Origin of the sequence: Actinomadura sp. WAC 06369 (genome assembly GCF_003947565.1) — a bacterium.
GTDB lineage: Bacteria > Actinomycetota > Actinomycetes > Streptosporangiales > Streptosporangiaceae > Spirillospora > Spirillospora rifamycini.
In genome coordinates, this window is sequence record NZ_QHJN01000032.1 from 1 (window position 1) to 56164 (window position 56164).

Sequence of the window (56164 nt, forward strand, 5' to 3'; positions counted from 1 at the left end):
GGGGACGGGGGCGTCGGGCCGCCGGACAGCGCGGACGTCCCCACGTGCGCGGTCGGGAGGGGCGCGGCGCGGCGCAGGCCCTCGAGCCAGGCGACGGCGTCGCCGATGGTCGCGACGCCGGACGGGTCGGCGGGGCGGGGCACGGCGCCCGCGCGGGCGGCGAGGTCGTGCAGGAGCGCGGTGCGTTCGGCGGGGTCGATCGCCAGGTCGGCCTCGAGGTCGAGCTCGTCGTCGAGGCGTGCCTTGGGACGGCCGGTGCGGGCGGCGACGGCGGCGTGCACGGCGGCGCGGGCGTCGAACGGGCCGTCCGGCAGGGCGGGCAGGGTCTCCCCCGGCAGGATGGGGCGCGGCGGCGGGACGGGCGCGTCGCCGCCGTCGAGGTGCCGGAGGATGACCTCGCGCTGGGCGGCGATCAGCTCGCGGCCGGCGCGCAGGTACTCCAGGACGGCCGCGTCGGAGCGGCGGCGGTCGCCCACCGGGCCGTCGAGGCGGGTGGCGGGCCGCGGCGCGCCGGGCGGGACGTCGCCGTCGGCGGTCGTGACGGTGTGCCCGTCGACGAACCAGGCCGGTGCGGGCGCGGGCGCGTCGACGGGACGGGCGTCGCGGCCGGCGAACAGCGGCAGCGGGTCGACCGGGACGCCCGCGGCGGCGAGGCGCGCGAGGGCGTCGAGGAGGCCGTGCAGGCCGTCGCAGCCGACCGCGGTGTGCGGGCGGTCGCCGAGGACGGCGCCGACGAGCCGGGTGAGGGCGCCGCCGGGTCCGGCCTCGACGAAGGTGCGGGCGCCCGCGGCGTACATCGCCTCGATCTGCTCGGCGAACCGGACGGGCGCGGCGAGCTGGCCCGCGAGGGTCGCGGCGAGGTCGGCGGGTTCGGCGTCGTAGGGCGCGGCGGTCGCGCCGGACCACACGGGGAACGCCGGGGACCGCAGGTCGCGGCCGGCGAGCGCGGCGCGGAGGCTCCCGGACGCGGCGGCGACGAGCGGGCTGTGCAGGGCGCAGCCGACGGGCAGCCGCTCGGCGGGCAGGCCGCGGGCGGCGAGGACGCCGAGGGCGCGGTCGACGCCCGCGGAGGTCCCGGCGATCACGGTCTCGCGGGGCGCGTTCTGCGCGGCGACCGCGATGTCGGACACGTCCGACAGGACGTCGCGCACCTCGTGGAGCCCGGCGGCGACGACGGCCATCGCGCCCGGGTCGTCCCCGGCGGCGGCGAGGATCGCGTCGGCGCGGGCGGCGCTCAGCTCGATCAGGTCGGCGTCGTCGAAGACCCCGGCGGCGCACAGCGCGACGATCTCGCCGTGCCCGTGCCCGGCGGCGAGGTCGGGGTGGACGCCGACGGCGGTGAGCAGCCGGTGGACGGCGAGGCCCGCGAGCCCGAGGGCGGGCTGGGCGACGCGGGGGTCGGCGAGCGCGGCGCGGCGGCGGCGGACGTCCTCCGGCGTGAACGCGGCGGGCGGGAACATCGCGGGCGCGTAGTCCCGGCCGAGGCGCAGGAGCCGCTGCAGGCGGGGGAACGCGATGAACAGGTCGGCCTGCGCGCCCGGCCGCGGGCCGAGCAGGCCGGGGAACAGGAAAGCCACCTGGCCGGGGTCGCTCCCGGTCTCGGCGGCACCGTCGAGCCGTGCGCGCAGGTCGTCGGGGGAGGTCGCGGCGAACGCCGCCGCGACCGGGCCGTCGTCGGCCGCGACGGTGCGGGCGAGGTCGCGCAGCCGGTGCCCGGACGCCGCGAGGGCGCGCAGCCGTTCGACGTCCGTGCCCGCGCGGATCACGAACAGTTCGGCGGGCCATTCGGCGAGCCCCGACACCGGTTCGGGCGCGCCGCCGTACCCGGACAGGACGGCGTGGTAGCGGGTGCCGTCGCCGGTCGCGGCGACGGCCGCGTGCCGGTCGCCGGGCGGGACGGCCCACGGGCGCGGGGACGTCCCGAACGCGAGGGGCCCGCCGGCGTCCCACGCGTCGTTCGGGCGGGCGAGGTGCGGGGTGCCGGGCAGGACGCCGGCGTGCAGGGCGCGCGCGGACTTGATCAGCCCGGCGAGCCCGGCGGCGGCGCCGGTGTGCCCGATCTGGGACGTCGCCGAGCCGAGGGCGACGGAGCCGGGCGCGGCGCGCGCGAACAGCGAGGCCAGGGCGCGGAGTTCGGCGCCGTCGCCGGGCACGGTCGCGTCCCCGGACGTCTCGACGAGGCCGGTGCGCTCGGGGGCGACGCCCGCGCGCTCGTGCGCCCGCAGCGCCGCCCGCGTCCGCCCGTCGGCCCCGGCGACGCCCTTGACGACCGCGTAGACGCGGTCGCCGTCGCGTTCGGCGTCGGCGAGCCGCTTGAGGACGACGCACGCGACGCCCTCGCCGGGGGCGATCCCGTCGGCGGCGGCGTCGAACGGGGCGCAGCGGCCGGACGGCGACAGCGTCCCGGCGGCCGCGGCCCGCAGGTAGTCGTGGATCGCGGTGCGCAGGTCGGCGGCGCCGCACAGGACCATGTCGCTGCCGCCGGAGGCGAGTTCCCGGCACGCGGCGTCGAGGGCGGCGAGCGACGACGCCCCGCCGGCCGCGACGGTGTGCGCGGCGCCGCCGAGGCCGAGCCGGGCGGCGATGTCGCCGGGCCGGACGCCGACGAGCGACGCGGCGGTCGGAGCGGGCAGCCGTTCGGCGATCTCGGGCGGGACCTCGCCGAACCAGGCGGGGAGGGCGGCGCGGAACGCGTGGGCCGCGGCGAGGTCGCCGCCGCCCTCGGTCCCGAAGACCACCGAGGTGCGGGCGCGGTCGAAGGCCCGGTCGCCGTAGCCGGCGTCGTCCAGCGCCCGGGACGCGACCTCCAGCGCCAGCAGGTGCGCGGGGTCGATGCCGCCGAGGTCGGCCGCGGGGACGCCGTGCGCGTCGGCGTCGAACGGGGTCTTCGGCAGGAGGCCGCCCCACTTCGACGGCGTCTTCCCGTCCTCGGCGGCGCCGTGGTAGACGTCCGGGTCCCAGTGGGCGACCTCGGTGACGGCGCCGGACCCGCGCAGGACGTTCGCCCAGTACCGGTCGGCGTCGCGGGCGCCCGGGAGCACGCAGTCCATCCCGACGATCGCGATGTCGGCGGGGCGGGGCGCCGTGCCGCGCCCGTCCAGCCCGAGTTCGGCGGCGCGGCCGGCCAGCAGGGCGGTGGCGCCGGACGTCACCTGCTCGTGCAGGACGGCGACGCCGGTCTTCGCCGACCGCAGCGCGGCGACCTGGCCGAGCAGGTAGAGGCCCTCGGCGCGCTGCTCGTCGGTGTCGACGGGCGCGCCGCGGCGCAGGCCCTTCCCGGCGATCCGCAGCCGCGCCAGGTTCAGCTTCTCCAGCCGCCGGAACGCCTCGTGCCGCGACATGCCGGTGCCGAGCAGTTCGGTGCGGGTCTCCTCGAACGTCCGCACGTACGGGGTGACGGCGCAGCGGGTCGCGTGGCCGGGGGACGTCTCGAGCAGCGCGGTCGCGGTGCAGTCGAGCGCCGTCTCCTGGTAGCCCGGACGGACGGCGCCCGCCGCGACCGCCTCGGACGTGAACAGGTACGCGGTGCCCATCAGCACGCGGACGTCCGCGCCGCGCTCGGCGAGCGGCCCGGCGAGCGCCGCGACCATCGCGGCGGACCGCTCGTCGTGGATCCCGCCCGCGAACATGACCGACAGCCGCGGGGCCTCGTCGGGGTGCGCGGCGCAGAACGCGTCGAGCCGGTCGAGCTGCGCCTCCCACAGCGGGAAGCTCGGGAGCGGGCCGACGGGCCCACCGCACTCCATGCCCGCGAACACGAACCGGCGGGTGCCCTCGGCGAGGAAGCGGTCCAGCTGCTCGGGCGCCGGAACGCACAGGTACGTCCGGGTCCCGACCTCTTCGAGCGGTTCGGCCTGCACGGGCAGGCCCCCGGCGAGAAGCGCGTACGGGGGCGCCGCGGCGCGGACGGCGGCGAGCTGCTCGGCCCGCAGCTCCGGCGGGACGAACCCGACCATCCCGACGCCCCAGGGCCGCCCGCCGAGCCGGTCGGCGGTGTCGCGCAGCAGCTCCGCCACCGCGTCGCCGCCCATCGCGCCGAGCGCCAGGAACGGCAGCCCGCCGTCCTGCGCGACCGCCGCGGCGAACGCGGACGTGTCGCTGACTTCCGCCATCGGCCCCTGCGCGACCGGGTACTCGCCGCCGTGCGGGCCGTCCTTCGGGGCGAGCGGCGCGACCCGGACGGCCGCGCGGATGTGCTCGGCGATCCCCCGCCGCACGGCCTGCACCACGCCCCCCGCGGTCTTGTACCGCGCCGCGAGCGTCCCGTCCGGGGCGTCCGGCGCGTCCGTCTCCGCGACACCGTCCAGCTGGGCGTCCAGCACGACGCCCGCGGCGCCCCCGGCGACCGCGGCGGCCGCCGTCCGGGGCCCGATCCCGCCCGCCGCGTACGCGGGGACGCCCAGGGCCAGCAGATGCTGCAGCAGGACGAACGTCGTCGCGTCGTCCGCGCGGCCGCCCGCCTCGCGGCCCCGCGCGACCAGCCCGACGCCGCGCGTCCCGTCGATCCCGCGGGCCGCGTCCAGCGCCGCCGCGGCCTCGGCCGGGTCGACGACCTCGACCAGCAGCCGCCGCCCGCGCGCGAACGCCGCGACGTCCGGGCCGTCCGCGGCGCCGAGCAGCGGGGCGTCCACGAGGACGGTGCCCGCCGCGTCCGGCAGCTCCTCCGGCCGGACCCGGCAGCCCGCCGGCACCCGGACCCCGAACGGGCCCGGCCACCAGCGCACCACCTCGTCCAGCGCGGCGAGCCCGGACGCGCGGTCGGCGCCGAGGTCCAGCACCCCGAGTCCGCCCGCCCGCGCGACCGCCACCACCGCGCGCGGCGCCGCGCCCCCGGACGGGGCGACCCCGATGATCTCGGCCTGGGGGGCACCCCCCGGCCCGCGCCCGTACCGGTTCCCGCCCCTGTCCGCCGTCATGAACTGCCCCCCGACGTCCCGCGCCGTGACGGGCGCGGCTCGACAACGATTCGTCACACTACGTTCGGCAACCGAGCGAATACCGGGACGACACACCCGAGGGCGCGCCCATGGCGTCACCGCAAAGGAGATTGGGACGTCCCTTGACGGATCCGAGACCGGGGCCGCGTCCCGCCCGGCCGCCGCGGCACGGCCGATACCCTTGCTCGAATGACCGCCGAAGGACGGCCCGGCGAGGCCCCGGACGCGGCGCCGTTCGAGTACGGCGCCGACGGGCCCCGGGTGATCGTGACGGGCGTGGACGGATCGGACACGTCCCTGCGGGCCGCCGCGTACGCGTGGGGCCTCGCCCGCCGCGGCGGCGCGCGGCTGATCCTCGTGCACGCCACGCCGATCGCCGCGCTGTCCATGCTCACCCCGGGCGGCGCGGCCGTCATGCAGGAGGCCGCCGAGGAGATCGTCGGGGAACTCGAACAGGAGATCGGCCGCGCCTACGCGCAGGCCCCCGTCGACTACGAGATCGTCGCCGCGCAGGGCGACCCGTACACCGTCCTCGCGCGCGTCGCCGACCGGTCCCGCGCGGACGCCGTCGTCGTCGGCGCGTCCACGCAGGCGGGGCACCGGCTGGTCGGGTCGGTGGCCGTCCGGCTGGTGCGCGCGGGCCGCTGGCCCGTCACGGTCGTCCCCTGACGGGTAGGACGACCGGTTCGCGGGGAAGGCTCCCGAGTGCACGGTTCGGGGCGTCCGGGAGGCGAGCGGCGATGTCGGATCCCTACCTGACCGAGATCGGCTGGACGGGCTCGGCCCTGCGGCTCGCCGGACGGCTCGAGCACCGCGGGACCCCGCGCCTCGAACTGCTGCTCCGCGAGCGCGGCGGCGAAGCCGTCGTCCGCGTCCCCGCCACCGCCCGGACCGACGGCCCGCACGTCGCGTTCGAGGCGCGGATCGACGTCGCCGCCGTCGCGGGCGGCGCCCCGCTCCCCGGCGGCGTCTGGGACGCCGGCCTGTCGGTCGACTCGGCGGACGCGGTGCCGCTCGCGCGCGCCCCCGGCCTCGACGCCTCCCCGCAGCGCGGGTTCCTGGACGGCGGCACGACCGTCGCGGCCTACATCAGCCCCCTCGGCACCCTCGCGATCGACGTCGGCGGGCGGACGCACCCCGCCGGCTCCGTCCGCGCCGACGGCCTCCGGTGGGACGAACGCACCGAACACGTCGAGGTCAGCGGACGGCTCGACGTCGCCGGGCTCGCGACGCCGATCTCCGCGACGCTGCACCTGCGGGAGCGCCGCGGCCGCGCCTACGAGGTGATCTGCATGCTCGACGACCGTCCCGAGGGCCTGCACTACACCGCCGTCCTGCCGGTGACCAGGACGTTCATCGACGAGCCGCTGCCCCGCGGCACCTGGGAGGTGTGGCTGCGCCTCGGCTTCTCCGGGATGCACCGCGAGCTGCGGGTGCTCGCGCCCGCCGAACCCGTCGACGTCCGGGTGTGGCGGCGGCTGTGGCACGTGCGGATCGCGTCCACGGCCGCGCCCGACCCGCTCACGATCACCGTCGGCCGGGCCTGAACGCCATCGACGCCGACACCACCGCGCACAGCAGCACCACCACGGCCGTCCCGCCCGCGAGGTTGATCCCGGCCGTGACGATCCGCGCGTCCAGCGGCCCGTTCAGCAGCAGCGGCACCACCGCCATCAGCGCCACCGCGAGCCCGCCGATGAACGCGAACGCCCGCACCGGACGCGCCGCACCCGCCAGCAGCAGATGCATCAGCGCGGTCCCCTGCACCGTCGCGGCGAGGACGCACAGCGCGTAGCTGGTCGCCGCGCCCTCCACGGCGACGTCCGTCCCCGCGAACACCGGGACCTCGATACCGAACATCGCCCGGAGGCCGAACACCGCCGCGAACGTCAGCAGCGACCCGCCCGCCGCGCACGACAGGCCCGTCCACCACAGCTGCCGCAGCGGCAGTTCGGGCTCGCTGTCGGCGTGCCGGGCGACGAACTCCTCGAACCGCCGGGGCGGGGCCTCCCGCCTGCGCACCGCCGTCGAGGGGCACCGGAACGACCGCTCCCACGGCCGTGCCGCCGGGCGGCTCCCGCCGGGCCGCCCGAATGGCGAATCGGGCATGTCCCCTCCCCCGCTGCGAAATCGACCAGGTACTACCCGGACCCGTTCGCGGGAACTCCCCGAAGCCCAACAATTTGCAGACGTTTGGCGGCATAACAGCACGACGCGCCGCCCCCTTCCGGGGACGGCGCGCCGCGTCGGGCCGTCAGATCTGGCCCGCCTTCTCCAGGGCCTCGCAGCAGGTGCCCGTGATCAGCCGCGCCACCACGTACGGGTCCACGTTGGCGTTCGGGCGGCGGTCCTCGATGTACCCCCGCTTGTCCACCTCGACCTGCCACGGGATCCGCACCGACGCGCCGCGGTTCGACACGCCGTAGCTGAACTCGCTCCACGGCGCCGTCTCGTGCATCCCGGTCAGCCGCCGCTCGATGTCCGCGCCGTAGCCCTCGACGTGCGCCTGCGCCCGGGCGCCCAGCGCCTCGCAGGCCGTGACGATCGCGTCGTACCCCTCCCGCATCGCCTTCGTCGAGAAGTTCGTGTGCGCGCCCGCGCCGTTCCAGTCGCCCTCCACCGGCTTCGGGTCGAGCGTCGCCGACACCCCGTAGTCCTCCGCGATGCGGTAGAGCAGCCACCGCGCCACCCACAGGTGGTCGCCGACCTCGACCGGCCCCGCCGGCCCGATCTGGAACTCCCACTGGCCGGGCATGACCTCCGCGTTGATGCCCGAGATCTTCAGCCCCGCCGCGAGGCACGCGTCCAGGTGCGCCTCGACGATCTCCCGGCCGAACACCTCGTCCGCGCCGACACCGCAGTAGTAGAACCCCTGCGGCGCGGGGAAGCCCCGCTCCGGGAACCCGAGCGGGCGCCCGTCCTTGAAGAACGTGTACTCCTGCTCGATCCCGTACCAGGAGTCCTGCACCTCGTACTTCTCCGCGACGGGACGCAGCTCGGCGCGCGTGTTCGTCTTGTGCGGCGTCCCGTCCACCAGGTACACCTCGGACAGGACGAGCTTGTGGTCGCCGCCGCGGATCGGGTCGGGGCACACGAACACGGGCTTGAGCACGCAGTCCGAGCTGTCACCGGGAGCCTGGTTGGTGCTGGACCCGTCGAACCCCCAGTCGGGCAGGTCCGCGCCGTCCGGAAGGATCTTGGTCTTGGACCGCAGCCGGGCGGTCGGCTCGGTGCCGTCGATCCAGATGTACTCGGCCTTGTAGCTCACGTCGGTCCCTCCGCAGGTGTCGGACTTCCACGAACGTGCCAACCAGCCGTTTCACATCCATTGCTCATTTGTGAACGACGTGTAAAACGCGGAACGTCGGTGACGTTTGCCATACTCCGACTCCATGAGTCACGAGCCGGTCGCAACATCCCCCCACCACCACGTCCGCTTTCTCACGGCCCTCGGCCGCCACGACTTCGAATCCGTCGTCCGCCAATGCACCGGCCTCCTCGGCGACGACGCCCGCGGCGCCGTCGCCGACGCGTTCGCCGCCCACCTCGCCGACCAGGCGACGTGGCCCGACGACCTCGACACCGACCGCCTGCAGCGCGCGTTCCGCGAACTGGACACGTCCGGCATCGTCGCCCGCCTCGACCACGCCTGCTGCCAGAACTGCGGCCTCGCCGAGCTCGGCGGCGAGGTCGCCGCGGGCGACGAGCCCCGCGGCTACGTCTTCGCCCACCGCCAGGACATGGAGGCCGCCGTCGACGACGGGATCCTCACCCTCGCCTACGGCTTCTTCCACGAGGACACGCAACCCCCGGAAGCCCAGGCCGCCATCGGCGAGGACGTCGCCGCCGCCCTCCGCCGCCACGGCCTCTCCGTCGACTGGAACGGCGACCCCCGCCGCCGCATCGACGTCCGCCTCACCTGGCGCCGCCGCCGCTACACCCGCCTGGCCGCCTACCCCGGCTCCCCGCCCCCGACCGGCGGCCCGGTCACCGTCTCCTACGAGAACGGCCCGTCCGGTGGCGGCCAGTCCGAAGACCTCCCCGTGACCCCCGCCGAAGCACGGGACCTCCTCCTCACCCTCACCCCCTACAAGGGCAACTTCATCAACTTCATCACCCCGACGAAGTCCCTGATCGCCACCTACGACCCGGGCCCCCGCCTCAAGTTCGAAATCCCCGACCCCGCGAACCGCTGCTACCACAGCCGCCACGTAACCATCGAAGAAGCCGAACAGATCGTCACCGTCCTCGCCACCGAAGACCGCCAAACCCTCACCGACAACCTGACCACCGAACCCTGGGCCTGACAGCCGCCCCACCCCAACAACCAAACCCCAAACCGCGCAATCACTCGGGCGATGGACGCCAAGGCCAGCGACCCGGATGACGACGGGACGGCCGGAGGGCTCGCGCTCATGGGCTATTGGCACGCTAATGGCACGAAGACCCCGTCTCCATGATCCGGAGCGGGGTCTTTCTGCTGGTGGGCGCGGACGGTTTCGAACCGCCGACTCCTCGCTTGTAAGGCGAGTGCTCTACCCCTGAGCTACGCGCCCGCGTGCTCGCCGGGAAAGCGTACCCCGACCCCGGGGACGATCGCGAAACGGTATCTCGGGGCGGCGGTGGGGGCAGATGTCCGTGAGGTCGGTCGACGGGTGGACCGCATGGGGCCTGCGGACGGACGAGCTCGGGCGATGGCTCGCGGAGCGTCCGGGCGGCGGGAGTGCGGCTTCGGCGGCTCTGTGCCGTGGGCCGGACATAGGGGGCGGTTCGGTGGTGCGCGGGGGCGTCGATACGCTGGCGGGGTATGTGTGGGCGTTCGCGGGGATCGGTGAGGGTGCTGTGGGCGCTCGCGCTGGTTCTCGGTGTGCTGCTGATGCACGGGGTGCAGGCGTCCGGGAGTCCGGTGGACGCCGCGGGCGTCGCCGTCGCGCAGCACCATCCGGCGCCCGACCACGACGGCGGTGAGCACCATTCCGGCGGGCAGGTGTGCCTGGCGTTCCTGAGCGTGCTGCTGCTGGGGTTCGCGCTCGTGCTCGTTCGGTGGCGCCTGCCGGCGGTGCGGGACGTGCGGGGCCGGGGCCACCGGGTCGCGTTTCGCGGCGGGCGCTCTCCTCCGTGCCCGACGCCCTTCCAGTTGGCCGTGCTGCGGCTGTAGAGGTCCGCGCACCTCGACGGCAACGGCACGACAACGGAAGGTTCGATGATGAAGCGTGTTGTCGGGACGATCCTGCTGCCGGCCCTCGCGATCGGGCTGGGGGCCTGCGGGGGCGGTGGTTCGGCGGGGCCCGCGCCGGCGAGCGCGGCGTCGTCCGCCGCGCACAACGCGCAGGACGTCATGTTCGCGCAGATGATGATCCCGCACCACCGGCAGGCGGTCGAGATGGCCGGGCTCGCGGCGACGCGGGCGGGGTTGCCGGAAGTGAAGGAGCTGGCCGTGCAGATCGAGAAGGCCCAGGGATCGGAGATCCGGACGATGGCCGGGTGGCTGCGGTCCTGGGGCGAGCCCGAGTCTGCCGGGCACATGGGGCACGGCATGGACGGGATGATGTCCGACGGGCAGATGGCCGAGCTGAAGGGGCTGTCCGGCGCGGCGTTCGACCGCGCGTTCCTCGAGATGATGATCGAGCATCACGAGGGGGCCGTCACGATGGCGCGGGAGGAGCAGGCGGGCGGCGGGTCCCCGGACGCGAAGGCGATGGCGGGCGCGATCGTCCGCACGCAGCGGGCGGAGATCGCCGCGATGCGGGAGCTGCTCGACGGGATGTAGCCGGTCAGCGGCGGGTCGCGGCGCGGGTCAGGTGCCGGTTGAACCAGTCGGCGGCCTGCGTCGTGACCTCCTCGAGGGCGCCGGGCTCGTCGAACGCGTGCGCGGCGCCGTCGACGACGTGGATCTCGGCGGTGTCGAGGGTCCGGGCGGCGCGTTCGGTCAGGTCGCGGACGGGCGTGTCGGCGCCGCCGACGATCAGCAGGACGGGCGCCCGGACGCGGGGCAGCGACGGGCCCGCGAGGTCGGCGCGGCCGCCGCGCGACGCGACCGCGGCGACGCGGGGGCGGGCGGCCGCGGCGGCCAGCGCGGCGGCGGCGCCGGTGCCCGCGCCGAACAGCCCGACGGGCAGCCCGGCGGTGTGGGGGGCGGCCTCCAGGCCGTCGGTGAGCCGGTCGATCGCGCCGATCAGCCGGAGGGTCAGCAGTTCGAGGTCGGAGCGGAGCGCGGCGGTGACGCGGTCGAGCTCCTCCTCGTGCCCGGTGAGCAGGTCGAGCACGACGGTGCCGAGGCCCGCCGCGTTCAGCCCGCGCGCGACGGTGCGGTCGCGGGCGCCGTCGCCGGTGTGGACGACGAGCACGATGCCGGTCGGTTCGTCCGGGATGTCGAGCTCCGCGTCGAGGGCGGTGTCGGCGAGGTCGAGCCGGACGGCGCTCATGTGTTCGGCGGCTCGGCGCTGATGTCGGCGAGGACCGAGTGGTCGTCCCGCTGGATCGCGAGGTCGCCGATGGACACCATGCCGACGGGCCGGTCCCCGTCCATGACGGGCACCCGGCGGACGGCGTGCTCGCTCATCAGCCGGACGGCCGTGTCGGCGGCCGAGCCCGCCGGGACCGTGATCACCCGGGTGCTGCAGATCTCGCCGACGGCGGTCGCGGCGGGGTCGCGGCGCAGGGCGACGCCGCGGACGACGATGTCGCGGTCGGTCACCAGCCCCCGCAGGCGGCCCTCGTCCACGACGAGGACGTCCCCGATGCCGTGCTCGCGCATCAGCTCGCCGACCCGCGCCAGCGGCGTGTCCGGGGACACCGTGACCGGCGCGGGCGTCATCACCTCGTTGACCGTCATACCGTGGGTCATGTCGCGCCTCCCCTCTCGGGGGCTCGCGTACCCAGGCGCCCGGCGGGCATGCGCGTCAGGGCGAGGCGTCCGGCCCGTCCTGCTCGGCGAGGAAGCGCTCGAACTGGGCGCCGAGCTCGTCGGCGGTCGGCATGTCCTGCGACTCGGCGAGCAGGTTGTCGCGCTGCGCCGCGCCCGCGAACGCGTCGTACTGCTGCTCCAGCGCGCGGACGACCTTCTCCACCTCGTCGTTGCCCTCGACCTGCTCGGCGATCTCGGCGTCGGTGGCGGCGGCCGCGGTGCGGACGGCGTCCACCGGCAGCGCGAGGCCGGTCGCGGCGACGATCGCCTCCAGGGTCGCGACGGCCGCGGCCGGGTACGCGGACTGCGAGAGGTAGTGCGGGACGTGCACCGCCAGCCCGACCGCGTCGTGCCCGGCTTCGCCGAGCCGCAGCTCCAGCAGCCCGGCGGCGCTGCCGGGCACCTGCACCTTGTCGAACCAGGTCCCGCGGTCGATCAGCTCGGGCCGGGTCGCGTGCGAGGTGATCCCGACCGGACGGGTGTGCGGCACGCCCATCGGGATGCCGTGGAAGCCCACGACGAGCTTCACCCCGAGCCGCTTGACCAGGTGCAGGACGGACGCGGTGAAGCCCTCCCAGAGCCGGTCGGGTTCGGGGCCGGTGAGCAGCAGGAACGGCGTGCCGGTCTCGTCCTCGACGAGCCGGACGACCAGTTCGGGCGCCTCGTAGGAGGCCCAGTGGTCGCGGTCGAACGTCATCGGCGGCCGGCGGGCCCGGTAGTCGATCAGCGAGTCGACGTCGAAGCGGGCGATGACCCGGTGGTCCAGCGCGTCCAGGATGTGCTCGCGCACGAGCTGCCCGGTGGACCCGGCGTCCACGAAGCCGTCGAGGCTGTGCAGCAGCACCGGCCCGGTCAGCGCCGGCAGATCGGTGTCGAGCTCGTACAGATCCTCAGGGTTCAGCAACTTCTCCCCCACATCATCATGTCGATGTTCTCAACACTAGGACATGCGGGGGTCATCCCTTCGGCACGAGTCGGTCGCTCCCCGGCCGGGGCGGCGGGTCAGCCGAACACGCGGCTGGCGAGGAAGTCCTCAGGGCGGAGGGTGGTGAGATCGGCGCGGCCGACCTCGCCGGGGCGGTCGAGGAGGCGGGCGGCGTGCCGCAGACGGGCGCGTTCGACGGCGTTGCGGACGGAGCGGGCGTTCGCGAACCGGGGGCGGGCGCGGCGGCGGTCGAGGTAGTCGCGGAAGACGGGTTCGGCGTCGGGGGCGAGGACGTAGCCCTCGCGCCGCAGCATCAGGTGCCCGATGGCCTCCAGTTCGTCCGGTTCGTAGTCCGGGAAGTCGATGTGGTGGGCGATGCGGGAGCTCATGCCGGGGTTGGACGCGAAGAAGGAGTCCATGCGGTCCTTGTAGCCGGCGAGGACGACGACGAGGTCGTCGCGCCGGTTCTCCATCACCTGGAGCAGGATCTCGATGGCCTCCTGGCCGTAGTCGCGCTCGTTCTCGGCCCGGTACAGGTAGTACGCCTCGTCGATGAACAGGACGCCGCCCATCGCGCGCTTGAGGACCTCCTTGGTCTTGGGCGCGGTGTGCCCGACGTACTGGCCGACGAGGTCGTCGCGGGTGACGGAGACCAGGTGGCCGCGGCGGACGCGGCCGAGGCGGTGCAGGAGTTCGGCGAGCCGGACGGCGACGGACGTCTTGCCGGTGCCGGGGGCGCCGGTGAAGCACATGTGCAGGTTGGGGCGGCCGGAGTCGATGCCGAAGCGGGCGCGGGCGCGGTCGACGAGGAGCAGCGCGGCGATCTCCCGGACGCGGGTCTTGACGGGCGCGAGGCCGACGAGCTCGGCGTCGAGGGCGGCGAGGACGTCGTCCACGCGGGAGTCGGCGCGTTCCCTCGCGAGGTCGACGCGGGCGTCCGGGGGGAGGGGCTCCCCGGCGGAGGGCGAGGTGTCCGCCGGGGAGCCGGCCCGGTCGGCCGCGCCGTTCGCGCGCAGGCCGAAGGCGGGGCGTCCGGTCAACGCTCCGCTCCGTAGCGCTCGCCTTCGGGGCGGTCGGCCGCGTAGGGGTGCAGCGTGTAGCGGATCCGCCGGTCGGAGGTCTCCTGCCGGTCGAGGCGGAAGCCGGGCTCGGCGGGCGGGCGCTGCACGATGAACGACAGCGCGGTCGTCTGCCGCCCGTAGCGGGCGTCGTAGGCGTTCAGCCGGACGTAGTGGGACGGGTACGCCCTGCGGCACTCGTTGATCTCGTAGAGGACGCCGGCGGGGTCGGCGAGGTCGAACATCGGCAGGCCCCACATGTCCCAGTACGCGTTGCGCGGGTGGGGGTCGTCGGTGAACTCGACCGAGCAGGGCCAGCCCTGGGCCAGCGCGTAGCCGATCTGGAGGGTGATCTCCTCGTCGGTGAGGTCGGGCAGGTAGGAGAAGGTGCCTTGGGTGATCCGCATCAGATGCTCACCGGGGTTTCGACGGCGTCGGGGGTGTCGGTGGACGCGTAGGTGAAGGTGATGTCGCCCCAGGTGGACAGGGCGACGTCGAGTTCGCGGCTGTGCTTGGCGGCGGCGCGCAGGATGTCGGGGCCCTCGGCGAGGTAGTCGCGGCCCTCGTTCCGCGCCTTGATCATCGCTTCGAGCGCGACGCGGTTGGCGGTCGCGCCGGCGGCGATCCCCATCGGGTGGCCGATGGTGCCGCCGCCGAACTGCAGGATCGAGTCCTCGCCGAGGTAGTGCAGGAGCTGGTGCATCTGGCCCGCGTGGATGCCGCCGGACGCGACGGGCATCGTGCCGGGCAGCGACGCCCATTCCTGGTCGAAGTACAGGCCCTTCGCGGGGTCGGCGGCGATCCTGTCGAGGCGGAGGGTGTCGTAGTAGCCGCGGACGCTGTTCGGGTCGCCCTCCAGCTTGCCGACGACGGTCCCGGCGTGGATGTGGTCGACGCCGGCGAGGCGCATCCACTTGGCGATCACGCGGAAGTTGACGCCGTGGTTCTTCTGCCTCGTGTAGGTGGAGTGCCCGGCGCGGTGCAGGTGCAGCAGGACGCCGTTCCTGCGGGCCCACGCGGCCATCGACTGGATCGCGGTGTAGCCGATGGTCAGGTCGATCATGACGATGACGCTGCCGAGTTCCTTGGCGAACTCGGCGCGCTCGTACATGTCCTCCATCGTGGCGGCGGTGACGTTGAGGTAGTGGCCTTTGACCTCGCCGGTGGCGGCCTGCGCCCGGTTCACGCCCTCCATGCAGTAGAGGAACCGGTCGCGCCATCGCATGAACGGCTGCGAGTTGATGTTCTCGTCGTCCTTGGTGAAGTCCAGGCCGCCGCGGAGCGCTTCGTAAACGACACGGCCGTAGTTGCGGGCGGAGAGGCCGAGCTTGGGTTTCACGGTGGCGCCCAGGAGGGGACGGCCGAACTTGCCCAGGTGTTCGCGCTCCATGACGATCCCGTGGGCCGGGCCCTGGAACGTCTTCACGTAGTGGGTCGGGATCCGCATGTCCTCGAGCCGCAGCGCCTTGAGGGCCTTGAACCCGAAGACGTTCCCGATGATGGACGACGTCAGGTTCGCGATCGAGCCCTCCTCGAACAGGTCGAGGTCGTAGGCGATGCGCGCGATGAACTGGTCGTCGTGCCCCGGCACCGGATCGACCCGGTAGCACTTGGCCTGGTAGTTCTCGTACGCCGTGAGCCGGTCGGTCCACACGACCGTCCAGGTCGCGGTGGACGACTCGCCCGCGACGGCCGCGCCCGCCTCCTCCGGCGGGACGCCCGGCTGCGGGGTGATCCGGAACGCGGCGAGGACGTCGCCGTCCTTCGGCTCGTAGTCCGGGCGCCAGTAGCCCATCTCCGCGTAGGGGATCACGCCCGCCGACCATCTGCCCGAGCTCATCGCCGCTCTCCTTCGCGCTGGGGGACGGGCGCGGCGCTCCGCCCGCGGAAGGACGGCATGCCCAGGGGATGGGGCGGGCGCCGCGCCCCGGTCGGATGACCGTGACGGACCGAGCGTGCCCATCGGACACTTGCGGTGTCCATCAAGTGTTCTACGGTGACCGTCAAGCATTCGGTTGAACCAGGAGGCCGGGCGTGACGGAGGCGCGGTTGCGGACGCTCGTGGCGCTCGCCGACACGGGCTCGGTGCGGGCGGCGGCGCGGCGGCTGTACGTGACGGAGTCGGCGGTGTCGGCGGCGGTGGCCGCGCTGACGCGGGACCTCGGCGTCCCGCTCGTCCGGCGGGTCGGGCGGGGCGTGCGCCTCACCCCGGCCGGGTCGGTCTACGCGGGGTACGCCCGGCAGGTGCTGGGGCTGCTGGAGGAGGGCCGGGCGGCGGCGCGCGGGGCGGCCGACCCGGGGCGGGGCCCGCTGCGGCTCGCGGCGGTGACGACGGCCGCCGACCAGATCCTGCCCGAGCTGCTCGCGTCGTTCCGGGCGCGGTGGCCGGACGTGGAGCTGACGCTGGAGGTGGGGCCGCGCCGCCAGGTGTGGAGCAGCCTCGCCGCGCACGAGGCCGATCTGGTGCTGGCCGGACGTCCGCCCGCCGACGCCGCCGCGACCGTCCTGGCGCGGCGCCCGAACGAGCTGGTCGTCGTGGCCGCGCCGGACGTCGCGGCGGGGTTCGCGCTCGACCGGACGCCGTGGGTGATGCGGGAGCCGGGGTCGGGGACGCGGGCCGCCGCCGACGCCTACCTGGCCGAGCGGGACGCTTCCCCGCCGCGGCTGGTGCTCGGCTCGAACGGCGCGGTGATCGCGGGCGCGGCGGCGGGGCTGGGCGCGGCGCTGGTGTCGCGGGACGCGGTCGGGGCGGAGCTGGACGCGCGCCGCCTCGTCGTCGTGGCGGCCCCGGGCCTGCCGCTGAACCGGCCGTGGCACGCGGTGGGCGGCGCGGCGCCGACGGCGACGACGCTGCTGTTCGTCCGGCACCTGCTGGGCGCGCCGGGTTGGACGGCGGCGGGCCCGGCGGCGGCTACGGCAGGGCCCACAGGGGGATTGACAGCAGGACCAGGCTGACCGCGATCAGCGCGAGGGCGGCCGACTGCCCGGCGTCGCCGTCGGGTTCGTCCCGGTTCCGGCGCAGCACGGCGGCGCACCAGCCGAGGAAGATCAGTGCGGCGACGTCCATCGCCGCGGCGAGGCCCGCCACGCGTCCCTTCCCCTTCCGTTCACCTGCGGTACGGCCAACGTTCCCACATCGGTCGGCCCGGTGTGGCCCCACCCACACCGCGCTTCGCGCGCGCACGCCCCACCGGGACGACAGAATGGGGTTCGGGACCGCGAAAAGGGCACCGAAAGGGGCACCCATGACCGCCGACCGCCCGTACGACATCGTCCTGTACGGGGCCACCGGGTTCACGGGCGGGCTGACCGCCGAGTACCTCGCCGGCCACGCCGACCCGGGGACGCGCTGGGCCCTCGCCGGACGCAGCACCGCCAAGCTCGAGAAGGTGCGCGACCGGCTCGCCGCGATCGACCCGGCCTGCGCCGAGCTGCCGCTGCTGCGGGCCGACTCGTCCGACCAGGGCTCGATCGACGAGCTGGCCCGCTCGGCGCGCGTCGTCATCACGACCGTCGGCCCGTACCTGAAGCACGGCGAGCCGCTCGTCGCGGCGTGCGCGCGCGCCGGCACGGACTACGTCGACCTCACGGGCGAACCGACGTTCGTCGACCGGATGTACGTGAGGCACCACGCGGAGGCCGTGCGCACCGGCGCCCGGATCGTCCACGCGTGCGGCTTCGACTCGATCCCGCACGACCTCGGCGCCTACTTCACGGTGAAGCAGCTCCCCGAGGGCGTCCCGCTGCACGTCGAGGGCTTCGTCCGGACGCGCATGCAGGCGTCCGGCGGCACGATCCACTCGGCCCTCGGGATCTTCGCCGACCTGCCCGCGATGGCGCGGGCCGAGCGCGAGCGCCGCGCCGCCGAGGGACGTCCGGACGGCCGGACGGCGCGCGTGTCGCGGCGCCCGGCGCCGAGGAACCGCATCGGCGACGGCTGGCCGCTGCCGATGCCCACGATCGACCCGCAGATCGTCGCCCGCTCGGCCGCCGCGCTCGACCGGTACGGGCCCGAGTTCACCTACGGCCACTACTTCGCGGTGAAGCGGCTGCCGGCGGCCGCCGCGCTCGCCGCCGGGGCGGGGGCGCTGACCGTCCTCGCGCAGGTGCCGCCGGCGCGGCGGCTGCTGACGAAGCTCAAGCCCGCCGGGAAGGGGCCGTCGGCGGAGACCCGCGCCCGGAGCTGGTTCAGCGTGAAGTTCGTCGGCGAGGGCGGCGGGCGGCGCGTCGTCACCGAGGTCCGGGGCGGCGACCCCGGCTACGGGGAGACGGCGAAGATGCTGGGCGAGTCGGCGCTGTGCCTCGCGCACGACGCGCTGCCGAAGACGTCCGGGCAGGTCACGACGGCCGCCGCGATGGGGGACGCGCTGCTGGCGCGGCTCGGCCGGGCGGGGCTTGAGTTCCGGGTGCTGACCTCCCGGTAGCGGGCCCGGCCCGGCCGGGGACCGGGACGACGGCCTCGATCGTCGTGCCGCCCCCGGGCCGGCTCGTCACCGTGACCCGCCCGCCGAGCAGCTCGGCGCGCTCGGTCATGCCGCGCAGCCCGTAGGAGTCGGGACGGCGGCCCGGCGCGAAGACGTCCCGGATGGAGAAGCCGACGCCGTCGTCGGCGACCGTCAGCCGCACCCGGTCGCCGAAGTGCTCCAGCAGCAGGTCGACGCAGGACGCGGACGCGTGCCGCAGGCTGTTGCCGACGGCCTCCTGCGCGATCCGGTACAGGGCCGTCTGCACGTGGTCGGGCAGCGCGTCCTCCAGTTCGCCCTCGACGGTGACGGTCACGTCGAGGGGGCGCCCGGACGGCCCCGGGCCGTCCCCCGCCTCGCGGGCGAGGGTCGCGAGCGCCGCCGACAGGCCCAGGTCGTCCAGGACGGGCGGGCGCAGGCCCCCGACCGCCGCGCGGGTCTCGGCCGCCGCCAGCTCGCACAGCGACCGCGCCATCATGATCTGCGCGAGGCTCTCGGGATGGTGCTCGGGCAGCGCCCGCTCGGCCGCCGACAGGTGGAACCCGAGGCCCGCGAGCCGCTGCGCGATCCCGTCGTGGATCTCCCGGCTGAGCCGCGACCGCTCGGCCTCCTGCGCCTCGACGGCGCGTTCCGCGAACCGCTCGGCGGCCTGCTCGCGCTCGCGGGCCGCGCGCAGCCGGCGGCACGAGCACAGGACGGGCGCGAACAGCTCGGCGAGCGCCGCGACCAGCGCGACGTCCTCCGGCGGGGCCGGCCCGGCGGACCGGACGTCCAGCACCGCGATGACCGAGCCGCCGCTGTGCATCGGGACGGCCGCGCCCCTGCCGTCCGCGTGCGCGCGCGCCCGTCCGTGGGCCGCCGCCCGCCCGACGTCCCCTTCGCCCAGGGGGACGGAGCGTCCGGCGCACTCCAGGAAGCGGCCGTCGTCGTCCAGGACGTAGACGTCGCAGAACGTCAGCGCGCGCGCCGACCGGACGACAAGCCCGGCGAGGTCGTCCGCCAGTCGCGGAAGCCCGCGGTCGGAGCAGGCGACCTCGACGATCCGGACGAGCAGGTCGGAGCCGCGCCCGGCCAGCGTGTCCGGGACGGTCACCGGAACAGGCCCTCGCGCAGCGCGACCGCGATCGCCGCCGACCGGTCGGCCACCTCCAGCTTGCGGTACAGCGCGCGCAGGTGGCTCTTGACCGTCTCCTCGCTCAGCACGAGCCGGGACGCGATCGCCTTGTTCGACAGCCCGCCGACCAGCAGCGACAGCACCTCGCTCTCGCGCTGGGTGAGGCCCCGGTCGGCGCCCGGCCAGAACTCGCCGCGGGTCAGCCGGGCCGCCGTCACCGCCATCCGCCCCGCGAGCGTGGGGTCGACGACGGTCTCGCCCTGCGCGACCTCCTCCAGCCGCCGCACCAGCTCCGGCCCGTCCACCCGTTTCAGCAGGTAGCCGCCGGCCCCGGCGCGCAGCGCCTCGAAGACGTACTGCTCGTCGTCGTACACCGACAGGAACACCACGCGCACCTCGGGGGCCCGGCCGGTGAGCTGCCGGCACAGGTCGAGCCCGCTCTCCGGGCCGAGCCGGACGTCCAGCAGCACGACGTCCGGGCGGAGCGCGGCGACCAGCCGGGTCGCCCCCGCGCCCGTCCCGGCCTGCCCGACGACGCGCACGCGGCCGGAGAACCCGGCCAGCATCGCCTGCAATCCGGCCAGGATCATCTCGTGGTCGTCGACCAGGACGACGCGTACGGGGGCGCTCATCCCGGCACGATAACAACCGGAAGCTACTCGCCAGTAGCCCCCGGGGCGGCCCCGTTCCGGCGTCTCACCCGCGCTCTCCCCTGATTGGGGGAAGCGGCCACGGGACGTCCAGCATAATCTTCATGGCGAAAACTGAATTTCGCAGGACGGAGGAGCGAGGTGCCCCATCGGATCGTGCATATGCTCCGGGCGCGCGGCTCGGGCCGCCGCCCCGTCATGCTCGCCATCGCCGGGGACAGCGCGGCGGGCAAGACCACTCTCACGCGGGGGCTTGTGCAGTGCCTGGGGGCCGACCGGATGACCGCGGTCTGCGTGGACGACTACCACCGCTACGACCGCGAGGAGCGCGCCGGCAAACCCTTCACGGCGCTGCACCCCGACTGCAACCACATCGACATCATGGAGCAGCACCTGCAGCTCCTGTCGATGGGCGAACCGATCCTCAAGCCCGTGTACGACCACTCCACCGGACGGCTCGTCCGGCCGGAACCGGTCGAGCCGCGCGACTTCGTGATCGTCGAGGGGCTGCTCCCCCTGCACACCCGCCTCGCCCGCGCCTGCTTCGACATCACCGTCTACCTCGACCCGCCCGAACCGCTGCGGCACTCCTGGAAGATCGCGCGCGACTGCGAGAAGCGCGGCTACTCCCCCGACCAGGTCCGCGCCGAGCTGGACCGCCGCGAGCCCGAGAGCGCCGCCTACATCCGCCCCCAGCGCAAGCACGCCGACATCGTCGTCCGGTTCGCGCCCGTCGCGGGCCGCGTCGACCCGCCCGGCACCCCGCTGTCGGCCGAACTGCTGCTGCGCCCGACGATCGACCACCCCGAGCTGACCGGCGTCCTCGACGCCGAACCCGGCGCCGGGACGGCCATGCACCTGCGGCTGCACCGCGACACCGACGGCCGCCCCGTGGACGCCCTGCACGTGCACGGGTACGTCTCGCCCGAGGAGTCGCAGGTCGTCAAGAAGGCCATCTGGGCGCGGCTCGGCGCCCGCGCCGGCGACGGCCTCGTCGACCCGGACGCCCTCGGCCGGCTCGGCGGCGCCGGCACCAGCGACCCGCTCGCGATCACCCAGCTGCTCCTGCTCTACCACCTGCTCGACGCGGACCACCGCCAAGCCGCCTGAACCGTAGAGTTCGGGCTCCGCGGACGCGCGGGGAGGCCCCGGGGCTTCGGACCTGTGCCCCGGGCCGCGCGGCGCGGCGGCCGGGAGGGCGCCCAGCGGGCGCACGGCGCCCTCCCGGCCTATCCACGGCCCGGTCCACGGGCTCGCGTCCACGCCTTGCGCAGGGGGCCGCGGGCGGCCGGAACCGGACGTCCGGCCGGCGCTCCGCTCCGGTGCCGAACGGGACCGTGCGGGTCAGCCCGCCGGGCCCCGGCTGAGGACCCGGCTCAGCGCGGCCGCGACCTCCGCCGACAGGTCCCGCTCGTCCGCCCCGCCGGGCGCGCCCGCGCGGACGAGATCGTCCCGGACGGCCTCGCGGGTGTGGCCGCAGTCGCGGCACTCCACCTCGCCCAGCCGGCACACCAGCGCGGCCGACTCGCACGCGGTGCAGCGGTCGAGTCCGTCCGCCCAGCCGTGGACGGACTGGCAGCCGGGGCAGACCAGGACCTGGCGGTCCGCCCGGACCCCGCGCCGCCACGGGCTCGCGCCCCGCACGGGATCGGTCTGCCGCGCCCCGCAGCTGAAGCAGGGCATCACACCTCCAGGGGTGCGGGGGCCGGTTCCGGCCACCTGTCCGGAACCGGCCCGTTCGCTCAGAGACCGGCGAGCGCCTTGCGGTACTCGTCGATGTCGCGCGCGTCCGGGATGGCGTTCTCCACCTTCCACCGGACCACGCCCTCGGTGTCGATGATGAAGGTCCCGCGCGTGGCGAGGCCCTTCTCCTCGTCGAACACCCCGTAGCGCTGTGCGACCCCGCCGTGCGGCCAGAAGTCCGCGAGCAGCGGGAACTGGTACTTCTCCTGGTCGGCCCAGGCGCGCAGCGCGAACATCGAGTCCACCGACACGGCCAGGACCTGCACGTCGTCCCCGCCCAGCGTGGGCAGCTCGTCCCTGATCTGGCACAGCTCACCGGTGCAGACGCCGCTGAACGCCAGGGGGTAGAACACCAGGACGACGTTCTTGCGCCCCCGGAAGTCCGACAGCTTCACCGGCGTCCCGTGCTGGTCCTTCAGTTCGAAGTCCGGGGCGCCGTCGCCTACCTCAACCGCCAAAGCAACTCCTGTTTGTTTGCAAGACCCTCGGCGTCGGGCCCTGGGGGCCCTCCTTCATCGGGCCTTGCGTGCGATTGCTGCATCGCTCCGACTCGCCCCAGGGGCTCGCTGCGCGACCAGGTTCCCGCTCCGCTCGCTTTCCGCCCCCGGCCTTGCCTTCGGACGCGATCGCAGTGCTTCCCGTCCGCTCCGGCCGGGATGTGGGCTGAGGTCTTGTCCGGAGGTCCTTCGGCGAGTCGTGAACGACTCTACGGTAAGGCACCCGGGCAGAGCGGTAGCGCGCGCCCCGGCTTCCGGCGGGACGGCTGAGGGACGGGCGGCGTGCGCCCGTCCCCCGCGCGTCTACTTCCCTTTGACCTTGGGCGCGGCGAGCCTCGTCCCCGACCATTCCTTGCCGGCGCTGAGGCTGCGCGACTGGGACAGGCCGGCCGTGGTGGCCGCCTCGCCGATGTCGCTGGGCTCCACGTGGCCCTCGCGTCCCGCCTTGGGCGTCAGCAGCCAGATGTCGCCGCCGCTGGTGAGGGGGACCATCGCGTCGGTCAGGCCCTCGAACAGGTCGCCGTCGTCCTCGCGCCACCACAGCAGCACGATGTCGACCACGTCGTCGTAGTCCTCGTCGACCAGCTCGTTCCCCGTGACGGCCTCGACGGAGTCGCGGAGCTCCTCGTCCACGTCGTCGTCGTAGCCGATCTCCTGCACCACCTGGCCCGCCTTCAGGCCGAGCCGTTCGGCCAGGCTGCGCTCAGACTGCGCCTGACCCGCGGTCGCGCTCACGAAAGTCCTCCCATGTCGTTCGTCCGCACGGTGCTCCGTGCACCTGTGCACATCTCCTGTACGGCCCCCCGGAGCGGGCGGCCCGTCCGCACCTGTGCGGTGTTTGCGGGACAGTCCACACAAGGGTGGGCCCCTAGCGCAAGTGTCTTCACGGCATTTGGCGCCCTCATTGGGCCGATGCCGGAATCGGCCGTCACGATGCGGCCACCGAGGGTGTGGTTCGAGCCCGTTTCTTGATACAACCGTCAACCCCTGAGGAAGGACAACCGGACCTGGCGGTCGGGGTTGTCGACGTTGAGGTCCACCAGTGCGATCGACTGCCACGTGCCGAGCGCGAGGCGCCCGGCCAGGACCGGGACGGTCGCGTAGGGCGGGACGAGCCCGGGCATGACGTGCGACCTGCCGTGGCCGCGCGACCCGTGGGCGTGGCGCCACCGGTCGTCCGCGGGCAGCAGGTCGCCGAGCGCGGCGAGCAGGTCGTCGTCGCTGCCCGCCCCCAGTTCGATGAGCGCGACGCCGGCGGTGGCGTGCGGCACGAAGACGTGCAGCAGCCCGTCGCCGCCGGCGTCGGCCGCGAACCTCTGGCATTCCGCCGTGATGTCGTGCACGGCCTCCTTCGATCCGGTGGACACCCGGATCACGGTGCTCTCCATGGCATCGGGTCTACCCCATCGGCGGCGCGGGACCCGTCCGGCCCCGCACCGTCGCTCCCGTTCCCCTCAGCGGGACGCCGTGTGCGCCTCGCGGCGCTCGATGACGGCGTCGGGCCCCGGGAAGACGAGGGTCTCGTGCCCGTCATCGAAGCGGACGAGGTAGGGCGGGCCGCCGTCGTCGCCGCGCACTTCGATGATCTCGCCCGCCCGCTCCGGCATGCCGACGATCTTGCCGTGGACGTGCAGCTTGTCTCCGATGCGTCCGTTCATGTCTCCCCCAAGTCACGGTCGCTTTTCCCGGCCTCCTACGTTCGTTCCCCGCCCGGACGGGCAATCTCACGAGGACGCGCAAAAAAACGCGTCGCCGATCCGGCCTGCGCCACGGCCGCGCGGGCAGCCGGTTACCGGACGGTAGAGATGCGTTAACCGTCGTGAGCGGCGACGATGGACGCGAATGCAGGCGACGAACAGTCGTGCGGAGACCGGCGGCCTCCGGCCGGGGTCTCACCAGCACAGACGGTAAGCACAGAGGGGACCCCGTGGCTTCCGGACGTCAACGCTACTCGATCATCAGCGACGGCCTGCCGAGCCAGCTGCCCGACATCAACCCGGACGAGACCCGGGAGTGGCTGGAATCGCTGGACACGGTCATCAAGACCGAGGGCCGGGGCCGGGCCCGCTACGTCATGCTGCGGCTCCTGGAGCGGGCCCGCGAGCTGCAGGTCGGCGTGCCGGGCCTGCGCAGCACCGACTTCATCAACACGATCCCGCCGGAGCTGGAGCCCTGGTTCCCCGGCGACGAGCACGTCGAGCGCCGCATCCGCGCCTACATCCGGTGGAACGCCGCGATCATGGTGTCGCGCGCGAACCGCCCCGACATCGGCGTCGGCGGGCACATCGCCACGTACGCGTCGGCCGCGTCGCTGTACGAGGTGGGCTTCAACCACTTCTTCCGCGGCAAGGACCACGGCGAGTCCGGCGACCAGGTGTTCCTCCAGGGTCACGCCTCCCCCGGCATCTACGCGCGCGCCTACCTCGAGGGGCGGCTGCCCGAGGAGAAGCTGGACGGCTTCCGGCAGGAGCAGTCGCACCCCGGCGGCGGGCTGTCGTCCTACCCGCACCCCCGGCTGATGCCGGACTTCTGGGAGTTCCCCACGGTGTCCATGGGCCTCACCGCGATCGACGCGGTGTACCAGGCCCGGTTCAACCGCTACCTCTACAACCGCCGCATCAAGGACACGTCGCGCTCGCACGTGTGGGCGTTCCTCGGCGACGGCGAGATGGGCGAGCCCGAGTCGCTCGGCGCGATCGGCCTGGCCGCCCGCGAGGAGCTCGACAACCTCACGTTCGTCGTGAACTGCAACCTCCAGCAGCTCGACGGCCCGGTACGCGGCAACGGCAAGATCATCCAGGAGCTCGAGTCGTTCTTCCGCGGCGCCGGCTGGAACGTCATCAAGGTCATCTGGGGCCGCGACTGGGACCCGCTGCTCGCGCAGGACGTCGACGGCGCGCTCGTCAACAAGATGAACACGACGCCCGACGGCCAGTTCCAGACGTTCAGCGTCGAGTCGGGCTCGTACATCCGGGAGAAGTTCTTCGGCGACGACCCCCGGCTGCGCAAGATCGTCCAGGACCTGACGGACGACGACCTGCGCAAGCTGTCGCGCGGCGGGCACGACTACCGGAAGGTGTACGCGGCGTTCAAGGCGGCCCGCGAGCACGTCGGGCAGCCGACGGTGATCCTGGCGCACACGATCAAGGGCTGGACGCTCGGCTCCGACTTCGAGGCGCGCAACGCCACGCACCAGATGAAGAAGCTCACCAAGGCCGAGCTGAAGGAGTTCCGCGACCGCCTCTACCTGGACATCCCGGACTCCGCGCTCGAGCAGCCGCTGCCGCCCTACTACCACCCGGGCGAGGACTCCGACGAGATCCAGTACATGCGCGAGCGCCGCGCGGCCCTCGGCGGGTTCCTGCCGAAGCGCGTCGTGCGGGCCAAGCCGCTGAAGCTCCCCGGCGACCCGGTGTACGCCGAGCTGAAGAAGGGGTCCGGCAAGCAGAACGTGGCGACGACGATGGCGTTCGTCCGGCTGCTCAAGGACCTCATCAAGGACGAGAACATCGGCGCCCGGTTCGTCCCGATCGCCCCGGACGAGTACCGCACGTTCGGCATGGACTCGCTGTTCCCGACGTCCAAGATCTACTCGCCGCACGGGCAGACCTACGACGCGGTGGACCGGAAGCTGCTGCTGTCGTACAAGGAGTCCGAGAGCGGGCAGATGCTGCACGAGGGCATCAGCGAGGCCGGGTCGATGGCCTCGACGATCGCCGCGGGCACGTCCTACGCGACGCACGGCGAGCACATGATCCCCGTCTACATCTTCTACTCGATGTTCGGGTTCCAGCGGACCGGCGACCAGATGTGGGCGCTCGGCGACCAGATGGGCCGCGGGTTCCTGCTCGGCGCCACCGCCGGCCGCACCACCCTCACCGGCGAGGGGCTCCAGCACGCCGACGGCCACTCCCCGCTGCTCGCGGCGACGAACCCCGCGTGCGTCCACTACGACCCGACCTGGTCGTTCGAGCTGGCGTACATCACGCAGGACGCGCTGCGCCGCATGTACGGGACGTCCGAGGAGCACCCGGACGGCGAGGACGTCTTCTACTACCTCACCGTCTACAACGAGCCCTACCAGCAGCCCGCCGAGCCCGACGGCCTGGACGTCGCCGGGCTGCTCAAGGGCCTGTACCGGTACCGGTCCGCGCCGGAGACCGCCGCGGGCGACGGGCAGCCGCCGCGCGCGCAGATCCTCGCGTCCGGCGTCGGCGGCCGGTGGGCGCTGGAGGCGCAGCGGCTCCTCGCCGAGGACTGGGGCGTCGCCGCGGACGTCTGGTCCGCGACCTCGTGGAACGAGCTGGCCCGCGAGGCCCGCGAGTGCGACGAGCACAACCTGCTGAACCCCGAGGGCGAGCAGCGCGTCCCGTACGTCACCCGCACCCTCGACGGCGTCGCGGGGCCGATCGTCGCGGTGTCGGACTTCGCCCGCGCCGTCCCCGACCAGATCGCCCCGTGGGTGAACGGCGACTACACGTCGCTCGGCACCGACGGCTTCGGGTTCTCCGACACCCGCGCCGCCGCCCGCCGGTTCTTCCACGTGGACGCGGCGTCGATCGTCCTGGCCGTCCTCACCCGGCTCGTCCGGCAGGGCGAGGTCAAGCCGGAGACCCTCCCGCAGGCCATCGCGAAGTACCGGCTGAACGCGGAGGTCAGCGACGTGTTCGCGGGCGGCGCCGGCAGCGCCGAGAGCAACACCGGCGGCGAGAGCTAGCCGGCCCGGGCGGGCGGCGCGCGAACGCGGAGGTGGGGGCCGCGTCCGCCGCCGCCCGCCGGCGTCCTCAGGGCGCCGGCGGCGTGCTCAGGGCACCGGCGGCGTGAACACGCCGAACCGGTTGCCGGACGGGTCCTCCAGGTAGGCGAAGCGGAGGCCCCGCGCCGTCGCGGCCGTCGCCGCCGCCACCTTCCCGCCGCACTCCTCCGCCCGCGCGCACGCCGCGTCGACGTCCTCGACCATGACGACGAACAGCGCGTGCGCCCCGCCCGCCCCGGGCTCGTGCGAGAGCCCGCCGCTCGGCGCGTCCGCGCCCGCGTAGCGGACCAGGTCGTACCCCTCGCTGCCGGGGAAGGCCGAGCCGGGGTCGGCGTCGAACCGCCAGCCGAACATGTCGCCGTAGAACCGGCGCGCCGCGTCCGGGGCGTCCGTGCCGATCTGGAACCACGCGACGGTGTTGAACGCCGGAATCGCCATCGTCTTCCTCCTCTGTTCGGGTGACGCGCCCAGCTTCGAGCGCCCCGGCGACATCCCCCTGTCGGTGTTTTCAGACGAATTCGAGGCGGTGGGTGACGTAGTCGAGGGGGACGTCCTTGATCATGACGTCCTCGTACCGGCGCTCCGGCGCGGTCTCCTCCAGCAGGGCGGCGCGCCGGATCCGGTCGATGCGGAAGATCCGGGCCTCCCCCCGCAGCCGGCACCAGCCGATGAGGTACCAGCGCAGGGACGCGCAGGTGAACGCGACCGGCTCCACGTCGCGCTCGCTCGTCTCCCCGGCCCCGTTCACGTACCCGAGGCGGACGACGCGGCGCGCCGACACGGCCTCCTCCAGCACGGACGGGACGGACGGCGGCGCGCCGCCGGCGCCGTCCGGCGTCAGGAACCGGACCCGGTCGGCCAGCTCCCGCGCGGACGCGCCGTCGTTCGCCGGCATCGCGGAGACGATCTTGTGCAGTGCGGTGCGGGCCGCGCGGGCGTACGGGGAGCCGTCGGCGCGGGCGAGGGTGATCGCGACGGCGACGGCCTCGGCGGGCGTGAAGTTGAGCGGCGGGAGGGTCCGCTCGGGGTCGAGCGTGTACCCGCCGCCCCGTCCGACGTCGGCGTAGATCGGGACGCCGGCCTGCTGCAGTGCGCCGATGTCGCGTTCGATCGTCCGCGTGCTGACCTCGAAGCGCGCGGCCAGCTCGCGGGCGCTGACCCGGCGGGGCGCGCGGGCCCGCAGTTCCTCCACCAGTGCGTACAGGCGATCGGTCCGGTTCACGCCGCGACCGTACGCCCCGCCACCGACATCCCGGCCCGCGTCCCGGCCCGCGCCGGGACGCCGGCCGGGGGTCAGAGGCCGCGGAGGAAGTCGAGGAGGGCCCGGTTCACCTCGTCGGGGCGCTCCTGCTGGGTCCAGTGGCCGCAGCCGGGCAGGGAGACGGTGCCGCGCAGGTTCGGGACGAAGTCGCGGAGGCGCGCGACGGCGTCGGGCGCGGCGACCGGGTCGCGGTCGCCGGCGACGAACAGGGCCGGCGGGGTGACGGGCGCGCGGTGCCAGGCGGCGGTGAGCTCCCAGTTGCGGTCGAGGTTGCGGTACCAGTTGACCGGGCCGGTGAAGCCGCTGTCGGCGTACTCGGCGACGTAGGCGTCGATGTCGTCCGCGGTGAGCCAGGCCGGGAGCTCGTCCGGTTCGGGGAGGGCGTCGAGGACGCCGCCGCCCTCGGGGGCGACGAGGGCGCCGGAGCCGTCGCCGGAGATCGCGTGGAACATGCGGCGGAACGTGGCCGCGCGGTCGCGGTCGAGTTCGGCCTCGGGGGCGTCCGGTTCCTGGAACCGCACCATGTAGAAGCCTTCGCCGAAGTAGCGGCGCATCGTCGCGACGGGCGGGCGGGAGCCGCGCGGGCGGTGCGGGACGGACATCCCGACGACGCCGCGGACCTTGTCGGGGCGCATCTGGGCGACGGCCCACGCGACGGGCGCGCCCCAGTCGTGCCCGACGACCACCGCGCGTTCGGCGCCCAGGGCGTCGATGAGCCCGACGGCGTCCCCGGCCAGGTGCATGATCGTGTACTGGGAGGGGTCGGCGGGGCCGCCCGTCCGGGCGTAGCCGCGCTGGTCGGGGGCGACGGCGCGGAAGCCCGCGGCGGCGAGCGCGGTGAGCTGGTGCCGCCAGGAGTACCAGCACTCGGGGAAGCCGTGCAGGAGCAGGACGAGCGGGCCCTCGCCGGCCTCGGCGACGTGCATCCGCAGGCCGCCGTTCCCCTCGACGAAACGGTGCGCGATCTCGGTCATCCGACCAACGTAGACGGCACGGCGGGGCCCACACCGGTCGGGCCGGGATTGTGTGCCCGGGCCACATGGGTCGCGGGTGGCGGGCTGCGTAGGTTCTGCTCATGACGAGCGTGACACCGGACCTGACGGGGCGGCGGGCCCTGGTCACCGGCGGGGCGAGCGGGATCGGGCTGGCGTGCGCCCGGCGGCTGGCGGCGGCGGGGGCGCGGGTGACCGTGGCGGACCTGGACGGGACGGCGGCGGAGCGGGCCGCGCGGGAGTTCGGCGGCGCCGCGCTGGCGGTGGATCTCGCGGGACCGGACGTGGCCGGGGCGGGCGCCGGGTTCGACGTCCTGGTCAACAACGCGGGGGTGCAGCATGTGGCGCCGCTCCACGAGTTCCCGCCGGAGGTGTTCTCCCGGATCCTGCGGCTGATGGTGGAGGCGCCGTTCCGGCTGGTGCGGGACGCCCTGCCGGGGATGTACGAGCGCGGCTGGGGCCGGATCGTGAACGTGTCGTCGGTGCACGGGCTGCGCGCGTCGCCGTTCAAGGCCGCGTACGTGACGGCCAAGCACGGGCTCGAGGGGCTGTCGAAGGTGATCGCGCTGGAGGGCGCGGCGCACGGGGTGACGTCCAACTGCGTCAATCCTTCTTATGTGCGGACCCCACTGGTGGAGGGGCAGATCGCGGATCAGGCGCGCGCGCACGGCATGTCCGAGGACGATGTCGTCGAGCGGGTCATGCTGCAAAGGGCGGCCGTGAAGCGGCTCGCGGAACCTGAGGAGGTGGCCGAAATGGTCGCCTACCTGTGCTCCGACGCGGCGGCCATGGTCACGGGTGCGTCGCTGACCCTCGACGGAGGCTGGACGGCCCATTGACAATGTCCCGTATGTCGTGCGGCGTCTTCCTTGAACTGCTCGCCCGCGAGGCGTCCCCCGTCGAGTTCGAGGGGCCGCTGGTGCAGGCGCGGGCGGAGGGGGCGCCGGCGGCCGTGCTGGCCGAGCTGGAGGCGGCGAAGCTGGCGGCGCTGCGGGTGCGGGCGGTGATGCGGCGGCACGCGCGGCGGGAGGCGGAGCTCGCGGCGTTGTTCGACACGGCGGGCGATCTGGCCGGGCTGCGCGATCTGGACGCGGTGCTGGAGGCGATCACCCGGCGGGCGCGGCGGCTGCTGAACGCCGACATCGCGTACCTGACGCTGAACGACGACGCGCGCGGCGACACGTACATGCGGGTGACGGACGGGTCGGTGTCGGCGGCGTTCCGGCGGCTGCGGCTGCCGATGGGGACCGGGCTGGTCGGCCTGGTCGCGCAGACCGCGATGCCGTACAACAGCGACCACTACCTGGTCGACGCGCAGTTCCAGCACCGCGGGTTCATCGACGAGGCGGTCTCCGAGGAGGGCCTGGTCGCCATCCTGGGCGTGCCGATGAAGCTGGGCAGCCGGGTGATCGGCGTGCTGACGGCGGCGAACCGCAGCGAGCGCCCGTTCGACCAGGAGGAGGTCGCGCTGCTCGGGTCGCTGGCGGCGCACGCGGCGATCGCGATCGACAACGCGCGCCTGCTGGAGGAGACCCGCACGGCTCTGGAGGAGCTGAGCGCCGCCAACGAGGAGGTCAAGGCGCGCAGCGCGGCCGTAGAGGTGGCGGCGCGCGCGCACGACCGGATGACGGCGGTCGTGGTGCGCGGGGGCGGCGTCGAGGACGTCGCCGCGATCGTCACCGAACTTCTGGGCGGCACCCTGCACGTCCTGGACGCGGACGGCGCGCGGCTCGCGACGACGGGGGCCGCGTCGGCGCCGTTGAGCGACGGGGAGCTCGCCGGGGTGTCGGCGTCCGCGCACTCTGCGCGCGCGCAGGGACGGACGGTGCGGCGGGGCGACCTGTGGACCGCGTCCGTTTCGAGCGGGGACGAGATGCTCGGGACGCTGGTGCTGCGCACGTCCGACGAGGTGTCGGACGCCGACCAGCGGATCCTGGAGCGCGCCGCGCTCGTCACCGCGCTGCTGCTGCTGTTCCAGCGCAGCGTGACCGAGGCGGAGGGGCGGGTGCGCGGCGAGCTGCTCGACGACCTGCTGTCGGAGCGGCGGACGGACGGTGCGGCGCTGGCGGCGCGGGCGCGGCGCGTCGACGTGGACCTCGGGACGCCGCACGTGGTGCTGTCGGCCCGGTACGAGTCGCGCGACCACCGGCGGCGCGCGGAGTTCTGGGCGTCGTCGTTCGCGGCGGTGGAGCACGGGCTGGCCGCGTCCCGCGGCGAGGAGGTCGTGCTGCTGCTGCCGGGCGAGCGTCCGGGCGACGCGGCGCGGCGGGTCGCCAAGGAGCTGGGCGCGTCGCTGGGGGCTCCGGCGACGGTCGGCGCGGCCGGCCCGGTGCGGGGGCCGGGCGAGGTCGCCGGGGCGCACCGGGAGGCGCAGCGGTGCGCGGACGCGCTGGTGGCGCTGGGCCGCCGCGGGGACGGGGCGGGCGCGTCGGAGCTGGGGTTCATCGGGCTGCTGATCGGCGACGACCGGGACGTGCCGGGGTTCCTCGCCGGGTCGCTCGGGCCGGTCATCGACTACGACGAGCGGCGCGGGACGGCGCTCGTCCGGACGCTCGAGGCGTACTTCGGGGCGGGCGGCGGGCTCGCGCGGACGGCGCAGGAGCTGCACATCCACGTGAACACGGTCAGCCAGCGGCTGGACCGGATCGGGCGGCTGCTCGGCGAGGACTGGCAGTCGCCGGACCGGGCGCTGGAGCTGCAGCTCGCGCTGCGGCTGCACCGCCTGCGGTAGGCGCGCGAACGGGCCGCCGCCCCTGAGGGGCGGCGGCCCGTTCCGTGCGTTCACGCGGGGGTTTCGACCTTGTCGCGCGCGGGTTCCGCCGGACGGCGGCGCGCCGCGCGGGCCGCGAGCAGGTCGCGGGCGGTGCCCCAGACGCCGCGCCGGAACAGCAGCACGACGAGGATGAAGATGCCGCCGGTGATGATGCCGGTCTCCTGGAACCCGGCGGTGGCCAGGTAGTCGTTCAGCTCGACGATCAGGGCGGCGCCGACGATGCCGCCCCACAGCGTGCCGATGCCGCCGAGGACGACCATCATCACGGCCTCGCCCGAGGTCGTCCAGTACACGCCCTGCAGGGACGCGAAGCCGTGGCCGATGGCGAACAGGCCGCCGGCCAGTCCGGACAGGGCCGCCGACAGGACGAACGCGAGCAGCTTGAAGCGGTCGACGCTGTAGCCGAGCGCGCGCGCCCGTGCGGGGTTGTCGCGGATGGACATCAGTACGCACCCGAACGGGGAACGGACGATGCGCCAGGCGGCGAACAGTCCGGCCAGGATGAACGGGAGGCCCGCGTAGTAGAAGTAGAACGGGTCGGACAGGTCGAGTCCGAACAGTTCCCTGGGGATGCCCTGCAGCCCGTTCTCGCCGCCTGTGACGTCCCGCCACTGGTTGGCGACGAAGTACACCATCTGCGCGAAGGCCAGGGTGACCATCGCGAAGTAGATGCCGCGCAGCCGGACGGACAGGAACCCGATCGGGAGGGCGAGCAGGGCGGCGAACGCCGCGCCGCCCAGGATCGCGACGGGGAAGGGCAGCCCCGAGTGCAGGGCGATCAGGCCGGTCGCGTACGCCGAGCCGCCCCAGAAGGCGGCGTGCCCGAACGACAGCAGCCCGGTGAAGCCGAGCAGCAGGTCGACGGCGACGGCGAACAGCGCCCAGCAGGCGATGTCCAGCGCGACCGGCGGGTAGACGAACCACGGCAGCGCGAGCGCCGCCGCCAGGCCGACGGCGAGCAGGACGGGTCGTCCCGCGAGCTTGGAAAGGATCACGGCGCCACCTCCGGATTCACAGTGCGGCCTCCTCGCGCCCGAACAGGCCGGCGGGGCGCCACAGCAGCACGGCCGCCATCAGGATGAACACGAGCGTCTGCGACAGCGACGGGACGTAGTAGTTGCCGAGCGCCGACACGAGCCCGACCGCGAACCCGGCGGCGACCGACCCGAACACCGAGCCGAGTCCGCCGATCACCACGACGGCGAACACGGTGACGATCAGGTCGGCGCCCATCAGCGGGTTGACGGCCCGCATCGGCGCGGCGAGCACGCCCGCGAGCCCGGCGAGCGCGATGCCGAAGCCGAACACGGGCGTCACCCAGCGCGCCACGTCGATGCCGAGGGCGCGGCTCAGCTCCGGCCGTTCCGTGGACGCCCGGACGATCATGCCGACGCGGGTGCGGGACAGCACAAACCACACTGCGCCGCACACGACGAGCGACACGGCCAGGACGAACACCTGGTACGCGGGGTAGGTGAACAGGCCGAGGTCGATCGAGCCGCTCAGGGCGGACGGGCGCGGATAGGGCTGCGACTGCACGCCGTACTGCCGCTTCACCAGGTCCTGGAGGATGAGCGCCAGCCCGAAGGTGAACAGGAAGTTGTAGAGGGGGTCGAGGGGCGCCAGCCGGCGGATGAACAGCCGTTCCACCGCGACGCCGACCGCGCCCAGGACGAGCGGGACGAGCGGCAGCGCGACCCAGAAGCTCACGCCGAAGGAGTCGAGGAGGACGTAGGAGCCGAACGCGCCGAGCATGTAGAACGCGCCGTGCGCGAAGTTGACGACGCCGAGCATCCCGAAGATGACCGCGAGGCCGAGGGCGAGCAGGGCGTAGAACGCCCCGCCCACCAGGCCGTTGAAGGCTTGCTGCAGCATCCGGCGGCCTCAGAGCTCGCAGGCGGGGCTCGGCTGCTGGAACGCCTCGGCCGCGGGGATCGTCTCGATGATCTTCTCGTAGTCCCAGGGCTCGGAGACCTCGCTCTCCGGCTTGACCTCGGCGAGGTAGGCGTCGTGGGTCAGCAGGTGGTCCTCGGCCCGGATCGTTCCAGTGGAGGTGAACACGTCGTTCACCTTGTGGCCTTCGAGCTCCTTCACCACGGTGTCGGAGGCGTCCGTCCCGGCGCGCTGGACGGCCTCCAGGTACTGCAGGGCGGCGGAGTAGTCGCCCGCGTGGACGGCCGTGGGACGGGCGCCCGTCTCCTGCTTGAACCGGTCGGCCCACGCGCGGTTGTCGTCGTCCTGGTTCCAGTACCAGAAGTCGGTGAAGCGGGTGCCCTCCAGGGCCTTCGGGCCGAGCGAGTGGATGTCGGTGATGAACATCAGCCCGACGGCGAGGCCCACGCCCTTGTCGCGCAGCTTGTACTCGTTGTACTGCTTCACGAGGTTGACGAGGTCACCGCCGGCCTGCATGGCGCCGATGACGTCCGGCTTCGGGTCCAGGCCCGGGGCCTTCAGCAGGAAGGTGGAGAAGTTGTCGTTGGGGAAGGGGGTCGGGTCGGACTTCACGACCGTCCCGCCCGCGCCCTTGACGGACGCGCTGAACGTCTTCTCCATGTCCTGGCCGAACGCGTAGTCGGGGTAGACGAGGTACCAGTTCTTCGACCCGGACTTGGTGAGCGCGGTGCCCGTCCCGTGGGCGAGCATGTAGCTGTTGTAGCCGTAGTGGAAGGTGTACTTGTTGCACTGCTCGCCGGTCAGCGCGGTGGTGGCGGCGCCGACCGAGATGAACACGCGCTTCTTGCCCTTCGCCACGTTCGCGACGGCGAGCGCGGCCGACGACGTGGGCACGTCCACGATCATGTCGGCCTTCTGCCGGTCGTAGAGCTCGCGCGCCTTGGTGTTGGCGATGTCGGGCTTGTTCTGGTGGTCGGCGGAGACGACCTCGATCTCCGTCGCGACCGCCTTGTCGCCGTACTTCTTCTTGAAGTCCGCGACGGCCATCTCGACGGCCTTCACGGCGTTCTCGCCCGACAGGTCGGCGTAGACGCCGGACTGGTCGGTCAGCACCGCGAGCACGATCTTGTCGTCGCTGATCTTGCCGCCGCCCCCGCCGGGTCCGCCCGCGCCGCAGCCGGCCAGCAGGGCTCCGGCGGCCGCGAGCGCGGCCGAGCGTCCCATGAGTTTCATCGGGCTCTCCCTAGATTCCGAGGTACTGCAGGAGTTCGCTCTCGCGGGCGCGGACCTCGTCGTTGTCCATCGACTGGACGATCCGGCCCTCGGCGAGCAGGTGGTGGCGGTCGGCGACGGTGGCCGCGAAGTGCACGTTCTGCTCGATCAGCAGGACGGTGACGCCCGCGGCCTTGACCTCGCGCAGGATGCCGCCGATCTGCGCGACGATCAGCGGCGACAGGCCCTCGGTGGGCTCGTCGCACAGCAGCAGCCGGGCGCCGGTGCGCAGCACGCGGGCGAGCGCGAGCATCTGCTGCTCGCCGCCCGACAGCTTCGTCCCGGGGAACCGGCGGCGCTCCCTGAGCCGCGGGAACGTGTCGTAGACGCGGTCCAGCGGCCACGCTTCGGGGCCTTTGCCGTTCGCTGGACGGCCGGGCGGCAGCAGCAGGTTCTCCTCCACCGACAGGGTGGCGAAGATGCCGCGGTCGTCCGGGACGTAACCGAGGCCGCGCCGCGCGCGCTTGTGCGGGCCCAGGGCGGTGATGTCCTCGCCGAGAAATTTGACGGTTCCGGACGCGCCCGCGTGCAGGCCCATCAGGCAGCGCAGCAGCGTGGTCTTCCCGGCGCCGTTGCGGCCGACGAGGGTGACGATCTCCCCCTCGTCCACGTGCAGCGACACGTCCCGCAGGGCCTGCGCCTCGCCGTACCAGGCGGACAGGCCGTCAACTCGCAGCATGGGCGTCTCCGAGGTAGGCGGTGATGACCCGGGGGTCGTGGCGGATCTCGGCGTACGGGCCCTCCACCAGGACCCGGCCGTGCTGCAGGACGGTGACCCGGTCGGCGAGGCTGGAGACGACGCTCATGTTGTGCTCGACCAGCACGACCGTCCGCCCCGCCCGGACCCGCCGGACGAGCTCGACGGTGCGCTCGACGTCCTCGACGCCCATCCCGGCGGTCGGCTCGTCCAGCAGCAGCACCTTCGGGTCGAGGGCGAGCGCGAGGGCGAGTTCGAGCGCCCGCTTGCGCCCGTACGCCAGCGCGCCCGCCGGGGTCTCGGCGTGCTCCTCCAGCCCGACCTGCGCGAGCAGTTCGGCCGCGCGGTCGGCGAACCGCCCGAGCGACCGGTCCGATCTCCAGAACCGCCACCCGAGGCCGGTGCGCCCGGCGAGCGCCAGCTCGACGTGCCGGCGCGGGGTCAGCTCGGCGAACAGGCTGGTGATCTGGAACGACCGCGCCAGCCCGAGCCGCGCGATCCGCTCGGGACTGCTGCCCGCCAGTTCCCGCCCGGCCAGCCGCACGCTCCCGGACGTCGGCTTGAGGAAGCCGGTGAGCAGGTTGAACAGCGTCGTCTTGCCCGCGCCGTTCGGCCCGACGAGCGCGTGCACCGCGCCCTCCGCGACGGCCAGGTCCACGCCGTCCACGGCGCGGAACCCGCGGAACTCCCTGACCAGGCCGCGCGCCGTCAGCACCGGCGCCGGCCGGACGGTAGCGCCCATGCGCCCTCCTCCCATGGTGACCCGGACCACACCGGGCCGCCGTGCTCGGGAACGCTAGGCCGCCGCCGCGAAACGGACTATGTGATCAATCGACACATTCCGCCCAACCGATACGGATGTGACCCACATCACGCGCAGGTCGGAGGCCCGTTCACATGGGACGCCGCGCGCTTATGTGGGCCGGACACGTGGCCGCCGCCCGCCGGGGTCCGCACCATGTCGGCACTCGCCTCCGTCCAGAGGAGCCGGAATGCCGACCACCCGCCCCCGTTCCACGACCGGCCTGTCCACGACCGGCCTGTCCACGACCGGCCTGCTCGCGACCAGTCTGCTCGCGACAGGCGCCCTGACCCTCGCGCTGGCCGCACCGGCGCGCGCGCACGAGAACCGCTGCGCGCCCGCACCCGCCGTGCCGGGCGCCCAGAAGCAGGTCGCCGCCTGCCTCGACGACCTCACGACCGCCGGAACCGTCGCGTCGGGCCACACCGTGCCGGGAGACTACGCGGGACTGCACGCGTCCGGAACCCGCAACCCGAGCGGCGTCCCCGGCGTCCAGATCGACGGGTACTTCCCGGACGACTCCGCGTTCAACACCCACCACGGCTGGAACCACGACGCGCAGTTCGTCATCCGCCTCCCCGAGCGGTGGAACGGCGGCCTCGTCGTCGCCGGGTCGCCCGGGAACCGGCGGCAGTACGCCAACGACGCCACCGTCTCCGACTGGGTCCTCGACCGGGGCTACGCGTACGCGGCGACCGACAAGGGCAACAGCGGCACCGAGTTCCACCGGGACGGCCGCCGCCCCGGCGACGCCGTCGCCGAATGGAACCGCCGCCTGACCGAGCTCACCCGCGCCGCGCAGCGGACGGCGGAGCGCCACTACGGGCGCCGCCCGTCCCGCACCTACGCGGCGGGCATCTCCAACGGCGGGTACCTCGTCCGCTGGCAGCTCGAGAACCGCCCTCACCTCTACGACGGCGGCATCGACGCCGAGGGCACCCTGTGGCGGGCGGACGGCCCGAACCTGTTCACGTACCTGCCGCCGATCCTGCGCGCGTACCCGCCGTACGCCGCGGGGGACGCCTCCGCGCACCGGGCGCTGCTCGACGCCGGCCTCGCCGCGGGCTCCGAGTTCCTCTGGCCGTACCACGACCAGGTCTACTGGGAGCTGACGCAGCGCATCTACCGCGAGGAGTTCGACCCCGCGTACACGGGCGCGGAGGCCGAGTACGACTACGCGTCCCGCCCCCGCGAGGTGCGGCGCGCGGTCGGGCGCGTGTCCCTCACCGGCCGCATCCGCAAGCCGCTGATCAGCCTCCAGGGCACGTACGACGCGCTGCTGCCGATCGGCCGCAACGGTGACGCGTACGCCGCGCTCGTCCGCGACCGCGGCCGGGCCCCGTTCCGCTACTACCGCGTCGCGGGCGCCAACCACACCGACGGCCTCGTCGACGCCCACCCGGGCCGCCTGCGCCCGCTCCTGCCCTGCATGCGCTCCGCCTTCACCGCCCTGGAGACCTGGACGTCCGGCGGGGGCGCTCCGCCGCCGAGCGCCACCCTGCCCGAACCGTCCGGCGACGTCCTGAACACCTGCTCCCTGACCGGCTGACCGCGCTCCCGGGCCGCCCGCCGCGCGCCCCGCCGGCTACGGCGCGTTCGTCCAGGCCAGGAGGTCGGCGGCGGGCAGGGTGTTGACGATCCGGTCGGCGGGGACGGCGCAGCGCGCGGCGCGGTCGCAGCCGTGCGGCTGCCAGTCGAGCTGGCCGGGGGCGTGCGCGTCGGAGTCGATCGCGAACCGGCAGCCGGCCTCGACGGCGAGGCGCAGCAGCCGCTTCGGCGGATCGAGCCGCTCCGGCCGCGCGTTGATCTCCACGGCGACGCCGTGGGCGGCGCACGCGTCGAACACCGGCTCGGCGTCGAACTCCGACTCCGGGCGCAGCCCGCCGCGCCGCCCTCCCGCCTTGACGATCCGCCCCGTGCAGTGGCCGAGGACGTCCACCGCCGGGTTCATGACCGCGGTGACCATGCGCGCCGTCATCGCGACGCGGTCCATGCGGAGCTTCGAGTGGACGCTCGCCACGACGACGTCGAGCCGGTCGAGGAGGCCGGGCTCCTGGTCGAGGGCGCCGTCGTCGAGGATGTCCACCTCGATGCCGGTGAGGATCCGGAACGGCGCGAGCTCGGCGTTCAGCTCGGCGACGGCGTCGAGCTGGCGGTGCAGGCGGTCCGCCGACAGCCCGTTCGCGACCGTCAGGCGCGGCGAATGGTCGGTGAGCGCGATGTACTCGTGCCCGAGCGCGCGCGCCGCCTCCGCCATCTCCCGGATGGGCGAGCCCCCGTCGGACCAGTCGCTGTGGGTGTGCAGGTCGCCCTTCAGCGCGGCGCGGAGCGCGGCGGCGGCCGCGTCGAGCGGCTCCCCCTCGGTGGCCTCCAGGCGCCGCAGGTAGACGGGCGTCTCCCCGCGCAGCGCCTCCGCGACGACGAGGGCGGTGACCTTCCCGAGGCCCGGCAGGTCGGTGAGCGTGCCCGCGCGGGCGCGGGCGTCCAGCTCGTCCGGGGGCGTGTCCTCGACCCGGGCGGCGGCCGTGCGGAACGCCCGCACGCGGTAGGTCGGCTCCCCGGCGCGTTCGAGGAGGAACGCGATCCGGCGCAGCGCTTCGACGGGCTCCACGCCCCGGGGAGTACCCAGGTATGACGCAAGTGTCCCACCCCGGTCTCATCCGGGCGCGGCCCGCCGATCCCTAGCCTGGTCGGCATGGCCGAGACGAAACCCGCGAACGAGCCGGGGCTGCTGCGCATGGTGCTGCTGGACGGGGCGCTGGCCGCCGCGGCGACCGGCCGGGCCGAGCCCGCCCCCCTCGACCGTCCGTGGCCGGCCCCGCTGCGCTGGACCGCCCGCATCGGCCTCGGGCGGTTCCCGTACGGCGTCGTCGTGAACCTGTTCTGGGCCGCCGTCACGATCGGGGCGATCGCCGCGACGCGGTCGCTGCTGGAGACCGAGAGCGCGGAGCGCGGGCGGTTCCCCGGCGACGCGACCCTCCTGCTGATCTCGGTCGCGGCGTGCGCGCCGCTCGCGCTGCGCGACCGGCACCCGCTGGGCGCGTGGCGGCTGAGCTTCGTGGCCATGGCGCTGATCAGCGTGAGCGACTGGCTGACCGTCCCGTACGTCCCGGCCGGGGCGTTCGCCATGGTCGTCTGCCTGTTCACGGTGGCGGTGCGCTGCGCGGGGAACGTGACGCTCGGCGCCGGGATCATGACGGCCGCCGGCACGTGGATCAAGGACCCGGAGACCGGCGCGGGCGCGTCCGTGCTGGTCCTGCTGCCGCTGGCGGCGGGCTACGCGGTGCGGGTGCGGCAGACGTCGCGGCGCGAGCTGGCCGAGCAGAAGCGGCGGCACGCCGACGCGGAGGCCGTGCTCACCGAGCGGCAGCGCATCGCGCGGGAGCTGCACGACGTCGTCGCCCACCACATGTCGATGATCGCGATCCAGGCGGAGGCGGCGCCGTACAAGAGCGACGCGGTCCCGGACGTCACCCGGCAGGACCTCGCCGAGATCCGGTCGACCGCGCTCGACGCGCTCACCGAGCTGCGCCGCATCCTCGGCGTCCTGCGGTCCGAGGACGGCTCCGACACCGCCCCGCAGCCCAGCCTGGAGCGGCTGGACGAGCTGGTCGCGGGGGCCCGCGGCGCCGGACTGGACGTGACGGCGCGGCTGACCGGCGACCTCGCGGGGCTCCCGTCCGGCGTCGGGCTGACCGCGTACCGGATCCTGCAGGAGGCGCTGAGCAACGCGATGCGGCACGCGCCCGGGTCGCGGGTCGACGTCGAGGCCGCCCGCGCGGACGGCGTACTCTCGATCAGCGTCGTCAACGGCCCCCCGGGCGACGGCCGCGACCGCGCGCGGTTCGCGACCGGCGGCGGCCACGGGCTGGTCGGGATGCGCGAGCGCGCCGCCATGCTGGGCGGCTGGCTCACCGCCGAGCCCACGTCCGAGGGAGGATTCGCCGTGACCGCCACGCTGCCGGAGAAGGCCGCCGAGAAGGCGCAGGGCGCGCCGTGACCATCCGCGTGGTGATCGTCGACGACCAGGGCATGGTGCGCTCCGGGTTCGGGGTGCTGCTGAACGCCCAGCCCGACATCGAGGTCGTCGGGGAGGCCGTGAACGGCGAGGAGGGGCTGCGCCGCGTCGCCGAACTGCGCCCGGACGTCGTGCTGATGGACGTCCGCATGCCGGTGATGGACGGGCTGGAGGCCACCCGCCGGCTGCTCGCGGACGGCGCCGGGGACGCCCCGAAGGTCCTCATGCTGACGACGTTCGACCTCGACGACTACGTGTACGAGGCGCTGCGCGCCGGGGCCGGCGGGTTCCTGCTCAAGGACGCGTCCGCGGCCGAGCTGTCGGACGCGGTGCGGGTCCTCGCGGCGGGCGACGCGCTGCTGTCGCCGTCCATCACCCGCCGGCTGATCGCGGAGTTCGCCCGGCTGGGCGGCCCGCGGGCGCCGTCCCGCGAGCGGCTGGACGAGCTGACCGGGCGGGAGACCGAGGTGCTCACGCTGGTCGCGCGGGGCCTGTCCAACGGGGAGATCGCCGAGCGGCTGGTGCTCGCCGAGCAGACCGTGAAGACGCATTTCGGCCGGATCCTGATGAAGCTGGACCTGCGCGACCGGCCGCAGGCGATCGTCTACGCGTACGAGGTCGGGCTCGTCCGCCCCGGCGACTGAGGCCGCACACCGTTGCCCGCACCCCTACCCGGGTCCCGCGGGTCATACCGCGGTGTGAGGCCAAAAGACGGCTCCGCCGGTTGATCTCGGCGACGGTGCCCGATTCCTACCTTCCTTGTCAGTGCTTCACCCCCACTGACCAGGAAGGACGCCCCCCATGCGCTGGGTTCGCAGAACCGCGGCCGCCCTCACGGTGCTCTCCGCGGCGGGCTCGACCGTCGCCGCGACGGGCGCGTCCGGGCCGTACGCCGCGCCCGCACCCGTCCCGGCGCTGTCCGCCGCGACGCTGGACGCCCGGTTCGCCGCCGCCGCCCGGGACATCGCCGCCGCCCGCACGACGGCCGTCCGGACCGGCGACGAGGACCGGGCCCGCGCGCTGGCGGCGTTCCTCTCCCCCGGACGCCGCTTCCTGGCCTTCGACCCGCGCGGGGACGGGCGCGCCGTCGAGGTCTTCGGCGACCTGCGCGGCGCCGACCGGATCGCGGTCGTCGTGCCGGGCGCGGACAACGCGCTCGCCAACTTCGACTCGGTCAAGTTCGCGGGCGGCGGCGCCCGCGCCCTGTACCGGCGGATGGCCGCCGAGGCGCCGTCCGCGCGGGTCGCCGTGGTCGCCTGGCTCGGCTACCGCGCCCCGGCGACGCTCGGCCCGGGCGTCCTGAGCGCCGACCGCGCCGAGTCGGGCGCGCGGCGCCTCGCGGAATTCCTCGGCGGGCTGGCCCGGGTGAACGGGGACGCCCGGATCGCCCTGCTCTGCCACAGCTACGGGTCGGTGGTGTGCGCCGCGGCCGCGCCCGGGCTCGGCGGTGTCCCGGTGGACGACATCGCACTGTTCGGCAGCCCCGGGACGACCGCCGGCGGCGTCGCGGACCTGCGCACGTCCGCGACCGTCTGGGCCGGCCGCTCGTCCGGCGACTGGGTCCGGTTCGTCCCGCACGTGCGCTTCGCCGGGCTCGGCTTCGGGACCGACCCGGTCTCCCCCGGGTTCGGCGCCGTCCGGTTCGACGCCGGGACGGGCCCGCACAGCGGCTACCTGAAGCCGGGCTCCGCCGCGCTCCGCAACCTCGCCCTCATCGCGCTCGGCCACGACTCGGAGGTCCCCCGTGCATGACACCGCCCGCCCCGCGCCCCCGACCGCACCCGCTGGTCCCGCCGCGCCCGCACCTCCAGCCGCGTCCGCGCCTCCAGCCGCGCCCGCGCCTCCAGCCCGTCCCGCGCCCCCGACCGCATCCACGCCTCCGGACCGTCTCGCCGAATCGACACCTCCGGCCGCGGCCGCGCCTCCGGCGGTCGAGCGCGATCGCGCGATCGACGCGCTGCGCGCGTTCGCGGTCCTCGGGGTCGTCCTCGGGCACTGGCTGGTCACCGCGTTCGTCGGGCACGGCGCCGACCTGCGCACCACCAGCCCGCTGGCGTCCATGCCGGAGTTCACGCCCGTCACCTGGGTCCTGCAGACGCTCGCGCTGTTCTTCCTCGTCGGCGGGTACGCGGCGGCGAAGGGCCTGCGGCCGGACGAGCCGTGGGGCCGCCGGTTCGCGCGGCGGCTGGGACGGCTCGCGCGGCCGCTCCCCGTCCTGTTCGCCGCCTGGATCCCGGTCGCCGCGGCGCTGACGTGGGCCGGGTTCGACGGCGCGACGCTGGCGACGCTGGTCAAGCTGGTGCTCAGCCCGCTGTGGTTCCTCGCGGTGTTCGTCGCGCTGACCGCGCTGACCCCGCTGCTCGCCGTCCTCTGGGACCGGCTCGGCGCCCGCGGCGCGCTGCTCCTCGTCGCCGCCACCGCGCTCGTCGACGTGGGACGGTTCGCGCTCGGGGCGCCCGAGTGGATCGGCTGGTGCACCGTCCTGACCGGCTGGCTCCTGCCGTTCTACCTCGGCGTCGGCTGGGCGCGCGGCGCGCTGCGCGCCCGCCGGACGGCCGTCGCGCTGCTGGCCGGCGGCGCCGCCGCGGCGGCCGCGCTCGTCGCGTTCGCGGGCTACCCGGCGAGCATGGTCGGGGTGCCGGGCGCCGACGTGTCCAACCTCAGCCCGCCGACGCTCGCCGCCGTCGCGTTCGGCCTCGCGCAGACCGGGCTCGCGCTGCTGCTGCACGGGCCGCTGACCCGCTGGACGCGACGGCCCCGGGTGCGGTCGGCGGTGGCCGCCGCGAACCGGTCCGCGATGACCGTCTACCTGTGGCACCAGACCGCGCTGATGGCCGTCACGGTCGCGGCCGCCCTGGCGTTCGGCGCGGCCGGGGGCCTGCACACCCGCCCGGACGGCGCGGCCTGGATCGTCCAGCGGGCCGCCTGGCTGCCGGTCTTCGCGGCCGTCCTCGCCGCCCTCGCGGCCCTGGTGCACCGGTTCGAGAAGCCGCGGCGCCGGTGAGACCGCCCGCGTGGTTCCGGACGGGTCATCGGCGGCGGGGTGGCACTCTGGGAAGGTGACCACCGTGAACGACCCCGACGCCGACACCGATCCCGCCGACACCGACCCCGCCGACACCGACCCCGCGAAGATCCGCGAGCGGACGACCCTGCGCCTGGAGAAGGCGATGGGCACGTTCGGGACCGCCGCCCTCGCCAGCATGGAGCGCAAGCTCCCCTGGTTCCGGCGGATGCCGCCCGACCAGCGCTCCTGGATCGGTCTCGTCGCCCAGGCCGGCATCGCCGCGTTCGTGGAGTGGTTCAAGAACGACGAGCAGTCCCGCCCGGCCATCGCCGGCGAGGTGTTCGGCACCGCGCCCCGCGAGCTGATGCGCTCCATCAAGCTGCACCACACCATCGACATGATCCGCGTGATCATCGACGTGGTGGAGACGCGGCTGGACGAGCTGGCCGCGCCCGGCGGGGAGCAGCAGCTCCGCGAGGCCATCCTGCGGTACACGCGGGACGTGGCGTTCGGCGCGGCGCAGGTGTACGCGCGGGCCGCCGAGACCCGCGCCGCCTGGGACGCCCGCCTGGAGGCGCTCGTGGTGAACGCGGTGATGCGCGGCGAGGTCGACGACGGCATGCACTCGTGGGCGGCCGCGCTCGGCTGGACGTCCAAGCCCGTCACCGTCATCGCGGGGTTCACTCCGGAGGACGAGGAACCCGAGGTCACGATCGACCAGATGCAGCTCGCCGCGCGCCGCGCGCGCGCCGACGTCCTCGCGGGCGTGCAGGGGCACCGCGTCATCGTCATCGTCGGCGGCGACACCGACCCCCTGGAGGCGGCGCGGCCGATCGCGGCCAAGTGCGGCCCCGGCCCGGTCGTCGTCGGCCCGCAGGTCGGCGACCTGTACGAGTCGACGGCGTCCGCGCAGGCCGCCGTCGCCGGGCTCCGCGCCGCCGCGGGCTGGCCGGACGCGCCGCGTCCCGTCCTGGCCGTCGAGCTGCTGCCCGAACGCGCGCTGGACGGCGACGACGACGCCCGCCGCTACCTCGTGGACTCCGTCTACAACCCGATGCTGGCCGCCGGCGCGCCGCTGCTCGACACGCTCACGACCTACCTGGAGCAGGGGTCGTCGCTGGAGGCCACGGCGCGGATGCTGTTCGTCCACCCCAACACGGTCCGGTACCGGCTGCGGCGGGTCACCGAGCTGACCGGTCTCGCGCCGACGGACGGCCGCAACGCGTTCACGCTCCGGATCGCGCTCGTCCTCGGCCGGTTCGCGGGCCGGGCGAACCGGCCGGGCCAGGTGTGAACCGGACGCGCCGCGGGAAGTGAACCGCACGCGGCGCCGCGCACGTGATCTGGACAACGTCGCGGCTCCGCGCTTGTAGGGGTCTTACAAAGCCCCACGAGGAAACTTCGTACTCATCCGCATCGGCACCCGGGACCCCTTACGGCAGGCTTGTCGCTGTGATTCTCGTCGCCTCGCCCGGCCAGGGCGCTCAGACCCCCGGCTTTCTAGAGCCATGGCTAGAGATCCCCGGCGTCGCCGACCGGCTGGCCTGGTGGTCGGCCGTCACCGGGCTCGACCTGGTCCGGTACGGGACGACCGCCGACGCCGAGGAGATCCGCGACACCGCGGTGGCGCAGCCGCTGCTGGTCGCCGCCGCCCTGGCCGCCAACGAGGTGCTGTTCGCCGAGGCCGACGCCGCCGCGCCGGACGCGGTGGCCGGGCACAGCGTCGGCGAGCTGGCCGCCGCCGCGATCGCCGGGGTGCTGACCCCGGAGGCCGCGCTGGTGCTCGTCCGGGAGCGGGGCCGCGCGATGGCCGAGGCCGCCGCCGTCACCGAGACCGGCATGACGGCCGTGCTCGGCGGCGACGCCGACGAGGTCCTCGCCGCGATCGACAAGCACGGGCTCACCCCCGCCAACGTCAACGGCGCCGGCCAGGTCGTGGCCGCCGGGACCGTCGAGCGGCTCGCCGAGTTCGCCGAGGAGCCGCCCGCGAAGGCCCGGCTCCGGCCGCTGTCGGTCGCCGGCGCCTTCCACACCGAGCACATGGCGCCCGCCGCCGACACGCTCCGCCGGCTCGCGCCCGGCGTGCCCGTCGCCGACCCCGCGCCGCGGCTGCTGCAGAACCGCGACGGCGCCGTGGTGCGGGACGGCCGCGACTTCGTCGGGCGGCTCGTCGAGCAGGTCAGCGCGCCCGTCCGCTGGGACGCCTGCATGGACGCCATGCGGGAGCTCGGCGTCACCGCGATCATCGAGCTGCCGCCCGCAGGGACGCTCACCGGGCTGGCCCGGCGCGAGCTCAAGGGCGTCGAGCTGGTCGCCCTGAAGACCCCCGCGGACCTCGGCAAGGCCCGCGAGGTCATCGCGGCGCACACGGGACGCACGGCATGAGCGCCGGGCTCCGCATCCCCGAGGTGGCCGCGGGCGCGCGCATCCTCGCGTTCGGCGACTACCGGCCCGCCCGGGTCGTCACCAACGACGAGCTCGCGCAGACCGTCGACACCGACGACGCCTGGATCCGCAGCCGCGTCGGCATCGCCGAGCGCCGCATCGCCGCCGACGACGAGGGCATCGTCGAGCTCGGCGTGCACGCGGGCGGCAAGGCGCTCGCCAACAGCGGCCTCGCCCCGTCCGACATCGACCTGGTCATCCTCGCGACCTGCTCGGCGGAGTCGCCGATGCCGAGCCACGCGGCGGCCGTCGCGCACCGCCTCGGCATCGACGCGCCCGGCGCGTTCGACCTGAACGCCGCGTGCGCCGGGTTCTGCTACGCGCTCGGCACCGCCAGCGCCGCCGTCCGGGCCGGGAGCGCGCGCAACGTGCTCGTCATCGGCTCCGAGAAGATGTCGCAGTGGCTCGACTGGACGGACCGGTCGACGTGCATCATCTTCGCCGACGGCGCCGGCGCGGCGGTCGTCACCGGCAGCGACGAGCCCGGCATCGGCCCGGTCGTGTGGGGCAGCGCCGGAGACGGCGCCGACAAGATCATCATTCCGGACCGGCACTCCTTCATCCGGCAGGAGGGCCAGGCCGTCTTCCGCTGGGCGACGACCGCCATCGCGCCGGTCGCGCTGGAGGCGTGCGAGCGCGCCGGCGTCGCCGCCGAGGACCTCGCGGCGATCGTCCCGCACCAGGCCAACCTGCGGATCATCGAGGCGATCGCCCGCAAGGTGAAGGCCGTCAACGCCGTCGTGGCCGACGACATCGTCCACTCGGGCAACACCTCGGGGGCCTCCATCCCGCTGGCCATGTCCCGGATGATCGAGCGCGGCGACGTGCCGTCGGGCGCCCCCGCCCTGCTGGTCGGGTTCGGCGCGGGGCTGTCCTACGCTGCCCAAGTCATCCAGATCCCGTAGGCCGCGGCGCCCGCGCCGCGGTCCGGACCAACCCACTAAGGAAGAGAGCGAAACCATGGCAGTCGCCACCGAAACCGAGATCCTCGAGGGCCTCGCCAAGATCATCGACGACATCGTCGGCATCGACAAGGCCGAGGTGACGCCCGAGAAGAACTTCATCGACGACCTCGACATCGACTCGCTGTCGATGGTAGAGATCGCCGTTGCCGCGCAGGACGAGTTCGGCGTCGAGATCCCCGACGACGAGCTGCGCAACCTCAAGACGGTCAAGGACGTCATCGACTTCGTCCAGAAGCTCAAGGCCTGACGACGCGGGGAAGGCGCGCCGCCGCCCCGGACGGCGCGCCCGAACCCACCCCCCATCAGCCGGCAAGGAGAACCGACATGAGCAAGAGCCAGACCAGGGTCGCGGTGACCGGTCTCGGTGCAACGACTCCTCTCGGCGGCGACCTGCCGTCGACCTGGTCCGCCCTGCTCGCCGGAGAATCCGGGGTCCGCAAGCTGGACTGGGACAACCTCGACGACGTGCCGGTGAAGTTCGCCGCCACGCTGAAGGTGGACCCGTCCGAGGTCGTGCCCCGGCAGACGCTGCGCCGGCTCGACCGCAGCCAGGCGATCGCGCTGATCGCCGCGCGGGAGGCGTGGACCGACGCCGGGTTCGCGCCGCCGACGGGCGGCAAGTCCCAGAAGGGCATGGAGAGGGCCGGCGTCGACGGCGGCTTCACCGTGGACGGCGAGCGCCTCGGCGTCGTGCTGTCCAGCGGCATCGGCGGCCTGCACACCGCCCTCAACAGCTATGACGTCTTCCGGGAGAAGGGCTGGTCGCGGGTCTCGCCCTTCACCGTCCCGATGCTGATGCCGAACGGCGCGTCCGGGCACGTCGGCATCGAGTTCGGCGCGATGGCCGGCTCGCACGCGCTGGTCAGCGCGTGCGCGTCCAGCGGCGAGGCCGTCGGCTACGCCATCGACATGATCCGCGCGGGCCGCGCCGACGTGGTGATCTGCGGCGGCACCGAGTCCTGCATCCACCCGCTGCAGATGGCGTCGTTCGGCGCCATGCGGGCGATGTCGACCCGCAACGACGAGCCGGAGCGCGCGTCCCGCCCCTACGACAAGAACCGCGACGGGTTCGTGCTCGGCGAGGGCTCCGCGGCGATGATCTTCGAGTCGGAGGAGCACGCCCGCGCCCGCGGCGCGAACATCCTCGGCTTCGCCGCCGGGTGCGGCTACTCGGGCGACGCCTACGACATCGTGCTGCCCGACCCGAGCGGGGCCGGGCAGGCCAAGGCCATGCAGCGGGCGCTCAAGGACGCCGGGCTGGAGCCCGCGGACATCGTGCACATCAACGCGCACGCCACGTCCACCCCGGCCGGCGACGTCGCCGAACTCGCCTCCATCAAGGCGGGCCTCGGCGAGGAGGCCGCCCGCGGCGCCGTCATCACCGCGACCAAGTCCATGACCGGGCACCTGCTCGGCGGCGCCGGCGCGCTGGAGTCGATCTTCACGCTGCTCGCGCTGAAGGAGGGCCTCGTGCCCGCCGTCGCCAACCTGGAGGACATGGACGACGAGGTCGACCTGGACATCGTGCGCGACGAGCCGCGCAAGCTCCCGGACGGTCCCGCCGCCGCGCTCAACAACTCGTTCGGTTTCGGCGGCCACAACGTGTCGGTCGCGTTCCAGCGCGCCCTCTGACCGCCCGCGGCCCGTGCGGCGGCGTCCCGCCGCCGCGGCCGCACCGCGCGTCGCGGCCCGGCGCCCCGCGGGGCCCGGGCCGTTCGGCTGCGCCCGTCCGCCGCCGCGTCCGCCGGTCCCGGCGGGCGGCGGCGCGGATCAGCGGGTCTTGAGCGCGACGACGGCGATGTCGTCGCGGGGCACCCCGTCCTGGAACTCGACGACGGCCTCGGCGATCCGGTCCGCGATGCCCTGGGCGCCGAGCGTCCGCGACCGCGCCAGCAGCTCGGCGAGCCGCTCCTCCTCGAAGAAGTCGATGCCGTCGCCGCGCGCCTCGGTCACCCCGTCGGTGTAGAACAGCAGCGCGTCGCCGGGGTCCAGCTCGACGGACACGTCGGCCACCCGCACCTCGTCGAGCAGCCCGAGCAGGTTCCCGACCGTGCCGAGGGCGGTCACCGCGCCGTCCCGCGCGACGCGCAGGGGCGGCGGATGCCCGCCGACCGCGATCGTCACCCGGGGCGGCGACCCGTCCGGCCGTTCCTCGATCACGGCGTAGACCGCCGTGCAGAAGCGCTCCGACCTGTCGCGCAGGACGGCGCCGTTGAGCCGGTGCAGGACGTCCGCGGCGCGAGGCGACTCCGCCGCCACCGCCCGCACCGTGTGGCGGGCCAGGCCGGTCACCACCGCGGCCTCGGCCCCCTTGCCGGAGACGTCGCCGAGCACGAGCCCCCAGCGGCCCGGCGCGATCTCGAACAGGTCGTAGAAGTCGCCGCCCACCTCGTCGCCGTGCCCGGCGGGCCGGTAGGCGCCGCCCGCGTCCAGGCTCGGGATGACGGGCAGCTCGTCGGGGAGCAGGCTGTCCTGGAGGGTCCGGGCGAGCTGGCGGGCACGGGCCTCCGACTCCCGCGCGCGCTGCCGGGTGCGCAGCAGCTCGCGCTCGTACTCGCGCCGGTCGGTGGCGCGGAAGACGCAGACGCGGACGCTCTCCGCCGCGCCGCCCGGCTCCTCGACGAGCATGCCGTTGAGGAGGACCGGGAGCCGCGCGCCGCCGGCGCACGTCACGTCCACCGCGATCTCATGGACGGTGCGCTGCATGGCCAGCAGCGGGGCGAAGTGCGTCTCGTAGTAGAGCCGGTCGCCGATCGGGAGCAGCTCCTGGAAGCGGACGCCGGCCGTGAGTTCGTCCCTGGCGCGTCCGGTCCAGTCGCAGAACGTCGCGTTGACCAGCGTGATCAGGCCGTTCGCGTGCATGAGCACGTAGCCGCAGGGGGCGCGCTCGTACAGGTCTCGCAGCAGCTCCAGCTCGTCATCCGGACCGGCCATCCGGCTCCTCCGCCAGGAACGCCTTGATGGCCGCGAGCGTCTCCTCGGGCGCGCTGAGGTTGGGGCAGTGGCCGGTCGCCCGCAGCCGGACGATCTCGCCGTCGGGGAGGGCGCGGTGCACGTACTCCCCCACCGGGGCGGGTGCGATGACGTCGTCGGAGCACTGGAGGACCAGGGTCGGCACGGCGACCTGGGGCAGGTCGGCGCGGTTGTCAGAGAGGAACGTGACGCGGGCGAACTGGCGGGCGATGTCCGGGTCGGTGCGGCAGAAGGAGTTCGTCAGCTCGTCGCCCAGTTCCGGACGGTCCGGATTGCCCATGATCGCGGGGGCCATCTGGCCGGACCAGCCCAGGTAGTTGCTCTCCATGGACGCGAGCAGTTCGTCGATGTCGGCCGCGGAGAAGCCGCCGACGTAGTCCCCGTCGTCGATGTACCGGGGCGAGGGGCCGATCATGACGAGCCGGTCGAACCGGTCGGGGGCCTTGATCACCGCCAGCGCGCCGATCATGGCGCTGACCGAATGCCCCACGAAGACCACGTCCCGCAGGCCGAGGTCCTCGATGATCTCGAGCACGTCCGCGGCGTAGGCGTCCAGCGTCCCGTACCGCTCGGCGGAGTAGGCGGACAGGTCCGACCGCCCGGCTCCGACGTGGTCGAACAGGACGACCCGGTGGTCGGCCTCGAACGCGGGCGTGACCATCCGCCACATCGACTGGTCGCAGCCGAACCCGTGCGCGAACAGCATCGGCTGCCCGGACCGTTTTCCCAGGTCGCGGACGTTGTTTCGGGTCAGCGTGCGCATTGCCGCCTACCATGCCCGGCCGCCCCGGGTTCACACACGGGGAAAGCCCGCCGTGCGGGCGGGCGCGGGCGGGTGCGGCGCGCGGACGATGCCCCGCGCCCGCACGAACGCCCCTCCGCCCCCGATCCGGGGCGGCGGGGCGCGCGGTGGCACGGGGGCCGGGCCGGAAGCCGGCGGGGCGTGCTCGTTGCGGGGCGGGCACGCTCCAGCGGACGACCGGCGGACGGGCCGGGCGCCGGTCAGACGGCGGCGTGCAGCCAGCGCACGGGGGCGCCGTCGCCGGCGCGGCGGAACGGCTCGAGCTCGTTGTCCCACGGGGTGCCGAGCAGGCGTTCGAGCTCGTGCTCCAGGTTGGCCTTGCCGACGGCGGCGTTCGCCATGATCGAGCGCAGCCGGTCCTCGGGGACCATGATGTCGCCGTTGGCGCCGATCACGCCGGTGAAGACCCCGAGCGACGGGGTGAAGCTGTAGCGGACGCCGTCGGTGCCCGGAGTGGGATCCTCGGTGACCTCGAAGCGCACCAGTTTCCAGCTCCGCAGCGCCGACGTGATGCCGGCGGCCGTCCCAGGCTTGCCCTCCCAATGCAGTTCGGCGCGCAGCGTCCCCGGCGCGGCCGCCTGATCAGCCCATTCAAGGGAAACGGGCACGCCGAGGACACCTGCGGCGGCCCACTCGATGTGCGGGCTCAGCGCAGGTGGCGCGGAGTGGACGTAGAAAACGCCACGTGCGGTCACCGGACCTCCTGGATCTGTACCGAGGCTCGTCTTCCCCTACGGCCTCGTACGTCCCAGGTCGGCGTCCGCGTCCCTCATTGTGCATCATCGGCACGGGTCGCACCACCGCGAGTTCGCTGTTTGTCGAACACTTGACCACGCCATGCACACCGTTGATCGTCCAGGGTGAGCGCCTCACGCGCATTTCCGCTACGCACGGTCATCATTGCGGCACCATGTGTGCGGACAGCGAACGACGGGAGGCGAGGGCGGATGTTCGATCAGCAGGCGGTCCTGGAGAGGGTGCTGGCGCGGCACCGGGACGCGGTGGTGGTGGAGCCGGTGCCGGGACGTCCCGCGCTGGTCCGCCGCGACCAGCTCCTGGTCGCCGGGCACGACGCCGCCGCGGCGGAGGACCGGGTGCGGCGGTGGTGCGACGCGCGGGAGGACGGTCCGGGGGTGGCGCGGCTGCGGCTGCGGGCGCGGCCGGACGTGTGCGAGCTGGCGGCGGAGCTGGGCGGGGACGGGCCGCACCGCCGGCTCGCGGTGGCGCCGAACCACCTGGTGCTCGGGCAGCCGCTGTGGTGGAGCGGGCCCGCGGACCGGCCGCGTCCGGCGGGCCCGGTCCCGGCGCCGCGGCCCGCCGCGGACGCGTGCCGGGACGTGACCGTCGCGATCCTCGACACGGGCCTGGCGGCGCACCCGTGGTTCGAGGGCGCGGAATGGTTCCGGGAGCGCGGCGCGGAGGACGCGGACGTCCTGGACGCCGACCTCGATCGGGAACCGGACGCCCAGGCGGGGCACGGGACGTTCGTCGCGGGCGTCGTGCTGCGGCACGCGCCGACGGCGCGGCTGCTGCCGCGCCGCGTGCTCGGCGGGGACGGCATCGGGGACGAGCTGGGCGTGATCCGCGCGCTGGCGCGGCTCGCGGAGCGGGACCACGCGGACGTGGTGAACCTGTCGCTCGGCTGCCACACCTACGACGACCGGCCGTCGCCGGTGCTGTCCCGGGCCATCGCCGCGCTGGGCCGCCGGACGGTCGTGGTGGCGTGCGCGGGGAACGCGGCGAGCGACCGGCCGTTCTGGCCCGCCGCGCTCAAGTCGGTGATCGGGGTCGCCGCGCTGGACGGGGACGACCGGGCCTGGTTCTCCAACTACGGCTGGTGGGTGGACGCCGCCGCGCCGGGGGTGGACGTGGCCAGCAGCTTCGTCCGGTACGACGGGCCGCGGCCGCCCGCGGACGGCACCGATCCGGACCGATTCGACGGGTTCGCGACCTGGAGCGGGACGTCGTTCGCGACGCCGATGGTCGCGGGGCTGATCGCGGGCCTGGCGGCGGCCGAGGGACTCGGCGCGGCCGCCGCCGCGGACAGGGTCCTCGACCAATCGGCTCGTCCTACCCATCCGGACCTCGGCGTAATCATCAGGTCTTGACTACGACACGATGGCGAAAAGGTAACTCTGAGTACGTGAGATTGTTCGGAACGTAAAGTCGTCGGTCCGCGGGGGGCTCGGAGGGAGTTCTCATTGGCCCGGCATAACGGATCCGCAGGCGTCCGCACGGACGCCGACACCTTCAACGCCGACACCTCGAACGCCGACATCTCGAACGCCGACACACTGGACGCCGACGCGCTGTTGGCACGGGCCCGCGACGGCGACGGCGCCGCGTGGGCCCGGCTGGTGGACGAGCACAGCCCGCTGCTGTGGGCGGTCGCCCGCTCGTACGGTCTGCACGACGCCGACTCCGGCGACGTCGTGCAGACCGCGTGGCTGCGGCTCGTGGAGAGGATCGACACGGTGCGGGACGCCGGGGCGGTCCGGGTGTGGCTGGTGACGACCGCGCGGCGCGAGAGCCTGCGGGTGGCGCGCCTGCGCGGCCGCGCGCTGCCGGTGGCGCGGCCCGCCGAACCGTCCGCGGCGGGCGCCGTGGGGCCGTCCCCGGAACCGGCCCCGGAGCGGGTCGTGCTGGACCGCGACCGGCTCGACCGGGTCGGCGCGGCGCTGCGGGAACTGCCCGCGCGCTGCCGCGCGCTGCTGCGGCTCTCCGCGCTGGCCCCCACCTACAAGGAGCTGGCGGCGGCGCTCGGCATCCCGCTCGGCAGCGTCGGCCCCACCCGGGCGCGCTGCCTGGACACGCTGCGGAGGGTCCTGCGGTGAACGACGACGAGCTGATGGCGGGCGTCCGGGACGCGTTCACCGTGCTCGATCCGGTGCCGGGCGACGTCCTGGCGGCGGGCCGCGCGGCGCTGGCGTGGCGGCTGCCGGGGGCGACGCTGGCGGCCCTGGCGCGGGACGGGGCCGCGGGCGCGGCGCGCGGGACGCGCGGCGGGCCGGTGCGCGCGCTGACGTTCGCCTGCCCGGACGCGACGGTCGAGGTGGAGGTCGCGGAGGCGGGCCGGTTCCGGGAGCTCACCGGACGGATCGTCCCGGCGGCGGCCGCGTCCGTCGCGGTGCGGCACCGGGACCTGCCGCCGGACCCGGCGGGCGCGCCGGTGGAGCCGGGCGGGCTGTTCTGCCTGCCGGACGTCCCGGCGGGCCCGGTGAGTCTGCTGTTCCGCCTCGACGGGGGCGCGTCCGTCGTGACGAGCTGGGCGCACGTGTGACCGAGGCCGACGACCTGCTGCGGCTCGTCGCGGCGGACCCGGCCGCCGCGCACGCGCGGGCGCTGGCGCGGGCCGGCGGGGGGACGGGCGGCGCGGCGGTCGCCGCGCTGCGGGCCGCCGGGCTCGCGGCGAAGGAGCTGGGGCGGCTGGCGGAGGGCCTCGACCTGCTCCGGCGGGCGCTGGAGATCGCGGAGGCGTCCCCGGACTGCGGGTACGCGGCGGCCCAGGTGCGGATGAGCCTCGTCGGCCTGCTCTCCGCCCGCGGCGACACGGCGGGCGCGCTCGCGCAGGCGGCGCGGGCGGAGGACGTCCTGACGGGGCGGGACGCGGCGCGGCTGGCGGCCAACACGGCGTGCGCCCTGGCGCGGGCGGGCCGTCTCCGCGAGGCGCGGGACGCGGCGGCGCGCGCCCTGCCCGTGCTGCGGCGGGGGCGCGATCCCGCGGTGCTGAACGGGCTGCTGACCAACCTGGGCCTCGCGCGGGCGCTGCAGGGCGAGTTCGCCGCGGCGGAGGCGGCGCTCACCGAGGCGGTCGACGTGGCGCGGGCCGCCGGGCTGCCGCACCAGACGGCGATGTCCACGAGCAACCTGGCGTTCGTGGTGTCCCGGCGCGGGGACGTCCCGCGCGCGCTTCGGCTCTACGCGGAGGCCGAGCCCCATCTGTCCGGGGAACGCTTGGCGCAGTGCCGGTTCGACCAGGCGGAGACGCTGATCTCGGTCGGGCTGCCGCGCGAGGCGCGTCCCGTCCTGGAGGCCGCGCTGGCGTCCGCCGCCGACCACGGCTACCGGTGCGACACCGCCGACGGGCTGTTGCTCCTCGCGCACGCCGAACTGGACGACGGCGACGCGGAGCGGGCCGTCCGCACGGCCGAGCGGGCGCGGGCGGCGTTCGCCGAGCAGGAGCGCGCGGGGTGGACGCTGCTCGCCGAGCACCTGCTGCTGCGGGCGCGGTGGGCGGCCGGGGAGCGCTCGGCGGTCCTGCTGGGCAGCGCCGCCGCGACCGCCGACCGGCTGGCGCGCGGCGGGTGGGCCGACGCCGCCGCCGACGCGCGGCTCGTCGCCGCCCGCGTCGCGCTCGCCCTCGGCCGTCCCGCCGGGCGTTTCCTGGCGCCGCCGGCCCGTGCCCCGGGGTGCCGCGCCCGGGGGTCGCCGGCCGCCCGGATCACCGCCTGGCACGCCGCAGCGCTGGAGCGCGCCGAGCGGTCCGACCGGCGGGGCGCGGCCGCCGCCGTCCGGGCGGGCCTGCGGGTCGCCGAGGAGCATGCGGACGCGCTCGGCGCCCTGGACCTGCGGGCCCGGGCCGCCGGGTCCGCCGCCGAGCTGGCCGGGCTCGGGCTCGTCCTGGCCCGGTCGGCGCGGGAGCTGCTCGCCGTCGAGGAGCGGCGGCGGGCCGTCGCGCGCCCGGTGCGGGTGCGGCCGCCCGCCGACGCCGGACGGGCCGCGGCGCTCACCGCGCTGCGGGCCCGCAGCGCGGTGAGCGCCGCCGCGACGGCGCGGGGCGTCCCGGCGCCGGACACCGCCGAGCTGGCCGCGCTGGAAGCGGCCGTCGACGCCCGGACCCGGCGCCGCTCCCCCGCCGCGCCGGCGTCCGGGCCCCGCGCCGCGCCGCCCGCCCGGACGCCCGGCGCCACCGAGATCGCGGCGGCGCTGGGCGACCGGGCGCTGGTGGAGCTGATCGCCGTCGGCGCGGAGCTGCACGCGGTGACGATCGCGGACGGGCGCCTCCGGCGGCACCCGCTGGGGCCCGCGGACGGCGCCCGAAGCGCCGCCCGGGTGCTGCACCTCGCGGCGCGCCGCCTCGCCGCCGCCGACGACCCGGGCGCGGCCGAGGCGCTCGCGAGCGCCGCCGGACGGCTCGACCGGCTCCTGCTGGCCCCGCTGCGGGCCGCCCTCGGCGACCGCGACCTCGTGCTGGCCCCGGCCGGGCCCCTCCAC

Annotated in this window: 54 protein-coding genes and 1 tRNA gene (1 of these 55 cut by a window edge); 25 read left to right on the forward strand and 30 right to left on the reverse strand. The window is 74.8% G+C overall.

Annotation, left to right across the window (positions count from 1 at the left end):
• Positions 1–4916: type I polyketide synthase (locus tag DMH08_RS11355; protein WP_125613521.1), on the reverse strand; the 4916-nt coding region annotated here is incomplete at its 3' end.
• A 210-nt stretch (positions 4917–5126) separates the two neighbouring features.
• On the opposite strand from DMH08_RS11355, the gene DMH08_RS11360 reads away from it, so the two are divergent.
• Together DMH08_RS11360 and DMH08_RS11365 are read left to right on the forward strand one after the other, a co-directional pair.
• Positions 5127–5606 (forward strand): universal stress protein, encoded by a 480-nt coding sequence (locus DMH08_RS11360; RefSeq protein ID WP_125613523.1) that lies wholly within the window; start codon positions 5127–5129, stop codon positions 5604–5606.
• A 71-nt stretch (positions 5607–5677) separates the two neighbouring features.
• The gene (locus tag DMH08_RS11365; RefSeq protein WP_026400688.1) at positions 5678–6484 is read left to right on the forward strand and encodes a hypothetical protein; all 807 of its coding nucleotides are present in this window, start codon (positions 5678–5680) and stop codon (positions 6482–6484) included.
• Here DMH08_RS11365 and DMH08_RS11370 read toward each other — a convergent pair.
• A complete protein-coding gene (locus DMH08_RS11370; protein WP_125613525.1) occupies positions 6465–7046 on the reverse strand; it encodes a hypothetical protein in 582 nt (193 codons plus the stop codon). The genes DMH08_RS11365 and DMH08_RS11370 overlap by 20 nt on opposite strands.
• 145 nt (positions 7047–7191) lie before the next feature.
• A complete protein-coding gene (gene glnII, locus DMH08_RS11375; RefSeq protein ID WP_026400689.1) occupies positions 7192–8205 on the reverse strand; it encodes a glutamine synthetase in 1014 nt (337 codons plus the stop codon).
• A gap of 124 nt (positions 8206–8329) precedes the next feature.
• Here glnII and DMH08_RS11380 point away from each other — a divergent pair, with 124 nt between their 5' ends.
• Positions 8330–9244: a DUF6891 domain-containing protein gene (locus DMH08_RS11380; RefSeq protein ID WP_051300053.1), complete on the forward strand. Its 915-nt coding sequence runs from the start codon at positions 8330–8332 to the stop codon at positions 9242–9244.
• 174 nt (positions 9245–9418) lie between these two features.
• Here DMH08_RS11380 and DMH08_RS11385 read toward each other — a convergent pair.
• A tRNA-Val gene (locus tag DMH08_RS11385) sits at positions 9419–9493 on the reverse strand.
• A gap of 275 nt (positions 9494–9768) precedes the next feature.
• Between DMH08_RS11385 and DMH08_RS11390 the strand changes: the two genes are divergently transcribed.
• A complete protein-coding gene (locus DMH08_RS11390; protein WP_125613527.1) occupies positions 9769–10095 on the forward strand; it encodes a hypothetical protein in 327 nt (108 codons plus the stop codon).
• A 45-nt stretch (positions 10096–10140) separates the two neighbouring features.
• Entirely contained in the window at positions 10141–10707 is a 567-nt protein-coding gene (locus tag DMH08_RS11395) for a DUF305 domain-containing protein (protein ID WP_125613530.1), read from the forward strand.
• Positions 10708–10711: 4 nt separating this feature from the next.
• On the opposite strand, the gene DMH08_RS11400 is transcribed toward DMH08_RS11395, so the two are convergent.
• The 6 genes from DMH08_RS11400 to DMH08_RS11425 all read right to left on the reverse strand — a co-directional run bounded on the left by DMH08_RS11400 (position 10712) and on the right by DMH08_RS11425 (position 15667).
• On the reverse strand, positions 10712–11362 hold the full coding sequence (locus DMH08_RS11400) for a dienelactone hydrolase family protein (RefSeq protein ID WP_125613533.1): 651 nt from the start codon (positions 11360–11362) through the stop codon (positions 10712–10714).
• Complete coding sequence (locus DMH08_RS11405) at positions 11359–11784, reverse strand: CBS domain-containing protein (RefSeq protein ID WP_199747743.1); 426 nt, start codon at positions 11782–11784, stop codon at positions 11359–11361. Before DMH08_RS11405 ends, DMH08_RS11400 begins: the two co-directional genes overlap by 4 nt.
• Positions 11785–11839: 55 nt before the next feature.
• Entirely contained in the window at positions 11840–12748 is a 909-nt protein-coding gene (locus tag DMH08_RS11410) for a proteasome assembly chaperone family protein (RefSeq protein ID WP_026400714.1), read from the reverse strand.
• 98 nt (positions 12749–12846) lie between these two features.
• Positions 12847–13809 (reverse strand): CbbX protein, encoded by a 963-nt coding sequence (gene cbbX / locus DMH08_RS11415; RefSeq protein WP_125613536.1) that lies wholly within the window; start codon positions 13807–13809, stop codon positions 12847–12849.
• Entirely contained in the window at positions 13806–14234 is a 429-nt protein-coding gene (locus DMH08_RS11420; RefSeq protein WP_026400716.1) for a ribulose bisphosphate carboxylase small subunit, read from the reverse strand. Before DMH08_RS11420 ends, cbbX begins: the two co-directional genes overlap by 4 nt.
• The gene (locus DMH08_RS11425; protein WP_026400717.1) at positions 14234–15667 is read right to left on the reverse strand and encodes a form I ribulose bisphosphate carboxylase large subunit; all 1434 of its coding nucleotides are present in this window, start codon (positions 15665–15667) and stop codon (positions 14234–14236) included. Before DMH08_RS11425 ends, DMH08_RS11420 begins: the two co-directional genes overlap by 1 nt.
• A gap of 194 nt (positions 15668–15861) precedes the next feature.
• On the opposite strand from DMH08_RS11425, the gene DMH08_RS11430 reads away from it, so the two are divergent.
• The gene (locus DMH08_RS11430; protein ID WP_125613539.1) at positions 15862–16782 is read left to right on the forward strand and encodes a LysR family transcriptional regulator; all 921 of its coding nucleotides are present in this window, start codon (positions 15862–15864) and stop codon (positions 16780–16782) included.
• On the opposite strand, the gene DMH08_RS40065 is transcribed toward DMH08_RS11430, so the two are convergent.
• Complete coding sequence (locus DMH08_RS40065; protein ID WP_157432867.1) at positions 16739–16915, reverse strand: hypothetical protein; 177 nt, start codon at positions 16913–16915, stop codon at positions 16739–16741. The genes DMH08_RS11430 and DMH08_RS40065 overlap by 44 nt on opposite strands.
• Before the next feature lie 157 nt (positions 16916–17072).
• Between DMH08_RS40065 and DMH08_RS11435 the strand changes: the two genes are divergently transcribed.
• Entirely contained in the window at positions 17073–18251 is a 1179-nt protein-coding gene (locus tag DMH08_RS11435; protein WP_125613542.1) for a saccharopine dehydrogenase family protein, read from the forward strand.
• Here the strand turns inward: DMH08_RS11435 and DMH08_RS11440 are convergent.
• Both DMH08_RS11440 and DMH08_RS11445 read right to left on the reverse strand, forming a co-directional pair.
• Entirely contained in the window at positions 18166–19383 is a 1218-nt protein-coding gene (locus DMH08_RS11440; RefSeq protein ID WP_051300056.1) for a sensor histidine kinase, read from the reverse strand. The two genes, DMH08_RS11435 and DMH08_RS11440, sit on opposite strands and share 86 nt — an antisense overlap.
• Complete coding sequence (locus tag DMH08_RS11445) at positions 19380–20036, reverse strand: response regulator (protein ID WP_125613545.1); 657 nt, start codon at positions 20034–20036, stop codon at positions 19380–19382. The genes DMH08_RS11440 and DMH08_RS11445 overlap by 4 nt, the downstream gene beginning before the upstream one ends.
• Before the next feature lie 180 nt (positions 20037–20216).
• Here DMH08_RS11445 and DMH08_RS11450 point away from each other — a divergent pair, with 180 nt between their 5' ends.
• Positions 20217–21164, forward strand: a complete 948-nt coding sequence (locus DMH08_RS11450) for a phosphoribulokinase (RefSeq protein ID WP_084549748.1) — start codon at positions 20217–20219, stop codon at positions 21162–21164.
• A gap of 234 nt (positions 21165–21398) precedes the next feature.
• On the opposite strand, the gene DMH08_RS11455 is transcribed toward DMH08_RS11450, so the two are convergent.
• The 5 genes from DMH08_RS11455 to DMH08_RS11475 form a co-directional block, all read right to left on the reverse strand.
• The gene (locus DMH08_RS11455; protein WP_026400721.1) at positions 21399–21737 is read right to left on the reverse strand and encodes a hypothetical protein; all 339 of its coding nucleotides are present in this window, start codon (positions 21735–21737) and stop codon (positions 21399–21401) included.
• A 59-nt stretch (positions 21738–21796) separates the two neighbouring features.
• Positions 21797–22255 (reverse strand): peroxiredoxin, encoded by a 459-nt coding sequence (locus DMH08_RS11460; protein WP_125613547.1) that lies wholly within the window; start codon positions 22253–22255, stop codon positions 21797–21799.
• A gap of 342 nt (positions 22256–22597) precedes the next feature.
• Positions 22598–23029 (reverse strand): DUF3052 domain-containing protein, encoded by a 432-nt coding sequence (locus DMH08_RS11465; protein ID WP_026400723.1) that lies wholly within the window; start codon positions 23027–23029, stop codon positions 22598–22600.
• A 245-nt stretch (positions 23030–23274) separates the two neighbouring features.
• On the reverse strand, positions 23275–23682 hold the full coding sequence (locus tag DMH08_RS11470) for a YjbQ family protein (RefSeq protein ID WP_026400724.1): 408 nt from the start codon (positions 23680–23682) through the stop codon (positions 23275–23277).
• Positions 23683–23748: 66 nt separating this feature from the next.
• On the reverse strand, positions 23749–23952 hold the full coding sequence (locus tag DMH08_RS11475) for a DUF1918 domain-containing protein (protein ID WP_026400725.1): 204 nt from the start codon (positions 23950–23952) through the stop codon (positions 23749–23751).
• 269 nt (positions 23953–24221) lie between these two features.
• On the opposite strand from DMH08_RS11475, the gene aceE reads away from it, so the two are divergent.
• Entirely contained in the window at positions 24222–27011 is a 2790-nt protein-coding gene (gene aceE / locus DMH08_RS11480; protein ID WP_026400726.1) for a pyruvate dehydrogenase (acetyl-transferring), homodimeric type, read from the forward strand.
• An 87-nt stretch (positions 27012–27098) separates the two neighbouring features.
• Here the strand turns inward: aceE and DMH08_RS11485 are convergent, their stop codons facing one another.
• The 3 genes from DMH08_RS11485 to DMH08_RS11495 all read right to left on the reverse strand — a co-directional run bounded on the left by DMH08_RS11485 (position 27099) and on the right by DMH08_RS11495 (position 29285).
• On the reverse strand, positions 27099–27488 hold the full coding sequence (locus DMH08_RS11485; protein ID WP_158642295.1) for a VOC family protein: 390 nt from the start codon (positions 27486–27488) through the stop codon (positions 27099–27101).
• Between the two features lie 70 nt (positions 27489–27558).
• Entirely contained in the window at positions 27559–28272 is a 714-nt protein-coding gene (locus tag DMH08_RS11490; RefSeq protein WP_125613553.1) for a helix-turn-helix transcriptional regulator, read from the reverse strand.
• A gap of 71 nt (positions 28273–28343) precedes the next feature.
• Positions 28344–29285: an alpha/beta fold hydrolase gene (locus DMH08_RS11495; protein ID WP_125613556.1), complete on the reverse strand. Its 942-nt coding sequence runs from the start codon at positions 29283–29285 to the stop codon at positions 28344–28346.
• Positions 29286–29386: 101 nt separating this feature from the next.
• Here DMH08_RS11495 and DMH08_RS11500 point away from each other — a divergent pair, with 101 nt between their 5' ends.
• Together DMH08_RS11500 and DMH08_RS11505 are read left to right on the forward strand one after the other, a co-directional pair.
• On the forward strand, positions 29387–30142 hold the full coding sequence (locus tag DMH08_RS11500) for a 3-hydroxybutyrate dehydrogenase (RefSeq protein ID WP_026400730.1): 756 nt from the start codon (positions 29387–29389) through the stop codon (positions 30140–30142).
• Between the two features lie 11 nt (positions 30143–30153).
• Positions 30154–32034, forward strand: coding sequence for a helix-turn-helix domain-containing protein (locus tag DMH08_RS11505; protein ID WP_233617532.1), 1881 nt, complete (start codon positions 30154–30156; stop codon positions 32032–32034).
• 50 nt (positions 32035–32084) lie between these two features.
• Here DMH08_RS11505 and DMH08_RS11510 read toward each other — a convergent pair whose 3' ends face one another.
• The 5 genes from DMH08_RS11510 to DMH08_RS11530 are packed head-to-tail and all read right to left on the reverse strand — an operon-like array spanning position 32085 to position 36680.
• Positions 32085–33071 carry a branched-chain amino acid ABC transporter permease gene (locus DMH08_RS11510; protein WP_026400732.1) on the reverse strand — a complete coding sequence of 329 codons (987 nt, stop codon included), beginning with the start codon at positions 33069–33071 and terminating at the stop codon, positions 32085–32087.
• Positions 33072–33087: 16 nt separating this feature from the next.
• Positions 33088–33951, reverse strand: a complete 864-nt coding sequence (locus DMH08_RS11515; protein ID WP_026400733.1) for a branched-chain amino acid ABC transporter permease — start codon at positions 33949–33951, stop codon at positions 33088–33090.
• A 9-nt stretch (positions 33952–33960) separates the two neighbouring features.
• Entirely contained in the window at positions 33961–35202 is a 1242-nt protein-coding gene (locus DMH08_RS11520; protein WP_199747744.1) for an ABC transporter substrate-binding protein, read from the reverse strand.
• 10 nt (positions 35203–35212) lie between these two features.
• Positions 35213–35920: an ABC transporter ATP-binding protein gene (locus DMH08_RS11525; RefSeq protein WP_125613559.1), complete on the reverse strand. Its 708-nt coding sequence runs from the start codon at positions 35918–35920 to the stop codon at positions 35213–35215.
• Positions 35907–36680, reverse strand: a complete 774-nt coding sequence (locus DMH08_RS11530) for an ABC transporter ATP-binding protein (RefSeq protein ID WP_034516194.1) — start codon at positions 36678–36680, stop codon at positions 35907–35909. The genes DMH08_RS11525 and DMH08_RS11530 overlap by 14 nt, the downstream gene beginning before the upstream one ends.
• A gap of 250 nt (positions 36681–36930) precedes the next feature.
• On the opposite strand from DMH08_RS11530, the gene DMH08_RS11535 reads away from it, so the two are divergent.
• Entirely contained in the window at positions 36931–38289 is a 1359-nt protein-coding gene (locus DMH08_RS11535; protein WP_125613562.1) for a 3-hydroxybutyrate oligomer hydrolase family protein, read from the forward strand.
• Between the two features lie 36 nt (positions 38290–38325).
• On the opposite strand, the gene DMH08_RS11540 is transcribed toward DMH08_RS11535, so the two are convergent.
• Positions 38326–39351 (reverse strand): PHP domain-containing protein, encoded by a 1026-nt coding sequence (locus tag DMH08_RS11540; RefSeq protein ID WP_125613565.1) that lies wholly within the window; start codon positions 39349–39351, stop codon positions 38326–38328.
• 84 nt (positions 39352–39435) lie between these two features.
• On the opposite strand from DMH08_RS11540, the gene DMH08_RS11545 reads away from it, so the two are divergent.
• The 9 genes from DMH08_RS11545 (at position 39436) to DMH08_RS11585 (ending at position 48807) form a co-directional block, all read left to right on the forward strand.
• A complete protein-coding gene (locus DMH08_RS11545) occupies positions 39436–40740 on the forward strand; it encodes a sensor histidine kinase (protein WP_125613568.1) in 1305 nt (434 codons plus the stop codon).
• On the forward strand, positions 40737–41402 hold the full coding sequence (locus tag DMH08_RS11550) for a response regulator (RefSeq protein ID WP_026400740.1): 666 nt from the start codon (positions 40737–40739) through the stop codon (positions 41400–41402). The genes DMH08_RS11545 and DMH08_RS11550 overlap by 4 nt, the downstream gene beginning before the upstream one ends.
• 157 nt (positions 41403–41559) lie before the next feature.
• Entirely contained in the window at positions 41560–42510 is a 951-nt protein-coding gene (locus DMH08_RS11555) for an alpha/beta hydrolase (RefSeq protein ID WP_125613571.1), read from the forward strand.
• Positions 42503–43762, forward strand: coding sequence for an acyltransferase family protein (locus tag DMH08_RS11560; protein ID WP_233617533.1), 1260 nt, complete (start codon positions 42503–42505; stop codon positions 43760–43762). Before DMH08_RS11555 ends, DMH08_RS11560 begins: the two co-directional genes overlap by 8 nt.
• Positions 43763–43928: 166 nt before the next feature.
• The gene (locus DMH08_RS11565) at positions 43929–45059 is read left to right on the forward strand and encodes a PucR family transcriptional regulator (protein WP_051300102.1); all 1131 of its coding nucleotides are present in this window, start codon (positions 43929–43931) and stop codon (positions 45057–45059) included.
• A gap of 158 nt (positions 45060–45217) precedes the next feature.
• The gene (locus tag DMH08_RS11570) at positions 45218–46150 is read left to right on the forward strand and encodes an ACP S-malonyltransferase (RefSeq protein ID WP_026400743.1); all 933 of its coding nucleotides are present in this window, start codon (positions 45218–45220) and stop codon (positions 46148–46150) included.
• Positions 46147–47115 (forward strand): beta-ketoacyl-ACP synthase III, encoded by a 969-nt coding sequence (locus DMH08_RS11575; RefSeq protein WP_051300057.1) that lies wholly within the window; start codon positions 46147–46149, stop codon positions 47113–47115. Before DMH08_RS11570 ends, DMH08_RS11575 begins: the two co-directional genes overlap by 4 nt.
• A gap of 55 nt (positions 47116–47170) precedes the next feature.
• Positions 47171–47422 (forward strand): acyl carrier protein, encoded by a 252-nt coding sequence (locus tag DMH08_RS11580; RefSeq protein ID WP_026400745.1) that lies wholly within the window; start codon positions 47171–47173, stop codon positions 47420–47422.
• A 77-nt stretch (positions 47423–47499) separates the two neighbouring features.
• On the forward strand, positions 47500–48807 hold the full coding sequence (locus DMH08_RS11585; protein ID WP_125613574.1) for a beta-ketoacyl-[acyl-carrier-protein] synthase family protein: 1308 nt from the start codon (positions 47500–47502) through the stop codon (positions 48805–48807).
• Between the two features lie 138 nt (positions 48808–48945).
• Here DMH08_RS11585 and DMH08_RS11590 read toward each other — a convergent pair whose 3' ends face one another.
• The 3 genes from DMH08_RS11590 to DMH08_RS11600 all read right to left on the reverse strand — a co-directional run bounded on the left by DMH08_RS11590 (position 48946) and on the right by DMH08_RS11600 (position 51645).
• Entirely contained in the window at positions 48946–50109 is a 1164-nt protein-coding gene (locus DMH08_RS11590; protein WP_125613576.1) for a PP2C family protein-serine/threonine phosphatase, read from the reverse strand.
• Positions 50093–50911 (reverse strand): alpha/beta fold hydrolase, encoded by an 819-nt coding sequence (locus DMH08_RS11595; RefSeq protein ID WP_125613579.1) that lies wholly within the window; start codon positions 50909–50911, stop codon positions 50093–50095. The genes DMH08_RS11590 and DMH08_RS11595 overlap by 17 nt, the downstream gene beginning before the upstream one ends.
• Positions 50912–51150: 239 nt before the next feature.
• Positions 51151–51645 carry a DUF3145 domain-containing protein gene (locus tag DMH08_RS11600; RefSeq protein ID WP_026400749.1) on the reverse strand — a complete coding sequence of 165 codons (495 nt, stop codon included), beginning with the start codon at positions 51643–51645 and terminating at the stop codon, positions 51151–51153.
• Between the two features lie 252 nt (positions 51646–51897).
• Between DMH08_RS11600 and DMH08_RS11605 the strand changes: the two genes are divergently transcribed.
• The 4 genes from DMH08_RS11605 to DMH08_RS11620 form a co-directional block, all read left to right on the forward strand.
• Positions 51898–53058 (forward strand): S8 family peptidase, encoded by a 1161-nt coding sequence (locus DMH08_RS11605; RefSeq protein WP_125613582.1) that lies wholly within the window; start codon positions 51898–51900, stop codon positions 53056–53058.
• 93 nt (positions 53059–53151) lie between these two features.
• Positions 53152–53784 (forward strand): RNA polymerase sigma factor, encoded by a 633-nt coding sequence (locus DMH08_RS11610; protein WP_233617534.1) that lies wholly within the window; start codon positions 53152–53154, stop codon positions 53782–53784.
• A complete protein-coding gene (locus DMH08_RS11615) occupies positions 53781–54230 on the forward strand; it encodes a hypothetical protein (RefSeq protein WP_125613585.1) in 450 nt (149 codons plus the stop codon). Before DMH08_RS11610 ends, DMH08_RS11615 begins: the two co-directional genes overlap by 4 nt.
• Positions 54227–56164: the 5' portion of a CHAT domain-containing protein gene (locus DMH08_RS11620; protein WP_233617535.1), read on the forward strand. 630 nt of this gene lie beyond the right edge of the window; 1938 of the gene's 2568 nt are visible here — the first part of the coding sequence; the start codon lies at positions 54227–54229; its stop codon lies beyond the right edge, outside the window. Before DMH08_RS11615 ends, DMH08_RS11620 begins: the two co-directional genes overlap by 4 nt.

What these genes read in the sequence shown, in the direction of transcription:
- DMH08_RS11360 (WP_125613523.1), top strand. Translation starts at nt 5,127, where the DNA reads ATGACCGCCGAAGGACGGCCCGGCGAGGCCCCGGACGCGGCGCCGTTC.
- DMH08_RS11365 (WP_026400688.1), top strand. Translation starts at nt 5,678, where the DNA reads ATGTCGGATCCCTACCTGACCGAGATCGGCTGGACGGGCTCGGCCCTG.
- DMH08_RS11370 (WP_125613525.1), bottom strand. Translation starts at nt 7,046, where the DNA reads ATGCCCGATTCGCCATTCGGGCGGCCCGGCGGGAGCCGCCCGGCGGCA.
- DMH08_RS11380 (WP_051300053.1), top strand. Translation starts at nt 8,330, where the DNA reads ATGAGTCACGAGCCGGTCGCAACATCCCCCCACCACCACGTCCGCTTT.
- DMH08_RS11395 (WP_125613530.1), top strand. Translation starts at nt 10,141, where the DNA reads ATGATGAAGCGTGTTGTCGGGACGATCCTGCTGCCGGCCCTCGCGATC.
- DMH08_RS11400 (WP_125613533.1), bottom strand. Translation starts at nt 11,362, where the DNA reads ATGAGCGCCGTCCGGCTCGACCTCGCCGACACCGCCCTCGACGCGGAG.
- DMH08_RS11405 (WP_199747743.1), bottom strand. Translation starts at nt 11,784, where the DNA reads ATGACCCACGGTATGACGGTCAACGAGGTGATGACGCCCGCGCCGGTC.
- DMH08_RS11420 (WP_026400716.1), bottom strand. Translation starts at nt 14,234, where the DNA reads ATGCGGATCACCCAAGGCACCTTCTCCTACCTGCCCGACCTCACCGAC.
- DMH08_RS11425 (WP_026400717.1), bottom strand. Translation starts at nt 15,667, where the DNA reads ATGAGCTCGGGCAGATGGTCGGCGGGCGTGATCCCCTACGCGGAGATG.
- DMH08_RS11435 (WP_125613542.1), top strand. Translation starts at nt 17,073, where the DNA reads ATGACCGCCGACCGCCCGTACGACATCGTCCTGTACGGGGCCACCGGG.
- DMH08_RS11445 (WP_125613545.1), bottom strand. Translation starts at nt 20,036, where the DNA reads ATGAGCGCCCCCGTACGCGTCGTCCTGGTCGACGACCACGAGATGATC.
- DMH08_RS11450 (WP_084549748.1), top strand. Translation starts at nt 20,217, where the DNA reads ATGCTCCGGGCGCGCGGCTCGGGCCGCCGCCCCGTCATGCTCGCCATC.
- DMH08_RS11455 (WP_026400721.1), bottom strand. Translation starts at nt 21,737, where the DNA reads ATGCCCTGCTTCAGCTGCGGGGCGCGGCAGACCGATCCCGTGCGGGGC.
- DMH08_RS11470 (WP_026400724.1), bottom strand. Translation starts at nt 23,682, where the DNA reads ATGGAGAGCACCGTGATCCGGGTGTCCACCGGATCGAAGGAGGCCGTG.
- DMH08_RS11475 (WP_026400725.1), bottom strand. Translation starts at nt 23,952, where the DNA reads ATGAACGGACGCATCGGAGACAAGCTGCACGTCCACGGCAAGATCGTC.
- DMH08_RS11485 (WP_158642295.1), bottom strand. Translation starts at nt 27,488, where the DNA reads ATGGCGATTCCGGCGTTCAACACCGTCGCGTGGTTCCAGATCGGCACG.
- DMH08_RS11495 (WP_125613556.1), bottom strand. Translation starts at nt 29,285, where the DNA reads ATGACCGAGATCGCGCACCGTTTCGTCGAGGGGAACGGCGGCCTGCGG.
- DMH08_RS11500 (WP_026400730.1), top strand. Translation starts at nt 29,387, where the DNA reads ATGACGAGCGTGACACCGGACCTGACGGGGCGGCGGGCCCTGGTCACC.
- DMH08_RS11505 (WP_233617532.1), top strand. Translation starts at nt 30,154, where the DNA reads ATGTCGTGCGGCGTCTTCCTTGAACTGCTCGCCCGCGAGGCGTCCCCC.
- DMH08_RS11515 (WP_026400733.1), bottom strand. Translation starts at nt 33,951, where the DNA reads ATGCTGCAGCAAGCCTTCAACGGCCTGGTGGGCGGGGCGTTCTACGCC.
- DMH08_RS11520 (WP_199747744.1), bottom strand. Translation starts at nt 35,202, where the DNA reads ATGAAACTCATGGGACGCTCGGCCGCGCTCGCGGCCGCCGGAGCCCTG.
- DMH08_RS11525 (WP_125613559.1), bottom strand. Translation starts at nt 35,920, where the DNA reads ATGCTGCGAGTTGACGGCCTGTCCGCCTGGTACGGCGAGGCGCAGGCC.
- DMH08_RS11530 (WP_034516194.1), bottom strand. Translation starts at nt 36,680, where the DNA reads ATGGGCGCTACCGTCCGGCCGGCGCCGGTGCTGACGGCGCGCGGCCTG.
- DMH08_RS11535 (WP_125613562.1), top strand. Translation starts at nt 36,931, where the DNA reads ATGCCGACCACCCGCCCCCGTTCCACGACCGGCCTGTCCACGACCGGC.
- DMH08_RS11545 (WP_125613568.1), top strand. Translation starts at nt 39,436, where the DNA reads ATGGCCGAGACGAAACCCGCGAACGAGCCGGGGCTGCTGCGCATGGTG.
- DMH08_RS11555 (WP_125613571.1), top strand. Translation starts at nt 41,560, where the DNA reads ATGCGCTGGGTTCGCAGAACCGCGGCCGCCCTCACGGTGCTCTCCGCG.
- DMH08_RS11565 (WP_051300102.1), top strand. Translation starts at nt 43,929, where the DNA reads ATGGGCACGTTCGGGACCGCCGCCCTCGCCAGCATGGAGCGCAAGCTC.
- DMH08_RS11575 (WP_051300057.1), top strand. Translation starts at nt 46,147, where the DNA reads ATGAGCGCCGGGCTCCGCATCCCCGAGGTGGCCGCGGGCGCGCGCATC.
- DMH08_RS11580 (WP_026400745.1), top strand. Translation starts at nt 47,171, where the DNA reads ATGGCAGTCGCCACCGAAACCGAGATCCTCGAGGGCCTCGCCAAGATC.
- DMH08_RS11585 (WP_125613574.1), top strand. Translation starts at nt 47,500, where the DNA reads ATGAGCAAGAGCCAGACCAGGGTCGCGGTGACCGGTCTCGGTGCAACG.
- DMH08_RS11590 (WP_125613576.1), bottom strand. Translation starts at nt 50,109, where the DNA reads ATGGCCGGTCCGGATGACGAGCTGGAGCTGCTGCGAGACCTGTACGAG.
- DMH08_RS11595 (WP_125613579.1), bottom strand. Translation starts at nt 50,911, where the DNA reads ATGCGCACGCTGACCCGAAACAACGTCCGCGACCTGGGAAAACGGTCC.
- DMH08_RS11605 (WP_125613582.1), top strand. Translation starts at nt 51,898, where the DNA reads ATGTTCGATCAGCAGGCGGTCCTGGAGAGGGTGCTGGCGCGGCACCGG.